At 35.3% G+C, this 57,671-nt stretch carries 59 protein-coding genes and 1 tRNA gene (2 of these 60 cut by a window edge); 37 read left to right on the top strand and 23 right to left on the bottom strand.

Features of this window, described 5'->3' with window-relative positions; genetic code table 11:
- From BUE84_RS10390 to BUE84_RS10410, 4 genes are all read left to right on the top strand, one after another.
- On the top strand, positions 1–1,029 hold the 3' portion of the coding sequence (locus BUE84_RS10390) for a SusC/RagA family TonB-linked outer membrane protein (RefSeq protein WP_079241566.1). Its footprint begins 2,196 nt before the window's first position; 1,029 of the gene's 3,225 nt are visible here — the last part of the coding sequence; its start codon lies beyond the left edge, outside the window; its stop codon occupies positions 1,027–1,029.
- Positions 1,030–1,033: 4 nt separating this feature from the next.
- Positions 1,034–2,437: a RagB/SusD family nutrient uptake outer membrane protein gene (locus BUE84_RS10395; protein ID WP_079241567.1), complete on the top strand. Its 1,404-nt coding sequence runs from the start codon at positions 1,034–1,036 to the stop codon at positions 2,435–2,437.
- Between the two features lie 16 nt (positions 2,438–2,453).
- Entirely contained in the window at positions 2,454–3,332 is an 879-nt protein-coding gene (locus BUE84_RS10400) for a glycerophosphodiester phosphodiesterase family protein (protein WP_079241568.1), read from the top strand.
- 632 nt (positions 3,333–3,964) lie between these two features.
- Positions 3,965–4,318, top strand: a complete 354-nt coding sequence (locus tag BUE84_RS10410; RefSeq protein WP_079241570.1) for a VOC family protein — start codon at positions 3,965–3,967, stop codon at positions 4,316–4,318.
- Positions 4,319–4,332: 14 nt separating this feature from the next.
- On the opposite strand, the gene BUE84_RS10415 is transcribed toward BUE84_RS10410, so the two are convergent.
- The gene (locus BUE84_RS10415; RefSeq protein WP_079241571.1) at positions 4,333–4,869 is read right to left on the bottom strand and encodes a GNAT family N-acetyltransferase; all 537 of its coding nucleotides are present in this window, start codon (positions 4,867–4,869) and stop codon (positions 4,333–4,335) included.
- Positions 4,870–5,042: 173 nt separating this feature from the next.
- Between BUE84_RS10415 and BUE84_RS10420 the strand changes: the two genes are divergently transcribed.
- The 4 genes from BUE84_RS10420 to BUE84_RS10430 all read left to right on the top strand — a co-directional run bounded on the left by BUE84_RS10420 (position 5,043) and on the right by BUE84_RS10430 (position 6,858).
- Positions 5,043–5,116 (top strand) — tRNA-Ala (locus BUE84_RS10420).
- Between the two features lie 244 nt (positions 5,117–5,360).
- A complete protein-coding gene (locus tag BUE84_RS25040; protein WP_409993834.1) occupies positions 5,361–5,531 on the top strand; it encodes a bacteriocin-like protein in 171 nt (56 codons plus the stop codon).
- 592 nt (positions 5,532–6,123) lie between these two features.
- Positions 6,124–6,465, top strand: coding sequence for an NAD(+)--rifampin ADP-ribosyltransferase (arr, locus tag BUE84_RS25045; protein WP_409993850.1), 342 nt, complete (start codon positions 6,124–6,126; stop codon positions 6,463–6,465).
- 207 nt (positions 6,466–6,672) lie between these two features.
- The gene (locus BUE84_RS10430) at positions 6,673–6,858 is read left to right on the top strand and encodes a bacteriocin-like protein (protein ID WP_079241573.1); all 186 of its coding nucleotides are present in this window, start codon (positions 6,673–6,675) and stop codon (positions 6,856–6,858) included.
- 93 nt (positions 6,859–6,951) lie between these two features.
- Here the strand turns inward: BUE84_RS10430 and BUE84_RS10435 are convergent, their stop codons facing one another.
- Entirely contained in the window at positions 6,952–7,635 is a 684-nt protein-coding gene (locus BUE84_RS10435) for a hypothetical protein (RefSeq protein ID WP_145953232.1), read from the bottom strand.
- 384 nt (positions 7,636–8,019) lie between these two features.
- On the opposite strand from BUE84_RS10435, the gene BUE84_RS10440 reads away from it, so the two are divergent.
- Positions 8,020–8,388: a hypothetical protein gene (locus tag BUE84_RS10440; protein ID WP_079241575.1), complete on the top strand. Its 369-nt coding sequence runs from the start codon at positions 8,020–8,022 to the stop codon at positions 8,386–8,388.
- A 39-nt stretch (positions 8,389–8,427) separates the two neighbouring features.
- On the opposite strand, the gene BUE84_RS10445 is transcribed toward BUE84_RS10440, so the two are convergent.
- Positions 8,428–9,066: a hypothetical protein gene (locus BUE84_RS10445; RefSeq protein WP_079241576.1), complete on the bottom strand. Its 639-nt coding sequence runs from the start codon at positions 9,064–9,066 to the stop codon at positions 8,428–8,430.
- 154 nt (positions 9,067–9,220) lie between these two features.
- Between BUE84_RS10445 and BUE84_RS10450 the strand changes: the two genes are divergently transcribed.
- The 19 genes from BUE84_RS10450 to BUE84_RS10545 all read left to right on the top strand — a co-directional run bounded on the left by BUE84_RS10450 (position 9,221) and on the right by BUE84_RS10545 (position 27,225).
- Positions 9,221–9,793 (top strand): C40 family peptidase, encoded by a 573-nt coding sequence (locus BUE84_RS10450; RefSeq protein ID WP_079241577.1) that lies wholly within the window; start codon positions 9,221–9,223, stop codon positions 9,791–9,793.
- A gap of 26 nt (positions 9,794–9,819) precedes the next feature.
- Entirely contained in the window at positions 9,820–10,146 is a 327-nt protein-coding gene (locus tag BUE84_RS10455) for a LytR/AlgR family response regulator transcription factor (protein ID WP_079241578.1), read from the top strand.
- A gap of 109 nt (positions 10,147–10,255) precedes the next feature.
- Positions 10,256–10,627, top strand: a complete 372-nt coding sequence (locus BUE84_RS10460) for a DUF2255 family protein (protein WP_079241579.1) — start codon at positions 10,256–10,258, stop codon at positions 10,625–10,627.
- Between the two features lie 247 nt (positions 10,628–10,874).
- The gene (locus BUE84_RS10465) at positions 10,875–11,486 is read left to right on the top strand and encodes a methyltransferase family protein (protein ID WP_079241580.1); all 612 of its coding nucleotides are present in this window, start codon (positions 10,875–10,877) and stop codon (positions 11,484–11,486) included.
- A 71-nt stretch (positions 11,487–11,557) separates the two neighbouring features.
- Complete coding sequence (locus BUE84_RS10470) at positions 11,558–12,370, top strand: 2,3,4,5-tetrahydropyridine-2,6-dicarboxylate N-succinyltransferase (RefSeq protein ID WP_034694413.1); 813 nt, start codon at positions 11,558–11,560, stop codon at positions 12,368–12,370.
- Between the two features lie 29 nt (positions 12,371–12,399).
- Entirely contained in the window at positions 12,400–13,569 is a 1,170-nt protein-coding gene (locus BUE84_RS10475; RefSeq protein WP_079241581.1) for a glycosyltransferase family 87 protein, read from the top strand.
- Between the two features lie 5 nt (positions 13,570–13,574).
- Positions 13,575–14,504, top strand: coding sequence for a glycosyltransferase family 2 protein (locus tag BUE84_RS10480; protein ID WP_079241582.1), 930 nt, complete (start codon positions 13,575–13,577; stop codon positions 14,502–14,504).
- Position 14,505: 1 nt separating this feature from the next.
- The gene (locus tag BUE84_RS10485) at positions 14,506–15,282 is read left to right on the top strand and encodes a polysaccharide deacetylase family protein (protein ID WP_079241583.1); all 777 of its coding nucleotides are present in this window, start codon (positions 14,506–14,508) and stop codon (positions 15,280–15,282) included.
- A complete protein-coding gene (locus BUE84_RS10490; RefSeq protein WP_079241584.1) occupies positions 15,279–16,376 on the top strand; it encodes a glycosyltransferase family 4 protein in 1,098 nt (365 codons plus the stop codon). The genes BUE84_RS10485 and BUE84_RS10490 overlap by 4 nt, the downstream gene beginning before the upstream one ends.
- Before the next feature lie 245 nt (positions 16,377–16,621).
- Positions 16,622–17,479, top strand: a complete 858-nt coding sequence (hisG, locus tag BUE84_RS10495) for an ATP phosphoribosyltransferase (RefSeq protein WP_079241585.1) — start codon at positions 16,622–16,624, stop codon at positions 17,477–17,479.
- A 301-nt stretch (positions 17,480–17,780) separates the two neighbouring features.
- Positions 17,781–19,055, top strand: coding sequence for a histidinol dehydrogenase (hisD, locus tag BUE84_RS10500; protein WP_079243910.1), 1,275 nt, complete (start codon positions 17,781–17,783; stop codon positions 19,053–19,055).
- A gap of 236 nt (positions 19,056–19,291) precedes the next feature.
- Positions 19,292–20,317 (top strand): histidinol-phosphate transaminase, encoded by a 1,026-nt coding sequence (gene hisC, locus BUE84_RS10505; RefSeq protein ID WP_079241586.1) that lies wholly within the window; start codon positions 19,292–19,294, stop codon positions 20,315–20,317.
- Positions 20,318–20,441: 124 nt separating this feature from the next.
- Complete coding sequence (gene hisB / locus BUE84_RS10510) at positions 20,442–21,536, top strand: bifunctional histidinol-phosphatase/imidazoleglycerol-phosphate dehydratase HisB (protein WP_079241587.1); 1,095 nt, start codon at positions 20,442–20,444, stop codon at positions 21,534–21,536.
- A 2-nt stretch (positions 21,537–21,538) separates the two neighbouring features.
- Positions 21,539–22,117, top strand: a complete 579-nt coding sequence (gene hisH / locus BUE84_RS10515) for an imidazole glycerol phosphate synthase subunit HisH (RefSeq protein ID WP_079241588.1) — start codon at positions 21,539–21,541, stop codon at positions 22,115–22,117.
- Between the two features lie 2 nt (positions 22,118–22,119).
- A complete protein-coding gene (hisA, locus tag BUE84_RS10520; RefSeq protein WP_079241589.1) occupies positions 22,120–22,842 on the top strand; it encodes a 1-(5-phosphoribosyl)-5-[(5-phosphoribosylamino)methylideneamino]imidazole-4-carboxamide isomerase in 723 nt (240 codons plus the stop codon).
- Positions 22,835–23,587, top strand: coding sequence for an imidazole glycerol phosphate synthase subunit HisF (gene hisF, locus BUE84_RS10525; protein ID WP_079241590.1), 753 nt, complete (start codon positions 22,835–22,837; stop codon positions 23,585–23,587). The genes hisA and hisF overlap by 8 nt, the downstream gene beginning before the upstream one ends.
- Positions 23,584–24,171, top strand: a complete 588-nt coding sequence (hisIE, locus tag BUE84_RS10530) for a bifunctional phosphoribosyl-AMP cyclohydrolase/phosphoribosyl-ATP diphosphatase HisIE (RefSeq protein ID WP_079241591.1) — start codon at positions 23,584–23,586, stop codon at positions 24,169–24,171. The genes hisF and hisIE overlap by 4 nt, the downstream gene beginning before the upstream one ends.
- Before the next feature lie 217 nt (positions 24,172–24,388).
- A complete protein-coding gene (locus BUE84_RS10535) occupies positions 24,389–26,512 on the top strand; it encodes a TonB-dependent receptor (protein WP_079241592.1) in 2,124 nt (707 codons plus the stop codon).
- A 287-nt stretch (positions 26,513–26,799) separates the two neighbouring features.
- Positions 26,800–27,225 (top strand): hypothetical protein, encoded by a 426-nt coding sequence (locus BUE84_RS10545; protein ID WP_079241594.1) that lies wholly within the window; start codon positions 26,800–26,802, stop codon positions 27,223–27,225.
- 84 nt (positions 27,226–27,309) lie between these two features.
- On the opposite strand, the gene BUE84_RS10550 is transcribed toward BUE84_RS10545, so the two are convergent.
- The 6 genes from BUE84_RS10550 to BUE84_RS10575 all read right to left on the bottom strand — a co-directional run bounded on the left by BUE84_RS10550 (position 27,310) and on the right by BUE84_RS10575 (position 33,192).
- The gene (locus BUE84_RS10550) at positions 27,310–28,479 is read right to left on the bottom strand and encodes a M20/M25/M40 family metallo-hydrolase (RefSeq protein ID WP_079241595.1); all 1,170 of its coding nucleotides are present in this window, start codon (positions 28,477–28,479) and stop codon (positions 27,310–27,312) included.
- Positions 28,480–28,690: 211 nt separating this feature from the next.
- Complete coding sequence (locus tag BUE84_RS10555; RefSeq protein ID WP_079241596.1) at positions 28,691–29,866, bottom strand: M28 family peptidase; 1,176 nt, start codon at positions 29,864–29,866, stop codon at positions 28,691–28,693.
- A gap of 62 nt (positions 29,867–29,928) precedes the next feature.
- Complete coding sequence (locus BUE84_RS10560) at positions 29,929–31,107, bottom strand: M28 family peptidase (protein WP_079241597.1); 1,179 nt, start codon at positions 31,105–31,107, stop codon at positions 29,929–29,931.
- Between the two features lie 367 nt (positions 31,108–31,474).
- Positions 31,475–31,819, bottom strand: a complete 345-nt coding sequence (rplT, locus tag BUE84_RS10565) for a 50S ribosomal protein L20 (protein WP_002979659.1) — start codon at positions 31,817–31,819, stop codon at positions 31,475–31,477.
- A 117-nt stretch (positions 31,820–31,936) separates the two neighbouring features.
- Positions 31,937–32,134: a 50S ribosomal protein L35 gene (gene rpmI / locus BUE84_RS10570; protein ID WP_034694453.1), complete on the bottom strand. Its 198-nt coding sequence runs from the start codon at positions 32,132–32,134 to the stop codon at positions 31,937–31,939.
- A gap of 236 nt (positions 32,135–32,370) precedes the next feature.
- Positions 32,371–33,192 carry an alpha/beta fold hydrolase gene (locus BUE84_RS10575; protein WP_079241598.1) on the bottom strand — a complete coding sequence of 274 codons (822 nt, stop codon included), beginning with the start codon at positions 33,190–33,192 and terminating at the stop codon, positions 32,371–32,373.
- A 364-nt stretch (positions 33,193–33,556) separates the two neighbouring features.
- On the opposite strand from BUE84_RS10575, the gene BUE84_RS10580 reads away from it, so the two are divergent.
- From BUE84_RS10580 to BUE84_RS10590, 3 genes are all read left to right on the top strand, one after another.
- Positions 33,557–33,775, top strand: a complete 219-nt coding sequence (locus BUE84_RS10580; protein ID WP_079241599.1) for a hypothetical protein — start codon at positions 33,557–33,559, stop codon at positions 33,773–33,775.
- Positions 33,776–34,211: 436 nt separating this feature from the next.
- The gene (locus BUE84_RS10585; protein WP_079243911.1) at positions 34,212–36,419 is read left to right on the top strand and encodes an ATP-binding protein; all 2,208 of its coding nucleotides are present in this window, start codon (positions 34,212–34,214) and stop codon (positions 36,417–36,419) included.
- A 2-nt stretch (positions 36,420–36,421) separates the two neighbouring features.
- Positions 36,422–37,051, top strand: a complete 630-nt coding sequence (locus tag BUE84_RS10590; protein ID WP_079241600.1) for a response regulator — start codon at positions 36,422–36,424, stop codon at positions 37,049–37,051.
- 77 nt (positions 37,052–37,128) lie between these two features.
- Here BUE84_RS10590 and BUE84_RS10595 read toward each other — a convergent pair whose 3' ends face one another.
- Both BUE84_RS10595 and BUE84_RS10600 read right to left on the bottom strand, forming a co-directional pair.
- The gene (locus BUE84_RS10595) at positions 37,129–37,695 is read right to left on the bottom strand and encodes a hypothetical protein (protein ID WP_079241601.1); all 567 of its coding nucleotides are present in this window, start codon (positions 37,693–37,695) and stop codon (positions 37,129–37,131) included.
- 124 nt (positions 37,696–37,819) lie between these two features.
- Positions 37,820–38,890 carry a resolvase gene (locus BUE84_RS10600; protein WP_079243912.1) on the bottom strand — a complete coding sequence of 357 codons (1,071 nt, stop codon included), beginning with the start codon at positions 38,888–38,890 and terminating at the stop codon, positions 37,820–37,822.
- A gap of 158 nt (positions 38,891–39,048) precedes the next feature.
- On the opposite strand from BUE84_RS10600, the gene BUE84_RS10605 reads away from it, so the two are divergent.
- The gene (locus BUE84_RS10605; RefSeq protein WP_079241602.1) at positions 39,049–39,612 is read left to right on the top strand and encodes a hypothetical protein; all 564 of its coding nucleotides are present in this window, start codon (positions 39,049–39,051) and stop codon (positions 39,610–39,612) included.
- Between the two features lie 95 nt (positions 39,613–39,707).
- Here BUE84_RS10605 and infC read toward each other — a convergent pair whose 3' ends face one another.
- Together infC and thrS are read right to left on the bottom strand one after the other, a co-directional pair.
- Entirely contained in the window at positions 39,708–40,208 is a 501-nt protein-coding gene (gene infC, locus BUE84_RS10610; protein ID WP_027372223.1) for a translation initiation factor IF-3, read from the bottom strand.
- Between the two features lie 164 nt (positions 40,209–40,372).
- Entirely contained in the window at positions 40,373–42,292 is a 1,920-nt protein-coding gene (gene thrS, locus BUE84_RS10615; RefSeq protein ID WP_079241603.1) for a threonine--tRNA ligase, read from the bottom strand.
- A 244-nt stretch (positions 42,293–42,536) separates the two neighbouring features.
- Between thrS and BUE84_RS10620 the strand changes: the two genes are divergently transcribed.
- A complete protein-coding gene (locus BUE84_RS10620; protein ID WP_079241604.1) occupies positions 42,537–43,511 on the top strand; it encodes a dipeptidase in 975 nt (324 codons plus the stop codon).
- 189 nt (positions 43,512–43,700) lie between these two features.
- Here BUE84_RS10620 and BUE84_RS10625 read toward each other — a convergent pair whose 3' ends face one another.
- Positions 43,701–45,245 (bottom strand): hypothetical protein, encoded by a 1,545-nt coding sequence (locus tag BUE84_RS10625; protein WP_079241605.1) that lies wholly within the window; start codon positions 45,243–45,245, stop codon positions 43,701–43,703.
- A gap of 148 nt (positions 45,246–45,393) precedes the next feature.
- Here BUE84_RS10625 and BUE84_RS10630 point away from each other — a divergent pair, with 148 nt between their 5' ends.
- The 4 genes from BUE84_RS10630 to leuB are packed head-to-tail and all read left to right on the top strand — an operon-like array spanning position 45,394 to position 49,703.
- Complete coding sequence (locus BUE84_RS10630) at positions 45,394–46,557, top strand: 2-isopropylmalate synthase (protein WP_079241606.1); 1,164 nt, start codon at positions 45,394–45,396, stop codon at positions 46,555–46,557.
- A 28-nt stretch (positions 46,558–46,585) separates the two neighbouring features.
- Positions 46,586–47,974 carry a 3-isopropylmalate dehydratase large subunit gene (gene leuC / locus BUE84_RS10635; RefSeq protein ID WP_079241607.1) on the top strand — a complete coding sequence of 463 codons (1,389 nt, stop codon included), beginning with the start codon at positions 46,586–46,588 and terminating at the stop codon, positions 47,972–47,974.
- A 15-nt stretch (positions 47,975–47,989) separates the two neighbouring features.
- Positions 47,990–48,598: a 3-isopropylmalate dehydratase small subunit gene (leuD, locus tag BUE84_RS10640; RefSeq protein WP_079241608.1), complete on the top strand. Its 609-nt coding sequence runs from the start codon at positions 47,990–47,992 to the stop codon at positions 48,596–48,598.
- Positions 48,579–49,703 carry a 3-isopropylmalate dehydrogenase gene (gene leuB / locus BUE84_RS10645; protein ID WP_079241609.1) on the top strand — a complete coding sequence of 375 codons (1,125 nt, stop codon included), beginning with the start codon at positions 48,579–48,581 and terminating at the stop codon, positions 49,701–49,703. The genes leuD and leuB overlap by 20 nt, the downstream gene beginning before the upstream one ends.
- Before the next feature lie 94 nt (positions 49,704–49,797).
- On the opposite strand, the gene BUE84_RS10650 is transcribed toward leuB, so the two are convergent.
- The 9 genes from BUE84_RS10650 to BUE84_RS10690 all read right to left on the bottom strand — a co-directional run.
- Entirely contained in the window at positions 49,798–49,983 is a 186-nt protein-coding gene (locus BUE84_RS10650) for a hypothetical protein (RefSeq protein WP_079241610.1), read from the bottom strand.
- A 71-nt stretch (positions 49,984–50,054) separates the two neighbouring features.
- Positions 50,055–50,660 (bottom strand): DUF4230 domain-containing protein, encoded by a 606-nt coding sequence (locus BUE84_RS10655; RefSeq protein ID WP_079241611.1) that lies wholly within the window; start codon positions 50,658–50,660, stop codon positions 50,055–50,057.
- A 2-nt stretch (positions 50,661–50,662) separates the two neighbouring features.
- The gene (locus BUE84_RS10660) at positions 50,663–51,226 is read right to left on the bottom strand and encodes a TlpA family protein disulfide reductase (protein WP_079241612.1); all 564 of its coding nucleotides are present in this window, start codon (positions 51,224–51,226) and stop codon (positions 50,663–50,665) included.
- A 3-nt stretch (positions 51,227–51,229) separates the two neighbouring features.
- Positions 51,230–51,697 carry a nucleoside triphosphate pyrophosphohydrolase family protein gene (locus BUE84_RS10665; protein ID WP_034694493.1) on the bottom strand — a complete coding sequence of 156 codons (468 nt, stop codon included), beginning with the start codon at positions 51,695–51,697 and terminating at the stop codon, positions 51,230–51,232.
- A 104-nt stretch (positions 51,698–51,801) separates the two neighbouring features.
- Positions 51,802–52,533: an energy transducer TonB gene (locus BUE84_RS10670; RefSeq protein ID WP_079241613.1), complete on the bottom strand. Its 732-nt coding sequence runs from the start codon at positions 52,531–52,533 to the stop codon at positions 51,802–51,804.
- Between the two features lie 104 nt (positions 52,534–52,637).
- Entirely contained in the window at positions 52,638–53,048 is a 411-nt protein-coding gene (locus BUE84_RS10675; protein ID WP_079241614.1) for a hypothetical protein, read from the bottom strand.
- A 10-nt stretch (positions 53,049–53,058) separates the two neighbouring features.
- Positions 53,059–53,772, bottom strand: coding sequence for a glycohydrolase toxin TNT-related protein (locus BUE84_RS10680; protein ID WP_079241615.1), 714 nt, complete (start codon positions 53,770–53,772; stop codon positions 53,059–53,061).
- A gap of 469 nt (positions 53,773–54,241) precedes the next feature.
- Complete coding sequence (locus BUE84_RS10685; protein ID WP_079241616.1) at positions 54,242–57,172, bottom strand: reprolysin-like metallopeptidase; 2,931 nt, start codon at positions 57,170–57,172, stop codon at positions 54,242–54,244.
- A gap of 371 nt (positions 57,173–57,543) precedes the next feature.
- Positions 57,544–57,671, bottom strand: partial view of a DinB family protein gene (locus BUE84_RS10690; protein ID WP_079241617.1) — the final stretch only. 370 nt of this gene lie beyond the right edge of the window; the window shows 128 of its 498 coding nt (coding positions 371–498); its start codon lies off the right edge, out of view; its stop codon occupies positions 57,544–57,546.

The raw sequence follows: 57,671 nt of genomic DNA on the forward strand, positions 1-57,671 counted from the left end.
TCCTGGGAAAAGTCCAGATCAAACAACTTCGGAATTGATTTCTCTCTGTTTAAAAATATCCTGAATATTTCTGCCGATTATTATATTCTGAACAGAGACGGTTTGTTACTCGATGTTCCCGTTCCACAGCAGTCTGGTTTCAGTACATCGCTTCAAAATATAGGGAAGATCAAAAACTCTGGTTTTGAATTACAGATTGCTTCGAAAACTTTCAATATTGCCAACGATTTTACCTATTCGGGAAGCTTTAATTTTTCCACCAATAAAAATGAAGTTTTGGCCTTGGCAAACGGACAGAATCAGATTATCACGGGTGAAAATAATTTCTCTGTTACAAAGGTAGGTGGCTCTATTGGTGAAATGTATGGGTACAACATTGTCGGAATTTATAAAACTCAGGATGAGATCAACAATTCACCACACATTACCGGAACAATGGTTGGAGATTATATTATGGAAGACCTCAATGGTGATGGGAAGATAGATGTCAATGATAAAAGAAGTTTCGGAAGCGGTGTTCCCAAATATATTCTGGGTTTCAATAATAATTTCAGATACGGACTTTTTGAATTAAGCTTCTCATTATACAGCGAAATAGGGAAGAGAATTTATAATGCAGATGCTGTCACTACCTTAGAATCAGGAGAAGGTTTCGGAATGGCCTCGCAGTATTATTTTGACAACCGCTATAATGCAGTAAGCAATCCCAATGGGTTTTTCGGAATGCCGAATATGAACTTTTCCAACAACAGAAAAGAAGCCAGAACCTCAAATCTCTACTTTAAAAATGCAGATTATGTAAGACTGAGATCACTTCGTCTGGCTTTCAATTTCCCAAAATCAATGCTTGGAAATATCGGGTTGGAAAACGCACAGATCTATCTGGTAGGAAACAATCTTTTCACGCTGTCAAAATATAAAGGAATGAATATCGATGCCACTTCAGACAATGTTCTTACCCAGGGCTTTGATCAGGCTTATTATCCGGTAGCTAAAATATATTCTGTAGGCTTTAACCTTAAATTTTAAAATCATGAAAAAAATATTCTTTACAATATTCAGTCTTTCTGTGATGTTTTCTTGTTCGTCTGATCTTTTGGATGTAAATCCTGAAGCCCAGAAAGTTTCCTCACAATTCTATACCAATGCTTCTGAAATTGAGCAGGGAATTGTTTCAGTCTACGGAGCCCTTCAGTACACCGGACAGTATCAACTGGCAATGCCTGCACTGGGAGAATTGCCTTCTGACAACACCTATGATGAGGTTCCAGCCAATGATTCTTTTACGTATGGAGAACTGGATTTTTTCACTATTCAACCTAATAACAGCCTTATTGCAAGTACCTGGAAGGACAATTATGTCGGAATTCAGCAGGCGAATATTATTCTGACAAGGATTGGAAAAATCCCGGATATGACTGATGCCCTGAAAAATACGAGAACCGGAGAAATGAAGTTTCTGAGAGCGCTGATGTATTTTAATCTGGTAAGAATTTATGGTGATGTTCCATTGGTATTAAAAGAAACCACGAATGTTAACGATTACTTTGGGCAGCCAAGAACACCTGTCGCAGAAGTATATTCAGCGATAGAAAAGGATCTGAAAGAAGCGATTGATCTTTTACCAACCACCACAACGCAAAAGGGTAGAGTAACCAAAGGAGCAGCTTTGGGAATTTTGGGTAAAGTGCTTCTTACACAGAACAAGTTTGCAGAATCACTGACCTATTTGAGTCAGATTGAATCTTTAGGCTATCAACTTCTGACCGATGTCAGTAAAATTTTTGATGTCACCAATAAAAATAATGCTGAAATTATTTTTGATGTACAGTTCACCTCCGGATTGAACGGAAATTCGGAAGGAAGTTCGGCATTTCAGATGTTCAGTCCTTCCGGATCAGTTTCAGGAGCGAAAGGCCATAATCTTCCCACCAAAGAAGTATACAATCTTTATTTGGCAGGAGATACAAGGCGGTCTGCCTATATCGGGCTTACGTCAAACGGAATTCCTTTCAGTAAAAAGCTGGTGAAAACGTCCAATACCATTGCCGATGGAGGAAGCAACTTTGTGGTGCTGAGATTAGCTGATGTTTTCCTGATGATGGCGGAATGTTTTACTCAACAGAATGATTTTACCAATGCCAATATATGGCTGAATAAAATTAAAACCAGAGCAGGTATTGCATCTGTAAACCTCTCCACAAAAGAGACATTACTGAATGAAATTGACCGCGAAAGAAGGCTTGAATTTGTAGGAGAAGGACACCGGTGGTTTGATCTTGTGAGGACAGGAAAGGCTATTTCGGTAATGACAGCTCACTTTAATAATAACCCCGGATACAGCACTGCACAAATAAAACCCTATCATCTTCTGATGCCTGTTCCACAAGGACAGATCAATACAGATCCCGCAATTAAACAAAATCCAGGATATTAATTTAAACTTTAAAATTATGCTCAACAATAAATTATTACAACTGTTTCTTCTTATTATTTCGTCTCTCCACTTTGCTCAGCAAAAGAAAATTTCACTTTCCGCTTTTCCCGATAACAAAGTAATGGTGGTTGCTCATCGTGGAGATTGGAGAGAGGCTCCGGAAAATTCGGTGTGGGCGGTAAAAAAAGCTATTGAAAAAGGAGTCGATATGGCTGAGATAGATCTTGCCATGACGAAAGACAGTGTTTTGATTCTGATGCATGACAATACCATCGACAGAACAACAACAGGCAAAGGGAAACCCTCTGATTTTACATTAGCCGAAATCAAAAAGCTTCATCTAAGAGACGGTTTGGGAGTGGAAACTCAAATGAGTGTTCCTACTTTACAGGAGATTTTAGAAGTTTCCGATGGAAAAATCCTCCTGAATCTCGATAAAGGTTTTGATTATATAAAACAGGTCTATCCTTTGGTGAAAAAGCGAAATATGCTGGATCAGATTTTGTTTAAAGGTCATGAATCCTACACGGAATTCAACCGGAAATATGATGATATCAAAAATGAAATTCACTATATGCCGATTATCCAGCTGGGGAAAGAGGAAGATCTGAAAAAAATCTCAGAGTACCTTAAGAGCTATAAAGTCTATGGTTTTGAATTTACAATAGGAGCAACGGAAAAGAATCTGATTGATTTTAAAAAGCTTAAAGAAAGTAAGGTTAAAATCTGGGTCAATTCATTATGGCCCCATCATAACGCCGGAAACAATGATGACCTCGTTCTTGATCATCCTTACCTGTATGATTGGTATATTGATAAAGGAGTCAACATTATTCAGACTGACCGTCCGAAAGAACTGATCCATTATTTAAAAAGTAAAAACCTTTATTTTTAAGAAATAAAAGAGCCGAAATATTCAATTTTGGCTCTTTTGCTCTATAGAGTAGGAATATAAATTTCTATTTTCCAGGACTGATTGTTTCGGAACGTACTCGAAGAAAATACACTTTGGAAATAGAAAATTTAAGAAAGGATAACTGAAACACGTCTTTTTTAGGATATTTTAACACTCGTTTTATGATTTGTGTCATAAAGTAAACATTGTGTATTTCACTATATTTGGAATAATAAAGCTAACCCATGAAATAAGCCAACATAAAAACTTGTTAAACTAAAAATTATTAAAGATTACCAAAGATTATGAAAGACTTATTTTCATTAAACGGAAAGAAGAAGGATCATGTTATTACACACTTAAAAAAAGAGATGTATTCATTGATCGAAAATGATAACTGGATTACGGTTACGATAAAAAAGTGGTTCCATACAATGATTGTATCCTATTTGATTTGCAATGATTTAGTTGCCTTAACTATTGTAAGAACAAAATTCACTCCATTTTACGAAAAATATACAGTGTTGTAGTAGATATCTGCTATTCCATTGATGGGTGTATACTTATTATATTTTTTATGAATACCATTATTAAGATCTGAAATTCTATCATTATTTAAAAACAATGCTGCAATGAATTTAAAAATACTATCCATCGTCTGGGGTGTTGTGGATTTGAATAGAGCAATTGCCTTTTGGAGTGAAGCCTTACACTACAAAATAAAAGATGAGCCAGATACTGATTTTGCCATTCTGATCCCAAAAGAGGGCGATGGAATACAGTTATCATTAAAATTAACCGGTTCGGAAGAGCCAAAGAGACATCATATAGATCTGATAACTGATAATCAGCAACAGGAAGTAGAGCGGCTTTTGAGTATAGGGGCAACAAAGATGCAAGGCTGGAATTACGAACAGGATGCTGACTATGTTGTCCTTCTGGATCCCGAAGGAAATTCATTTTGTGTGGTGCAGCAAAATAAATGATCATTTAAGAACAACTATTTTGTAGGCCATTCTTCACGAAGAACAGCATAAATAATATCATCAACCCATTTATTTTTCCAGAACAGACTTTTCACAAAGTGCCCTTCTTTTCTTAATCCGATTCTTTCCATCAGCTGAAGAGAAGCAGTGTTGTCAGGATCTACGGAAGCTGTAATTCTGTGTTTATGCAAATCATTAAACAAGAAACTAATGATTCCTTTTAAAGCCTCAGAAGCATAACCTTTACCTTGAAATGATGTGTTTAATGTAATTCCCAGTTCTACCTGTACATTTTCATCTCCTATAAAATGAACTCCAATATCTCCAATGACTGCTTTTGTCTCTTTATCAGTAATTAACAGCTGATACCAGCTTTCAGATTGGTTGAATTCTTTAGTATTTCTTTGGATAAAATTTTCCACTTCTTCCAGGGTTTCAGGAATCCATCCTTGAAATTTATTGGCTTCCGCATCTGAACGGTAATCGAAAATATCCTGTTTGTCATCAATCGTAATATCCCGTAGAACCAATCTTTCTGTATAGAGTAGCATGATTGTATTATAATTTCATACAAAAATAGGATTAATTGGGATGTTATTCAATGAGGAATGATGGCTTTTATTGTCCCTGAGCCTTTTTCCATTAATTTTAATTCAATAAAAATTATAAAATAGTTGCAAATATCATTTAAATACTTACTTTTGTACCGCCTTACAATAAAAACGGGGGATTGGCGCAGTTGGCTAGCGCGTTTGACTGGCAGTCAAAAGGTCACGGGTTCGAATCCCGTATTCTCCACATCAGCAAAGCCCTTTTCATAAAGGGCTTTTTTCATGTTCAGTCTTTTTTGGAAGTGTAAATCAGTATCAAGAAGAGTAAGAATTAACACACAAGAAAAATTTGAACTTGGGATATGAAAGTTCTTACTTCTTAGTGATAAATTGTAAAGAAAAATTTACAAATGTTTTATGATTAATTTTATTTAGTTATATTTGAAAATAAGTACTATAGGTACTAAAAACTAATACATTAATAAATAATTATGAAAAATCTAAAGAAAATTACAAGAGATCAAATGAAAAATGTTCAGGGAGCTGGGACTCCAATTACATGTCCTGCAAAATACTATCTTAAATGCGAATCGATCTACGTTTGTGACCCAGACCAGGGGATTTATGATTGTGTTTGCTCTTGCGTTCCAATCGGATCTTAATAAAAACTGTTTACATAAAAATCAAGCCTTCTCTTTGAGAGGGCTTTTGTTATATTTGTAGCAAAGATTTTTTATGGTTTATTTTTCATAACCTCCAATAATCAATTTTTCAGGTAAAATTTTATAAGGGATTAAAGAGGGTACACATCTTTTCCACATAAAAATCCCCTAGATTTGAAAAAAATAAAATATGGAATTTTCTCCTTTTAATCCTGTGATCAAGTTTTGTCTGCAAGGAATGGGCTTTGAAGACAAAGGAATGCCTGAAGAAGCAGCTCAATTATTTTTAAAAGCCTGGGAAGAAGCTTCGGACGATCATGAAAAGTTTCTGGCAGCTCATTATGTAGCACGTCATCAGAAAACCATTGCTGATCGGTTAAAGTGGCTTGAAACTTCCTTAGAGTTGGCTTTAAAAATAAATGATGATACGGTTAAAAGTGCATTACCTTCTCTTTACCTGAATATTTCCAAATGCTATGAGGATTTAGGAGATTCAGAAAAATCAAAAAAGAATGCTGAATTGTCAGTGTTACTTCAAAACCATCCGTATGATAAAGGTCCTTTTTACCATGGAACAAAAGCCGAGTTACAAATGGGAGATCTGTTGACAGCAGGCGGAAACTCTAATTACAAATCAGAATTCAAAATGAATCATATTTACTTCACCGCTTTAACCAATGGAGCAGGACTTGCTGCTGCACTGGCAAAAGGCGATGGAGTAGATCGTGTATATATTGTAGAACCCACAGGGAATTTCGAAAATGATCCCAATGTAACAGATAAGAAATTTCCGGGAAATCCAACCCGATCTTATCGCTCCGAAATGCCTTTGAAAATTATCGGAGAAATTACAGAATGGAGTAGACCAACTCCTGAAGATCTTCAAAAATTTCGTGAAAAACTGGATAACAGTAAAGGAGAAATTATCAATTAGTGAATGATGGAAAACAGCTGAATATGACTGTACTCATAAAAGCTGAAATGAATATTTCATACATTTGGGATAAGTTTTTCATTCATTCAATAATAGTTTTTAGCCTCTTTTTAGAGGCTTTTTGTGTGTAAAATTAATTTTTTCACAAATTAAATTGCTGTTTAATGAATATTCTTATATTTGAAATGAACTAAAACATTTTAAACCATGAAAAATTTAAAGAAAATCTCGAGAGAAGAATTAAAAACAGTTAAAGGAGCAGGACCCAATGTTCCGGCATGCCCTCCAGGAGCTTTATGGAGATGTGAAGCCATTGGTGTTTGTTCAGAAGAATTTGATCAGTGGGACTGCCTTTGTGGTTGCTATCCGGTAACGCTTCCTTTTCCAAGATAAATCAAAGCCCTCTTTTCAGAGGGTTTTTCATTTTACAAAAAACAGCCACAATGAAAATATTGTGGCTGCCTTTTTGAAATCAAATATCAACTATTATAAAGATCTGGAGCGGGCAATATTAATAAGGTACACAAGGTGTGCGTACATGCTTCGCTTTACAGACTCTACTTTTATATCTCCGGTGGCCTGGTTGATGGTAGTGACTAAATCTGTATTACATTGACCTGCAAAGTTTCCACTTCCTAAATAGTTCACTGTATTGGTACTTGGATAAGAGATTCTGGGATAGTCAGGTGCTGTCTGATTGGCAACAGCAGTTGCGTTTGCAAACCCTTTATTATCAACATATCGGGCTGTCCATGTTCCCAAAAACTGTCCATTTCCTGTATTAATTCCTTGTCCTACAATGATTTGAGTGTCTACGGGAGTGCTGAACCCTGCACAAGAAGAGTAATGGTTGACAGAAACAGTACAGGAAGAAGCATTGTCACCAGGTTGGAAACATTTTCCTTCGTATACAGTAGATCTTTGTTCACTGGAAGAGGTTGATGTGTTCAATATAGCCTTTGGCGCAAAAATTTCTTCAGGAGAAATAAGAGTTAAAACTCCTTGCGCATCCGCAGCAACAATTTTTTTTTCAGCATTTGAAAGCCCTCTTACTCTTACCAGACCATTAACATCCAAAGTATGACTTGGAGTGGCGGTATTAATCCCAACCTGTGCTGTTGAACTACCACAAATAGCAAGTGCTGCCAAAAATAATGTTTTTGTTTTCATGTAATTTTTTGAAAAGGTTAAATTTTTCACTAAGGTAAGAAATATCTTTAAAATAGAATACAAATGGCATGAAATCTAATATAAACTAATTGTAAATGAATATTAAACGTATTAATATCAAGTTTTAAGTTTATTTTTTTAAATAACTCAAAATATATAGAGGCTCTATTTGTTTGAAAAATATTTGTATTTTAGCCGGAATATGTTGTTTTTTAATAAAGATATTGTGAGCTAATTAAAATTCAGATAATTTGAATAAAAAAAATTAGTAGATTTGCACGGAACAAAAAATAATAAATATTAAGCAATATTCTCTATGACTGGATTTTTGGAATGAAAGTATAGGAGAATAACAGGATTTTAGGTTATAAAACTACTGAAACTATGAAGAAACTTTTTTTACTTTTATTAACGGCGTTTTTATTTATCGGTTGCAGCTCTGATGATGATACTATTTATGATTATGTAGGAACATGGTCTGGTTCTTATGAAGGAGCAGATAAAGGAGTTTGGAACTTTGTGGTAGATGAAAGTGGTAAAGTGGTAGGAACAATGCATTCCGATGTTAATAATGAAAACTACAGCATTACCGGGAATTTAAGTGAGACAGGAGATCTTAACGCCAGAGTAGGGCTTCCTTCACAAGGAGATTTCAAAGGAACGTTAACGACAGAAAAGAAAGGAAACGGAAACTGGTCCAACTCACTTCCAACCCCTGCAATATCAGGAAGCTGGAAAGGAGAGAAGAAATAAAACAAGAAAGTCTGCAGAATGTACTGCAGACTTTTTTATTTAAACAAATCCCATATGGGTAATCTTATCATTTTCATTCTTTAATGCTATAAAATAGAGCAGGAAATCATTATCAGGAAAATACTTTTTAAAAGACGTATTTTGTTGCTGATTCCAATACACTATTTCTTCACTACTTTCCATACTATACTTTTCAGAATTTAATTTTAAAGTTAAAATCACTGCATGATCTGAGGTACAATGATCATTTTTATACAAAACATGATCTTTCATTCTTATACAATCAGAAATTTGATTTACCGTGCCTAATTGAAATCCCCTCAGGAGTTTTCTTCCTTCTTCAGTCTTTAAACCGTTTTCAACCGTTCTTTTTCCTCTTTCAGAAATGGTATCTAAATCTTTGATAGTAGTCATCACCTTTGCAAACTTCTGGTAGAGGAGGGGATCACCAGCTTCTTTAATATATATTTCCAGGCTTTTCCGGATCATCTTCCCCATTTTGGAACAATGCCCGAACTCAGAACTGTTCTGTCTTACTTTCTCATATGACGGATTTTTCTTAAACGCAGCTTTATTAAACCCGCTTTTCTTCCGAACCACATTTTTGCCATTCAGAGTATAAAAAACCAGATCGCCCACTGCTCCGGTAATCTTGATTACACTTTCATAGGTTGCCATATTTTCAAAATAGAAATCAAATATACCAATAAATAATGAAAATCAAAATTTTAACATATATTTATAATATAGTTGTAGTATAGTTGTAGCATAATTAGATTATAAAATGTATATTTGTGATGTGTTTTGTTAATTAATTATAAATCAGAAGAATATGGGAACGGAATTATTTCAACAAAAAATAAAAATAAAGCAGATGGTCGTGGTATTGGCAGCCTCTGTTTTTGTAGTTTCCTGCGGATCCTCTAAAAGTGCTTCTGCGAGCAAAAAATCAAATACAAAGGCCGTAGCGAAAGCTGAAAATCTCAGAAAATTGGATTCAAAATTTAGTGGTAATGTTTCAAGATCAATCAATGATGTTTTGAAAGATGCAGAAAAGTATATCGGAACACCCTATAAATTCGGAGGAAATACTTCTTCGGGATTTGACTGCTCTGGATTTACTGTAAAAGTATTTGAAGAAAATGATTTTAATCTTCCCAGAAGATCTTCTGATCAGGCTGATGCCGGAAAGAATATTGATATCAAAGACGTAAAACCAGGTGATCTGTTGTTTTTTGCGACAGCAGGAGGAAGTAGAGTATCTCACGTGGGAATTGTTCATGATATTGGTCCTGACGGAGAAGTAAAATTTATTCATGCTTCTACCTCAAAAGGCGTAATTATTTCGTCCCTGAACGAAAAATACTGGAATAAGGCCTACCTTCATGCTCAAAGAGTGCTGTAAAAACATTTCCAATTAAAATAATAACGATGGAGAACCGTACTTTTGCTTTCATTAAATCAGATAAAAAGCTGATAAAGCTTTTCTTTAAAGATATTAATGTTATTAAGGGACTCGGAAATTATGTGGAAGTTCATACCACAGACAATAAAAGATACATTTATTACAAAACACTTAAATACCTCATAGAGACTCTTCCTGACGAATTTATGCGGGTCCACAATTCATACATTGTCAATCTGACGAATATCGAATCTTTCGAAGACAATCACTTAATCTGTGGTGATTTAAAAATTACAGTAGCCAAAAGCTATAAAGAATGCCTGCAAACAGCTCTTGGTAAAATGATGCTTTAAAAAACATCATACATCAGAAAAACATCTCGTTACATCATTTTTCTGACAGTATGCATAAATAAGTTTTCTTGTTTGTTTTCATGTTTTAGTTTTATATAAAATTAAGATAATGAATAAAGAAAAAGCATTAGATTATATTCAAAATCATACGATTATCGGAATAAAAGCCGGACATCAAAGACCTGAATTTCTCGAAATATGGATGGTTGTTGTCCAAAACCGGATATTCGCAAGATCCTGGGGGCTCGCTGAAAGAAGCTGGTACAATATCTTTTTAGAAAATTCTGCAGGAGAAATTCAATGTGGTGAAACCATTTATCATGTAAAAGCTCTCGTTCCGGAAGATATCAATGATCTTACTGAAGAAATTAATCAGGCCTATCTGACAAAATATAACAGTGATCATAATATTCCATATTCACAAGGGATTATTCAGGAAAAGCATGTTGCGAAAACAATGGAGTTTATTATTTTGGAGTAAATAGCAGTTGAAATATTCAATAAGAACGGGCTTTAGCCCGTTTATCGAAAAATAAAAACTTCGACCGGCTTTAGCCAAAACTTATATAATCTTCTTATTTAACCACCCCGTCAAAAATTCTTTGAATTTTCGCCAACTCTCCGGAGGAGGGGAATTTTTACGTTTCCGTTTGCCATCTATCTGCTATTCATCATTGCAATAGTATTGCATCACGAAACTTAGGAAATTTGCCCAAAACTATTATCATATGGCAGATTTCATCAGATTTTTTATCCCTTTTTACTTCATCATTTTCTTTTTGGTCTCATTTGTAGGCATTAGCTACAAAGTGGCTAAACAAATTAGAAAAAATCCTAATGTTCTTCCCAAAGATGATTCAGCATACGGACTTGTGGGGTTGTATTTTAAGCTGGTTTTATTCGCTTTGTTTATCTATACAATACTTCTTTTATTTTTTCCGAAAGACATTTTCTCTGCTTTTAAAATCAATGTGCTGGAATATGATCTTTTTCAATATACCGGAATTATATTAATGATTGTTGCTTTCATTTGGGTGATTATAGCGCAGTTACAAATGAAAAACTCATGGAGGATTGGAATTGACAATACAATGAAAACAGATTTGATAATCCATGGATTATTCAGATTTTCAAGAAATCCCATATTTCTGGGAATAACCATCAGCCTTGTTGGGTTTTTTCTTGTTTTTCCTACTGTGATTGCGCTTGCTTTTCTCCTGACAGGAAGCATTTTGATGCAGATCCAGATCAGGCTTGAAGAAGAGTATCTCCTAAAAGAACATGGACAAATTTACGTGACCTACAAAAAGAAGGTGAAGCGCATGTTGAGTCTTTATTAAAAGCATGATGTTAAAACCCGTTTTGCTGAACTTTTTTGTATCTTTGGCCGGTATAATTTTAAATAAGAAACATGTCATTACAACAAACTATTGAAAATATCTGGGACAACAGAGAATTATTGCAGAATGAAGACAGCCAGAAGGCGATCAGAGAAGTTATTTCTTTAGTTGATAAAGGGGAACTTCGTACTGCAGAACCTACAGAAAACGGATGGCAGGTAAATGAATGGGTAAAGAAAGCTGTAGTAATGTATTTCCCGATCCAGAAAATGGAAACAATTGAAGTAGGTCCGTTTGAATTTCATGATAAAATGCCTTTGAAGAGAGGTTATGCAGAAAAAGGAGTGAGAGTTGTTCCACATGCAGTAGCGAGAGAAGGTGCTTATATTGCTCCTGGAGTAATTATGATGCCATCTTATGTAAATATTGGTGCTTATGTAGATTCCGGAACAATGGTAGATACTTGGGCGACTGTAGGAAGCTGCGCACAGATCGGTAAAAACGTTCACCTGAGTGGTGGTGTTGGTATCGGTGGGGTATTGGAACCGTTACAAGCTGCTCCGGTAATCATTGAAGACGATTGCTTTATCGGTTCAAGATGTATCGTTGTAGAAGGAGTTCACGTAGAAAAAGAAGCTGTACTGGGTGCTAACGTAGTATTGACCGCTTCTACAAAAATAATCGATGTTACAGGAGATACGCCAATTGAAATCAAAGGAAGAGTTCCTGCACGTTCAGTAGTAATCCCTGGAAGCTATACAAAACAGTATCCTGCAGGAGAATATCAGGTTCCATGTGCCCTGATCATCGGTCAGAGGAAGGAATCTACAGACAAGAAAACATCTCTGAATGACGCATTGAGAGATAATAATGTAGCCGTTTAAGATTAATATTTTAATCTAATACCACAATCTTGAAAGAAAAATTTCTTAAAATACTATTAAACCCTAAATATATATTTGGGGTTTATCTTATTATATCCGTTGTTACAGCAATTTCCAAATATCTGAGAGGAGATTATGCGATCAATAATTATCTGATTTTTAAAAACGTATTCTTTAATACCATTCATCAGAAAAATTTATTTATCCATTATCCTGATCTTTATTTTGATCTGAACCATTATGGTGTATTTTTCAGTGCTTTGATTGCGCCGTTTGCCATGATGCCGGATTGGTTGGGAATCTCACTTTGGAATATTGCCAATACTTTCATCTTTATCTACGGAATTTATAAACTGCCTTTTTCAGACAGCAAGAAAGCTATTTTCGGATTGCTTTGTCTTCAGGAATACATTACAGCAGCTTTAAGCTTGCAGTTCAATGTAGCGCTAACAGGCCTTTTGTTGTTGTCTGCAGTTTATATTTACGAAAGAAAAGAAGTGAAATCTGTAACTGCAATTTTAATAGGAATATTTGTAAAAATTTACGGAATTGTAGGATTAACACAGTTTTTCTTCATTAAAAATAAAACTAAATTTATTCTTTCAGGAATTGGCATTGCTATATTGTTTTTTGTGCTTCCAATGGCCTATTCAAGTCCGCAGTTTGTCATTCAGTGTTACACGGACTGGTTTCAGTCTATTGTAGAAAAGAATAATGAAAACCAGGTATTAGGAAATATGCAGGATATCTCATTAATGGGCTTTGTAAGAAGAGTTTTAGGAGATGCATCCATTTCTAACCTTGTGTTCTTAGCAGGTGGATTGCCTCTTTTTGCTTTACCTTACATCAGAATTAAGCAATACAAGCATTATGCATTTCAACTGATGATTCTGGCTTCCACATTACTGTTCTTGGTATTGTTCAGTTCAAGTTCAGAATCTCCCACGTATATTATAGCGGTAGTAGGAGTTTTGATCTGGTTTTTCCTTCAGAAAGAAAGAACACCATTTGTTATAGGATTGTTGGTTTTTGTCATTATTTTCACATGTTTCTCAACTTCGGATCTGTTCCCGAAATTTGTAAAAGAGAATTATATCATCAAATATTCATTAAAAGCCGTACCTTGTATTGTAATCTGGTTGAGAGTGACTTATGAACTTCTGACTAAAGATTTTGAGAAAAATTACAGCCTGAATTAATACATATGAAGAAAATTTCAATTGTAATTCCCGCTTATAACGAAGAAGGAAACGTTGCCATGATCCATCAGAAAATTAAAGAAGTTTTTGATGGTTTAAACAATTATGACTTTGAAATCATATTTGTGAATGATGGCAGTAGAGACAATACACAACAAAAATTAGAAGAACTTTCCAGTCAGTATGATGAAGTGAAATTCATCGAATTTTCACGTAATTTTGGACATCAGCCAGCAGTAAAAGCCGGAATGGACAATGCTCACGGAAATGCAGTCATCTCTATGGACGGAGATCTTCAGCATCCTCCTGCGCTGATTCCAGAAATGATTCAGAAATGGGAAGAAGGCTATGACGTAGTTTTTACCTTTAGAACATATCCAAAAGAAATTTCATTTTTTAAAAGAAAAACATCAGACTTATTTTACAAGCTTTTATCAAGCCTCTCAGATGTTAACTTAACAAAAGGTGGCGGTTCAGATTTCAGATTACTGGATGCAGGCGCTGTTGAAGTCATGAGGAATTTTAATGAAGACGATCTGTTTCTGAGAGGATTAACGAGTTGGATGGGTTTCAAACAAACAGGAATCGACTTTACAGCAGCAGAAAGGCTTTCAGGAAAAAGCAGTTACAACCTTAAAAAGATGTTTACTTTTGCCTTTACAGGAATCACTGCTTTCAGCGTGAAGCCTCTTTATCTGGCGGCATATCTGGGGTTTTTATTCTCGGCACTGTCAGTCATTGGATATGGAGCATACGTTATTCATTCATTTATTGCAAAAACTGAGATTTCAGGTTGGGCATCCTTAATTATGACCATTGTTTTCTTTGGAGGACTTCAGTTGATCATCCTCGGAATCATGGGAATTTATTTAGGTAAAATATTCAAACAGGTGAAAGACAGACCAAATTATATTATTAAAAACAAAAATTTTTAGAATGGTTTTATTGAGTTTTGATATTGAAGAATTTGATATGCCATTAGAATATAAGGGTGAAATTCCCTTTGAAAAGCAGATTTCAATTTCACAGACAGGATTAGAGAGAATACTTGACATCCTTAAAAAATATAATGCCAAAGCTACTTTCTTTTCCACGGTAGTTTTTGCAGAAAACAGCAAACCCCTTATTGAAAGGTTATTAAACGAAGGTCATGAACTGGCTTCTCATACATGGTTTCATTCAGAATTTGAAGTTAAACACCTGAAGGAATCCAGAGAGAAACTGGAAGAATTATTTTCCACAAAAGTGACCGGATTAAGAATGCCGAGAATGATGCCTGTAGACGAAAAAGAAGTGGAAAGAGCAGGATATTCTTACAATTCCTCCATCAATCCTACGTTTTTGCCTGGAAGATATAATAATTTAAAAGTATCCAGAACCTATTTCAAAGAAGGAAATGTAACGCAGGTACCAGCCTCGGTTTCTCCTAATTTCAGAATTCCTTTATTTTGGTTAAGCTTTCACAATTTTCCATTATTCTTCTATAAAAAGCTGGCTTCGGACAGTTTGAAAAAAGACAAATATCTGAACATTTATTTCCATCCGTGGGAATTTGCAGAAATCAAAGACGAAGCTTTTAGACTTCCTGGATTTACCGTAAAAAACTCAGGGAAAGATATGGTAGAAAGATTTGATTCGTTCGTACGCTGGCTCAAAGGAGAAGGACATACATTCGGAACATTTCAGGAATTTCAAAAACAGATAGAACGATGAAGATTGCCTTTGATGCAAAACGGTTTTTTCACAATACATCCGGTCTTGGAAATTACTCGAGAGATCTTGTAAGAATCCTTTCCAAATACGAACCGGAGAACGAATATTTGTTACTCAATAAAAACAAATCGGAGCGCGGAAAAGATATTCTGGAACGTCCTAATGTTCAATTTATTGAAACCTCAAAAGGAAATCTGTCCCGTCAGTTGAAAATGGGGAAAGATGCCCAAAAACAAAGTGCAGATATTTTCCATGGCTTATCTGGCGAACTTCCTTTAAAATGGGATCCAAAACCTATCAAAAAGGTGGTAACCATTCATGATCTGATCTTTGTAAGATATCCGCAGTATTATTCTTTTTTTGACAGAAAGATTCATTTCTGGAAATTTAAAAAAGCGGCTGATTCGGCTGACAAAATCATTGCTATTTCAGAACAGACCAAAAGAGATATTATCCGGTATTTAAAGGTTCCTGAGACTAAGATTGAAGTTATTTATCAGGGGTGTCATCATGCTTTTAAAGAACAGCAGTCTCCGGAATTAATGGAAGCTGTCAAAGAGAAATGTAAGCTTCCCGAAAGGTTCGTTCTGAATGTAGGAACGATCGAAGATCGTAAGAATCTTTTGAATGTTATAAAAGCAATCAGCGGAACAGGAATTCCATTGGTTGTAGTGGGAAGAAAAACCAAATATTACCAGAAAATAGAAAGTTTTCTTAAAAAGAATAAAATGGAAAAGCAGGTGCTCTTCCTCGAAGGAGTTTCTATGGATGAACTGGCTTGCCTCTATAAACTTGCTGATATTTTTGTGTATCCAAGCTTCTTTGAAGGCTTTGGAATCCCTGTGATTGAGGCACTTTTTTCCAAAACTGTTGTGGTAACAAGCAACACCAGCTGTCTGCCGGAAGCAGGAGGAAAAGACTCAGTTTACATCAATCCGGGTAATGAACTTGATATCCGGGCAAAAATCAAATTTCTCTGGGAAAATGAATCTGAGAGAAAACGCCGTGAAGAAAAGGGTTTCGAGTTTGTTCAGAGGTTTAATGACGAACCTATTGCAAAGGAGCTGATTAATTTTTATCAAAAATTAATCTGAAAAAACTTTGCATTATAAAAATAAATCCTACATTTGCATCATAATTCAAACAATGAAACCAATATTTTTAGCATTACATCATTATCATCATCATCTCTGTTAGGCGGAATTGATTGATATAAGTATGTGCTAAAATCAAAAATAATAAAACCGTCTGAGTAAATAGACGGTTTTTTTGTTTCCTGAATTCTCCTCAGAAATTTCAATAGATCAGTTTTTATTTGCTCGGACCCAAAAAAGGCAAAATGAGTAAATTAAAAATTGCAATCCAAAAAAGCGGCCGGCTTTATGAAGAATCTCTTCAGCTTCTCAAAGACTGCGGAATCTTTGTCAACAACGGTAAAGACCAACTCAAAGTTTCAGTAGATAACTTTCCGATGGAAATCATGTACCTTCGGAACTCAGACATCCCGCAATATCTGGAAGACGGAGTGGTGGATGTGGCCATTGTTGGTGAAAACCTTTTGATTGAAAAAGGTAAAAATATCAAAACAATCCAGACACTTGGTTTTTCAAAATGTCGTGTTTCACTGGCTGTTCCCAAAGAAGTAGAAACCGATGAGCTTTCTTATTTTCAGGGCAAAAAAATTGCCACTTCTTATCCTAATACCCTTAAAAACTTTTTAGAAAAAGAAGGAATAGTATCAGACATTCACGTGATTTCGGGTTCAGTAGAAATCGCTCCTAATATTGGTCTGGCAGATGGAATCTGTGATATTGTCAGCTCCGGAAGTACTTTATTCAAAAACGGATTAAGAGAAACCGTTACTTTATTAAAATCGGAAGCTGTTTTAGCTCAAACACCTCAATTATCGACTGTAAAAGAAGCTATTCTTGAAAAATTTGTATTCAGAATCAAAGCGGTTTTAAAAGCAAAAAACTCAAAATACATTCTGATGAATGTTCCCAACGAAAAAATTCAAAAGGTATCTGAAGTTTTACCTGTATTGAAGAGCCCGACAGTCATTCCTCTTGCAGAAGAAGGCTGGAGCAGTATTCATTCTGTTATTGATGAAGAACGTTTCTGGGAAGTGATTGATGAGCTGAAAGACAATGGAGCCCAGGATATTTTAATCATTCCGATTGATAAAATGGTTATTTAAAATATTGACTACTAAGATGATTAATATTGGTTAACACAAAGGCGCAATGAAAGTGAAATTAATATTGTTTTAAGGCGCAAAGGTTTTATCTCCGATAAAATTGAATGCTGCTTTAAGTAAAAAAAATATAATTCAAACACTTGCTGAAAATCTAAGATTTTCTTGCGCCTTAAAAAAGTAAAAGATAAAAAAACTTTGCGTCTTTGCGTTTATCAAAAAAAATAGATTCAGCTAATATATTTATGAAAATCAACAACTTATAAGAATCTTGATGTTTCAAAAAAACTTTCAAAATAATACAATGAAAATATACAGATATCCCATAAAAGAAACCTGGACAGATTTAGTAAAACGCCCTGTTCTTGAGCAGAAAGAGATTTCAGGTTTGATAAAAGAAATATTCGAGGAAGTTGAAAAAAAAGGAGATAAAGCTTTAATAGAATTCAATAAAAAATTTGATAAGGCAGAAACCGTAAGCATTAAAGTATCTGATGCAGAACTTCAAGATGTTGAAAAGCAGATTGATGACGAATTGAAGCATGCTATTCAACAGGCGAAAGAAAATATTTCAATATTTCACACCTCTCAAAAGCAAGCGATTCAAAAAATTGAGACGACAAAAGGAGTAGTTTGCTGGCGCGAAAACCGTGCTGTAGAAAGAGTTGGGATTTATATTCCGGGAGGAACTGCTCCATTATTTTCCACAGTGCTGATGCTTGCTGTTCCTGCAAATCTGGCCGGTTGTAAAGAAATAGTTCTTTGTACGCCACCCGATAAGAATGGAAATATCAATCCTGCAATTCTTTATGCGGCAAAGCTTTGCGGAGTTTCGGAAATCTTTAAAACAGGTGGAGCACAGGCTATCGCAGCTTTCACTTTTGGAACAGAAAGCATTCCTGCAGTTAATAAAATTTTTGGCCCCGGAAATCAGTTTGTGGTTGCAGGAAAAGAATATGCACAACGTTTCGGAGTTGCTATTGATATGCCTGCCGGACCGAGTGAAGTTCTTGTCATAGCAGATGAACAAGCCGTTCCTGATTTTTGCGCTGCAGATCTTCTTTCTCAGGCAGAACACGGGAGTGACAGTCAGGTTGTTTTTATTACGACAGACCTTAAAGTATTTGAAGAGACGATAGAGGCTGTTGGGCAGCAAGTCAAGGATTTACCAAGAAATGAATTGGCGGGTCAGGCATTAGAAAACAGTTCTTTTATTTTAGTCAATTCTTTGGAAGAGGCTCTTGAGTTCAGTAATCTTTATGCTCCGGAGCACCTTATTCTGGCCATCGATGATTTTGAAAAATATATTCCGGAGGTTCAGAATGCAGGCTCAGTTTTCCTTGGAAACTATTCATGTGAAAGTGCAGGAGATTACGCCAGCGGAACCAATCACACCCTTCCTACCAATGCTTATGCGAAGAATTACAGTGGAGTATCACTGGACAGTTTCGTAAAGAAAATAACATTCCAGCACCTTTCAAAGGAAGGTCTTCAGAATTTAGGAAAAACAATAGAGCTCATGGCGGAAGCAGAAGGTTTGTTTGCTCACAAAAATGCAGTGTCAATAAGATTAAAGTAAGAATGTTGGAAAACGCAAAGACGCAAAATAATATTGTAAAATATATTTTTTAGGACACAAAGATTTTATCTCCGATAAAATTGATTAATTTATATAAAAACGCAAAACAAAGCCCATACCCTTGCTGAAAATCTAAGATTTTCTTGCGCTTTAAAAAAGTGTTACAGAATTAAAAAACTTTGCGCCCTTGCGTTTATCCAAAAAAAGAATGTAAGCCATTAAGAAATAATTTAACAATGAAAAATAACAGTATCAAAACTTTAGTAAGAGAAAATATATTACAATTACAGCCCTACATCAGCTTCAGGGATCACAATGAATTCAACGCTCCGGTAATGCTGGATGCGAATGAAAGTCCTTTTGGAGAATGTAACCGCTATCCGGATTCTACTCAGAAAAGGCTTAAAAGCAAGCTTGCAGGGCTTAAAAAGGTGTCACCCTCACAGATTGCCATAGGAAACGGAAGTGATGAGCTGATAGACCTTATCGTTAAAATTTTCTGCGAGCCTAAAAAAGATGCCATTCTGATGATGAATCCGTCATTTGCAATGTATGGTTTCTATGCAGCAATCAATGAAAATAAAGTGTCAAAGCTGAACCTGGATGAAAACTTTGAAATCGTAAAAGACAATTTCTTAAAAGCGGCAGAAGATCCTTCACTGAAGATTTTCTTTTTATGTTCACCTAATAATCCTACCGGAAACAGTGTAGATGATATTGAATTTTATCTTCAAAATTTCAATGGAATTGTAGTAGTAGATGAAGCTTATATTGAATTTTCCGGAAAAAAATCAAGTCTGGAACTGTTGGGTCAATATTCTAACTTGATTGTACTGCAAACTTTTTCTAAAGCATGGGGATTTGCCGGAGCAAGAGTAGGTATGGCTTATGCATCCGAAGAGATTATCACCTTGATTAATACCGTAAAAGCACCTTATAATGTGAATGTTTTGAGCCAGGAATTGATTTTAAAGACATTGGAGGAAGAAAATAAGCTTCAGGAGAATGTAACTCATATTCTGGAAGAGAGAACATGGTTAAAACTGCAGTTTGAAGGAATTACATGCATTAAGAAAGTATTTTCAACAGATGCTAATTTCTTTTTGATCAGAATGGAAAATGTTGACAATGTCTATGCAAAAATGTTGGGTGAAGAAATTTTAACCAGCAGAAGAGACCCGGCTATTCCTGGATGTATCAGGATTAATGTGGGGAACCGTGCAGAAAATGAAAAACTAATTAATCTTTTAAAAGAAATATAAATATAAACCATTAAGAAAGATGAATAAGAAGAATATAGCTCAATTAATAGCTTTAGCTATGCCCTTAATAATTCTTAATCCCTTAAAAGAGCTTAATGGTTAAAAACAATTTTATAAAAAACATATGAAAAAAGTACTTTTTATAGACCGTGACGGCACATTGATCATTGAACCGCCTACAGATTTTCAGGTAGATTCTCTGGAAAAGCTTGAGTTTTATCCGGGAGTTTTTCAAAACCTGGCAAAAATTGTCAGTGAGCTGGATTACGAGCTGGTGATGGTAACCAATCAAGACGGGTTGGGAACGGAAAGTTTTCCTGAAGAAGATTTCATAAAACCCCATGCGAAAATGTTGCAGGCATTTGAAAATGAAGGGATTATTTTTAGTGATATTTTAATTGATAAAAGCTTTGAATCCGAAAATCTTCCTACCAGAAAACCAGGAATCGGAATGCTGACAAAATACATCTATGGCAATTATGATCTTGAAAATTCCTATGTAATTGGTGATCGAAATACGGATGTTCAACTCGCTAAAAATCTTAATTCTAAGGCTGTTTATCTTAATCAAAACTTAAATACTGAAGCTGAGCTATCTGCTACAAGCTGGTCAGAGATTTATCAGTTCTTAAAATCAGGAATGAGAAAGGCTAAAGTCTCCCGCAAGACCAATGAAACAGATATCGAAATTGAAGTCAATCTTGATGGAAATGGTAAATCAGATATTTCAACCGGACTTCATTTTTTTGATCACATGCTGGACCAGATTGCGAGACACGGAAATATGGATTTGACCATCAAAGTAAACGGAGATCTTGCTGTAGATGAGCACCATACTATTGAAGATACAGGGATTGTACTGGGAGAGGCCATTTTAAAAGCCTTAGGAAAGAAAAAAGGAATCGAAAGATATGGTTTCTTACTTCCGATGGATGACTGCCTTTCTCAGGTGGCTATAGATTTCGGTGGCAGACCATGGTTGGTTTGGGATGCGCCGTTTAGAAGAGAAAAAATAGGAGATATGCCTACAGAAATGTTTTTTCACTTCTTTAAATCCTTTACTGATGCTTCAAAATCCAATCTGAATATCAAAGCAGAAGGAGATAATGAACACCACAAAATAGAATCCATCTTTAAAGCATTTGCAAAAGCCGTTAAAATGGCGGTAAATCAATCGGATAGTAATTACAGTTTACCTTCTACAAAAGGAAGTTTATAAAAATGATTGCCATAATAAAATACAACGGAGGAAATGTAAACTCTGTCCAGAATGCCCTCAACAGACTGAAAATAGATTCTGTGATCACTGATGATCCCGAGCAGATTTTAAAAGCTGATAAAGTGATCTTTCCTGGTGTAGGAGAGGCTTCATCCACCATGAAACTGCTGAAAGAAAAAGAACTTGATCTTTTGATTCCAAGCCTTACACAGCCAGTTTTAGGAATATGTCTGGGAATGCAGCTGATGTGTAAGGGAAATGAAGAAGGAGATACCGAAGGAATGGGGATTTTTGATATTAATGTCAGAAAATTTCCAGCAAAGGATATTGTTCCGCATATGGGTTGGAATACTGTTTCGGGACAGACTTCTCCTTTGTTTTCAGGAATTGAAAACAGCAGTGATGTGTATTTTGTACACAGCTATTATTGTGAGCTTTCAGACTTTACCACTTCTGTCTGTGATTATATTCTGCCTTTCAGTGCTTCATTGCAGAAAGATAATTTCTATGCAGTGCAGTTTCACCCTGAAAAATCAGGAATTGTGGGAAATCAGATCGTTAAAAACTTTATAAATTTATAATGATGAAAATAATTCCGGCTATTGATATTATCGACGGCAAATGTGTCCGTTTATCAAAAGGAGATTACAATACAAAGAAAATATACAATGAAGACCCTGTAGAAGTGGCGAAAGAATTTGAAAGTTTCGGCATTCAGTTTCTGCACCTGGTGGATCTTGATGGAGCAAAATCAAAGCATATTGTCAATCAGAAGGTTCTTGAAAATATTGCTCAGTCTACTTCGCTGCATATTGATTTTGGAGGAGGATTAAAAACTCAGGAAGATATTGAAGCAGCTTTTAATTCTGGGGCAAAACAGATTACTTTAGGAAGTATTGCGGTGCAAAATCCTGAATTCTGCTATGAAATGATTCAAAAATATGGCACTGAGAAAATTATCCTTGGAGCTGATTGTGACAACAGAAAAATCAAAACCTCCGGATGGCTCGAAGAAAGTGATAATGACATCATTGATTTCATCCTTCAGTATCAGGAAAAAGGAATACAATCCACAATATGTACCGATATTGCAAAAGATGGGATGTTGGAAGGGCCGTCAACAGGCCTTTATATTGAGATTTTATATAAAACCTCAGTTCAGCTGGTAGCGAGTGGAGGGATTTCAGAAATTGCTGATGTGTATAAAATGAAAGATATCGGTTGTGCGGGGACAATTATCGGGAAAGCAATTTACGAAGGAAAAATAAGCTTACAACAACTTCAAAATTTTATTGAAAATGCTTAAGAAAAGAATTATTCCATGTCTGGATATTAAAGATGGAGCTACGGTGAAAGGAATCAATTTTGAAGACCTTAAAAATGCAGGAGATCCCGTAGAGCTTGCCAAAAAGTATGAACGGGAAGGTGCTGATGAACTTGTTTTTCTGGATATTACTGCCACTATTGAGAATAGAAAAACGTTTGTAGAGCTGGTAAAAGATATTGCAAAAGAACTCAGCATTCCCTTTACAGTAGGAGGTGGAATTTCTTCAGTGGAAGATGTCAGAAAGCTTTTGGAAGCAGGAGCGGATAAAATCAGTATTAATTCCTCAGCGGTAAAAAATCCGGCACTTATTTCTGAGTTAGCTAAAGAATTCGGTAGCCAATGCGTTGTGGTGGCTATTGATACAAGGCTGGTGGCTGATAAAGACCTGGTTCATATCAAAGGTGGAAGAGAAGCGACCGAACTTCTTACCATAGAATGGGCAAAAGAAGCAGAGTCTCTGGGCGCAGGAGAAATTTTGCTGACTTCTATGGATGGTGATGGCACAAAAAATGGCTTTGATCTTCGCATTACAAAATTGGTTTCAGACAATATAAGCATTCCTGTGATTGCTTCAGGAGGTGCTGGTAAAGTAGATGACTTTGTTAAAGTATTCAATGAAACAAAAGCTACAGGAGGATTGGCAGCCAGTATTTTCCATTTTAATGAAATAGGGATTCAGGATTTAAAACAACAGTTAAAAACTCAAAAAATAGAAGTACGATGAAAATAGATTTTAATAAAGATAACGGGCTTGTTCCGGTAGTCATCCAGGATAGCAGAACACTACAGGTTTTGATGCTGGGCTACATGAATGAAGAGGCTTTTGAAAAAACAAAGAAAGATGGAATTGTTACTTTTTTCAGCCGTTCCAAAAACAGACTCTGGACAAAAGGTGAGGAATCGGGTAATTTTTTAACGGTAAAAAGTATTGAGATCGACTGCGATCAGGACACCATTTTAATTAAAGCCGTTCCGAAAAATGTAGTTTGCCATACAGGAAGTTTCAGTTGTTTTGGAGAAAAGAATGCCAAAGGATTTCTGTATGAACTGGAAGATAAAATATCACAACGAATAGATACCAAAACTGAAGACTCTTATACCTATTCACTTTATCAGAGAGGAATCAATAAAATGGCTCAAAAAGTAGGTGAGGAAGCGGTAGAGCTTGTCATAGAAGCAAAAGATGACAATGAAGATCTTTTTAAAAATGAAGCTGCAGATCTGCTGTATCACTTCTTAATCTTATTGAAAGCAAAAGGATTTTCACTGGAAGAGATTGAAGAAATTCTTAAAAGTAGAGATCAATAAACCTTTGAATTAATTCAAAGGTTTTTTATATATGACCATTATCAGTTGGTATTAATAAAATAAACTATAATGATTATATGGATTAATTATTTTATTTAAATGTGTTTTGTGTATAAATTTTAAACTATTTCAAGAGAAGGATTATTAAAAGACTTAAAATTCAAAGATTGTTAAAAATTGTACTTTTGTTTTTAATTATTCTAAATAACACTTAAGTATGAATAAATCTATTTTCTTAATCGGAAGCCTCGTGGCATTTGCTCAAGTCGCTGCCCAGAAAAAAGATTCATTAGAACATAACAGGCTTGATGAAGTGATTGTTACCGCATCAAGATCTCCGGAAATTGTAAAGAAAACAGCTTCTACCGTCAACATTATCAATAAAAAAGAAATTACAGAGCAGTCATTGATTTCTGCTGATCTCAGTAATATTCTGGCCTATAAAGTACCAGGATTAGCATTTGGGAATAATCTGGTAAGTAACAGAGGACAAACATTAAGAGGAAGAAATGTTTTGATTATGATCGACGGAATTCCACAATCCAGTCCGTTACGTAACAACGACAGAGAAATCAGAAGTATTGATCCTTCGGTCTTAGAACGAATTGAAGTGGTAAAAGGAGCGACTTCCATTTATGGGAATGGTGCAGAAGGAGGAATCATTAATTATATTACTCAAAAAAGCACTTCTGGTAAAATTTTTTCAGGTAGAACGGTATTAGGATTTACCAGTCATGATCTGTTTAATAACAAAATGTTCAAATCAGAGGGTGGCGCAGGATACAGAGTTTCACAAAGTTTCTTCGGAAAAGTAGGAAAATTCGATTATCTGGTGAATGGAACTCTTACTCAAAGCGGTGTAAAAATAGATGGCGAAGGATTGGTTCAGAATCCTAGATACGGATTAGGAGAAACTGCTGTCAACAATATTTTTGCAAAAATAGGATATGATTTGAATGATAACAATAGACTGGAAGTGATGTATAACTACTATTCGAGTCTGCAGGATTCCAAATATATTTTAGATCTCGGGAAATATGGAGAGAAACCTTCTACCGGGAAATTAGGAGACAGAGAAGGAGTGAAAGAAGGCACAAGATATAACCACAATGGATATCTTAAGTATATCAATAAGAATATTTTCCGTAACACGACCCTTAACACTACTTTATATTTCCAGGATTTTTATACCATTTATGATTACAGAAATGCTCCGAGATGGAAAACAGGAGGACAATCGGCCATTTTAGAAAAAAAATATGGTTTCAGAGCTGATTTTAATACAGAATTTGGAAAAGAGAAAGGATTAAAAGGTTCATTAACTTATGGTCTGGATCTTTTAAATGAAAAAACAAGTCAGCCGTTGGTAGATGGAAGAATGTGGGTTCCGGAAATGAATATGCTGGCTGCAGCGCCTTTCGTACAGGGAAAACTTTTTCTTACTGATGATCTGACGGTAAAAGCAGGAGTTCGATGGGATAAAATGTCCGTAAAAGTTCCTGATTATACTACTTTACCTTCAAACAAAGATGTTCCCTTCAATGTAGAAGGAGGAAGATTAAACTATTCAAACCTGTCTTACAATGTAGGAGTGAGTTATGTGGCATTTGATTTCTTCCAGCCATTCACTTCTTATTCCAGAGGATTTAATATTTATGATCTGGGGCGTGTACTGAGAGATGCAAAAAGCAATGTTCTGAGTGAAATCAATACAGATCCTGTGGTTATTGACAACTATGAAATTGGTTTCAACAGTAAGATCGGTCAGCATGTAGATTTTTCAGCCAGTTATTTTTATAATTACTCCAAGTTGGGAGCTGATCTTGTTTCTGTAAATGGTTTCTGGACTCCGCTTCGTGCTCCTCAGTATATTAACGGAGTAGAATTAGCGGTGAATATCTATCCGACACAGGGATTAACCATTGGAACCAATTATACTTATCAGGAAGGAAAAGTGGATGTGAAAAATGACAACAGCTACGAAAAATATTTAAGCGGTTTAAGAATTGCACCCGCAAGATTGAATTCTTTTGTTAAATGGAATGATAAGGCTCAGAAATTACAACTGGGTGTTTATCACATGTATTCGTTTAAGAGAGATAAGTTTGAACCTGCCGCATCAGGAAAGTATGATGAAGGAGAAGGTCCTGTGAAAAGCTTTAACCTGTTCAATGTTCAGGGAAGCTATAAACTTAATCAACTTATGACAATAGGACTTGGAATAGAGAATGTATTCAACACTTCTTATTTCACGCCAACTTCGATGTATACAGCTCGTGATGCAGAATATGTACGCGGAAACGGAAGATATTACACGGTTTCTCTTAATTTTAATTATTAATTTGAATCCTTTTTATAAAAACGAGCCCTTTTCTATTGACGAAAAGGGCTCGTTCATTAAGTGGCATTCATTCATAATATTCTTGGAAAAATGTTTATTTTAGGAAATGAAATATGCTTTAGTAATCTGGTCAGCAATTTGCCTTATCCCGGTATTCATTTTTTTATTTCAGGATAAATCTGTTAAAGGTATTAGCGTGGTTGATTTAAAGAATATCTTTTTAATCTTTATGGTTGGAGTCTTAATGAATTTTTCAATAATAAAAGGAATCAAATATTGTAATCAAAATGATTAATCAATTACATGAAGCAAAGAACCTGATGGATGATGAACAATATATACCCGCCATTACAATATTGCAAAATTTAAATGGATTATCTCCCAAATCTGAAAACTACAGACTATTATTCATGTCAAACTGTTGGTATAAACTAGGAGAATATCAATGGACTATAGATATTGCTGGTTATGTATTACAAAGAGACAAGCATAATGAATTAGCATCTCAGTTAAAATATCTGTCCTATTGTGAAATGAAAGATTTTAATAATGCTTTAAAAGAAATGATCCGTTTTTTATCATGTAATGAGGCGGATCTTTATAAAGTAACTCTGGAGGAATTATTGACAGATATCAAAGATGGATTTATTAATGAAGAAGATATAGTTTCTAAAATCAAAGAGTTGGCATTCAAAAATAATTGTTTAAAGTGAAAAAATTTTAAACAGGCAGGCTCATTTAAAACAAAACAGCAGGAATAATCCTACTGTTTTGTTTTTTGTCAATGGATTGAATTTTTATCTTTCAATCATAATATTCTTAACAACAGTCTCTTCACCCACTTTCAAAACTCCAATATATACTCCATTTTGAAGAGCAGATACATTAATCTTTCTTTCATTATTCACTTTCAAAAGTGATCTTCCCATAGAATTGCTGATTTCAAAACTGAAATTCATTTCTTTAGAATCAGGTAATTCAATATTCAGAACATTATTGGCTGGGTTAGGATAGATTTTTACAGCTTCCAGTGAATTTTTAGAGGCTGCCTTGCTCATTGTAGTAGAAGCTGTTGCAAAGTGCTGTAATGCTCCCACAGTAGCTTTCCCGATCTTGTATACATAAACAGGATCCATATTAGTGAAAGTATCCTTAGAGCTGTGAGGGTAAGTACTTCTTATCCTTTCAAAAAAACCGGTAATCACTTCACCTTTCTGCTCAAAAGGAATATAATCTGTATCAGCTGCCGGATCTACAGCAGTCAGAAGAGGAGAGTAGAGTGCTGTACAATTTCTTAGCTGTTGAGTGACAGCTGCAGAAGCGGCATTATTACTGGAAACACCTCCCTGATCTTCATCACAATATACCGTTGTATTGTTGTTTCCTTTCACTCCGCCTACCTGATCCAGATTGAAGACCAGTTTGATATCCAATTTGCGGACACCTCCCTGATATACCACATTATTCACATAATGGCTGCTTCCTTTTAACCCCTGTTCTTCACCTGAAAAATGGATAAACTTTATAGAATATTCTGTAGGAACATTTTTCAGAATCCTTGCTGCTTCAAGAATGATAGATGTTCCGCTGCCGTTATCATTTACTCCCGGGCCATAAATGGTGTCGAAATGCCCACAGATAATGACATATTTGTTGGGGTAAAGTGTTCCGGTTTTGGTAATAATTAAATTTTTTGAACTGGTGCTTCCAAAGGTAAAAGGACTTTCTTCGATCTGGCTGGCAGTATAGCCGTAAGAAAGATACTTATTTTTGATCCAGTTCAACGTGTTGGTATTAGCTACCGAGCCAGTAGTTTTTACGCCTAAATTACTAAACTCCTGAAGATTGGTGGTGATATTGGTTTGGGTAACCAAATCTGCTCTGTCTTTGTAAGCCTGAATAAAAGTTTGAGCCGCAATACTCTGTATCATCAATGCAGAGCATAAAAGTGTTGTGAATTTTTTCATATAAATAATATTATTTTGGTAACACGAATGTAGTAAATAAATCACAACAAAGTGTTTAATATTTTAAAATAAAAGAATATTTATTATGAATATCACATTAATCTTCGTGTATGTGTTATAAATGCCGTAATGCGAATCTGGTGTGAAAAAATAAAAAACCTTTGAATTGCTTCAAAGGTTTTTTATTCATATGGTTGTATAGTAATACAAATTATTTTTCGATCATCACTTTTCTTACAACCTTTTGGTCTCCGGTTTTTAAAATTCCGATATAAGCTCCGTTTTCCAGTGATGAAACATTAATTCTTGTTTCATTGTTTCTTTTGAAAATAGATCGTCCCTGGAAATCAGTGACTTCGAAAGTAAAGTTTTTAATTCCGGAATCCGGAAGTTCGATATTGATGATGTCTTTAGCGGGATTTGGATAGATTTTTACTGTTTCCAAAGTATTTTTTACAGCAATTTCATGCGTTCCCAATGTGCCGGTAGCAACAGCGAAATGCTGTAATGCTCCCACGGATGCTTTTCCTATCTTGTAAATATAGACAGGATCTGTATTGGCAAAAGTATCATTCACTGTATGCGGATAGGTGCTTCTTATTCTTTCAAAGAAACCTGTGATCACTTCGCCTTTTTGTTCAAAAGGAATGTAATCCGTATCAGCAGCAGGATCTACAGCAGTCAGAAGAGGAGAGTAGAGCGCTGTACAGTTTCTCAGTTCCTGGGTCACAGCAGCCGAAGCGGCATTATTGGAAGAAAGTCCACCCTGATCTTCATCGCAATAAACAGTATTGTTGTTATTTCCCATTACACCGCCAACCTGATCCAGATTGAAAACAAGTTTAATATCCAGAACACGAACACCACTCTGGTATGCTACATTGTTTACATAATGTTTACTTCCCAGAAGTCCTTGTTCTTCTCCGGAAAAATGGATGAATTTTATAGAGTATTCAGTTGGAACATCTTTCAGAATTCTTGCTGCTTCAAGAATAATAGAAGTTCCGCTTCCATTATCATTGATTCCTAAACCGGTAATACTGTCGAAATGTCCACAGATGATTACATATTTATTAGGATACAGTGTGCCCGTTTTGGTAATGACCAGGTTTTTAGAATTATAACTTCCTGCAGTGAAAGGGTCTTCTGCTATCTGGCTGGCTGTATATCCGTAAGAAAGGTACTTGTTTTTGAGCCATGTCAGGGCGTTGGCATTAGCGGTTGACCCTGTAGTTTTTACCCCTAGATTAGCAAATTCCTGAAGGTAAGTTGTAATATTGGTTTGATTTACCATATCTGCCCTGTTCTGATAAGCCTGAATAAAACTCTGGGCTCCAGTATTTTGAATAGCGATAGAAGCCAATAAAAAAGTAGCGATTTTTTTCATTTTATGAGAGTAATGCTGAATATTCCTGAATGTAAAACAGCTTCAGAATATTCCACCTGACATTATTTATTAATGATTATTTTTTTTGTAGTATTTCCTTTATCGGTTTTAATGGTAAAAGTATAGACTCCATTTGTTAATCCTGAAGTATTTATTTTTTCCTGGTTTTCAAGAATTAATACAGTATTTCCAGACATGTCATTGACTTCAACTTTGAATTGTTTTACCTTTTCCTGAAATTCAACAGTCACAAGATCTTTAGCAGGATTAGGATAAACCCTTATGGCTTCTGTTGAGTGTTGTGCTGTATCTTTAGTGCTTAAAAGATTGTTGGAAGTAGAGGCAACGGCAAAGTGCTGTAAAGCTCCCACAGCTGCTTTTCCTACATTAAAAACATACACAGGATCCAGATTGGCAAAAGTGTCACTTACAGTATGCTCATTATTACTTTGGATGGTTTCATAGAATCCGGTAATAGTGTATCCTTTCGCTTCAAAAGGCATGTAATCTGAGCTGTAAGCATGAGATAGATTCGTCTGAAGAGGGGAATATAGGGTAGTACAGGTCATCAATTCCTGAGTTAGAGTATTGGATATTGCATTATTGGAAGATACTCCGCCTTCATCTCTTTCACAGTTGATGGTAGTATTATTATTTCCTATAAGACCTCCTACCTGATCAATATTTAAAACCAATTTTATATCCAGAACCTTATTACCATTCTGATAAGCTACATTGTTTACATAATGGTTACTTCCCACAAGCCCTTGTTCTTCCCCGGAAAAATGAATAAACTTGATAGAGTATTCTGTAGGAACATTTTTCAATATTCTCGCTGCTTCCAGAATAATGGAAGTTCCACTTCCGTTGTCACTTACTCCAGGACCTACAATTGTGTCATAATGTCCGCAAATAATGATGTATTTGTTAGGGTATACTGTTCCTGTTTTGGTAATAATTAGATTTTTTGAAGTGTTGCTTCCGTAGGTAAAAGAATCTTCAGACATATTAGTTGCTGTATATCCGTAAGACAGATATTTGTTTTTAAGCCAGTCCAGAGCATTATTATTAGCTGTTGTACCTGTTTTTTTTACTCCAAACCCTGCAAATTCCTGAAGGTTTGTACTAATATTGGTTTGGGTAACCATGTCTGCTCTGTCCTTATAAGCTTGAATAAAACTTTGTGCACTCATATTTTGCAGTGCAATGGAAGTGAGCAAAAAAGCTGCAACTTTTTTCATTTTTGATACTTTCTTTAGAGATTGCTAATATAGCAATAAATCATTATTTATTGTTGGTTTTTAAATAGAATAGTGCTTGTTTGCTTAATTTATTATTAATAATATGTCTTTTTATTAAATTTATCGTTACGCTAGTTTAAAATTCATTAAATGAATAAAATTTAGGTAAATTTTTCTTTATTATTAAGTGTATTCAATGATAAATTCATGTTTTATTAATTCTATCTAATAAGGTTTACTGTTGATATGGAAATTATAATAGGATTGATAAGAGTATCAGCTGGATTTTTAACAGTAATAAAAGTATATAACAAAAAAATCCCGGGAAATCCCGGGACCTTATATTGATAACAAAATCTATTCTACATTATTTTACTTGATCTACAACAGCTTTGAAAGCTTCAGGGTGATTCATTGCTAAATCTGCTAAAACTTTTCTGTTAAGTTCGATGTTGTTCTTTTTAAGAGCTCCCATAAATTGAGAGTAAGACATTCCGTGCTCTCTAGTTCCCGCGTTGATACGAGTGATCCAAAGTGCTCTGAAATTTCTCTTTTTCTCTTTTCTACCACGGTAAGCATATTGCATTGCTTTTTCTACCGCGTTTTTAGCTACAGTCCAAACGTTCTTTCTTCTTCCGAAATAACCTTTAGCGTGCTTAAAAATTTTCTTTCTGCGAGCTCTTGAAGCTACGGCATTTACTGATCTTGGCATAATTTAAATTGTTTTTTTGAAAAGGGCGGCAATGTTATTGCTCTTATTGGCACCGTTTCAGGGTTAAAATTGTGAATTTGTTTGAATTCTTATAAACCGAATATAGATTTATAAAAACTACTTAATTGCTAATTGACGTTGAACGCTTTTCTCATCCACTTTAGCTACGTAAGAAGTAGACGTAAGATTTCTCTTCTGCTTAGTTTCTTTCTTAGTTAAGATGTGGCTTTTGTAAGCGTTTTTTCTTTTGATCTTACCTGTTCCAGTAAGAGCAAAACGTTTCTTAGCACCTGATTTCGTTTTTAATTTTGGCATTGTTTTGCTTTTTTATTGTTTTTGTTATCAATATCTGTTTTGGCTACTCCTAAAGACATTAGGAATAATAGTTTGCAAAATTACGAAAAAAAAATGAGACATGAAAGTATTTTTTAATAGGGATGAACAGGAAGAAAATGATCCTCAAATTGGAAAGACAGACCTGTATTAAAAACAAGTCTGCCTTTTTATAGATAAGCTCTTTACTGTAAACTTAATCCAGTCTCTATAGAAACCTAAGATTTGAAAAACTCCAAAAGGTCTTTGTTGATTGTTTCAGCCTCCGTTGTCGGCATTCCATGAGGAAAACCAGGATAAGAGATTAGTTTACCATTTTTAAGCAAGGTAGCAGCTACTTTACCAGTTGTTTCAAAAGGAACAATCTGATCATCTTCGCCATGCATTACAAGTACCGGTACCTCTACACTTCTAAGATCTTCAGTGAAATCTGTTTCAGAGAACGCTTTTACACAGTCATAATGTGCTTTGATAGAACCGCTCATTCCCTGTCTCCACCAGTTTCTCTGGATTCCTTCAGAAACATTTGCTCCTTCTCTGTTGTATCCGTAAAAAGGAAAGGTAATATCAATGAAAAACTGTTGCCTGTGTTTCGCTGTATTGTTTCGGATATCATCAAAAACAGAAATAGGAACCCCATTAGGGTTATTCTCATTCTGAACCATAATAGGTGTCACTGCACTTACCAGAACGGCTTTTGCCACTCTTCCGTTACCGTGTTTTGCTACATATCGGATTACTTCACCACCGCCTGTGGAATGACCTACATGGATCACATCTTTTAAATCTAAAGCTGCAACAATTTCTGCTACATCGGAAGCATAAGTATCCATATCATGTCCGTAAGGAGTCTGTTCAGATCTTCCGTGTCCTCTTCTGTCATGAGCAATTACTCTGTAGCCCTGTTCTAAAAAGAAGAACATTTGTGCATCCCAGTCATCACTGGATAATGGCCATCCGTGGTGAAAGAAAACCGGTTGTCCTTTTCCCCAATCTTTGTAATAAATTTCTGTTCCGTCTTTTAATGTAAGTGTGCTCATTGTTTCTTTTTTAATAATTAATAAATAGTGTATTTGACTTTTTTATAATCACAAATGTAGATAGAAAACCTTTATAATATATTGATCTAAGGTAATAATTCATTAAAAATTTATAAACAATAATAATATATAGATAATATTCTTTAAAACTAGAATGGGTTGGAATTTTTTATATTATAAATGTCTGCAGGTGAAAAAAACTCAAAATTAGTTTTAAATGATCTCAGAAAAAGTCTGGCGGCTATCAAATATAGCTGATAATCGGGATTGTCTTATTTTTTGATTATTTCTACTATTGAGAATCAAATTCAGATATACTTGATGGTCTTCTGAATTCATATTTAAATTATAAACCTATATCATTATGCTTTCATCCGCAGATTTACAGATTGAAAGAGCCATATTCTTTGCTGTGCTGATTCTATTTTTCGGAGCTGGATTTTTGTGCACCCTTATTATTTTTATAATGAATTCTGTACAGAAGAAAAATAAAAGTGGAGGGTATTATTTGCTCTTATTTCTCATTTCCGGAGCTGTTGGAGTCGCTTTAGTTGCATTTTATTTCTATACGATGTTGCTGTAGTGTCTTTTGCAGGTTAGATATTTTAAAAGGTTTTCTCAGAAGATGCAAAGGTGTAAAAACCCCTGTTATCAGGGATGTTTTTGTACTGCTTCTATTTTTATCTTTGACTCAAAAATTACCAAAGATAAAACGGTTAAAATCTTTCATTTATAACTTTTATAGCTTCCTTTTTCACACCCGATTCAATGATCAATTCTTATTTCGAAATAACACAACATTAAAAAACATGGGTAAAAACAATAACAAACTAGAATTGAGTGAAGGAGAAGCTGTAAAAGTATAATGCGAAAGCTATTTAGCAACAAAAATATGAATCTAACATCAACACAGATATAAAGTATTTTTCGGGGTAAGAATACAAGCTAAATCGATTAGCAGGTATTTACTTATATTTATGTTCTTTACTATAATGCAACTTAATAAAGATAAGGGTTTGATGTACAGGTTATTATTTATATTTACTTTGTTGGTTTGTCCGTTTTTTACTCAGGCACAGGATGTTTTAAGCAGATTAGAAAGGGAATACAGCCATGCCTCAAACAATATGACTGAACAGCTTAATCTGGCTCCCAAATATGCGACCGCCTTATTTTTTCATAACCTCAAACCTAAGTCTTACCAGATTTTAGCCACCAACATTTCTCTTGCTGCAAAGCAAACAGATGGAAAATATGCCACCATATTATACGCGGTGCAAGCCATGAATTATCGGCTGGATAATAAAACAGCTGAGTCTTCAAAAAGTCTTGACATGGCAAAGGCATATAGTTTAAAAACGAATAATAATGAGGCTAAAGGCTATTTTAATTACGCAAAAGGCTGGATTCTGATCCGCAATAATAAAACAACTGATGCCGTTACTGCGTATTTAAAAGCGATTGAATATTATGAAAATTCGCCAACAACCTCTACATTGTATGGGAGATTTGGAAATACAGCCAAAGAACTGTCCACGATTTATTCTAACCTCAATGAATACCAGCTGGAAGAGAAGTATAGTAAGCAGTTTTTGTTGCTGGCATCCAAACAAAATGACCCAAATCTGATCTTCGATGCCTATATGAGAATGGGGTATGTGTATGAACAAAAATATACGCAAACCCCATCCAATACGGAGCTGAGAGATAAAACAGAGCAATATTATCTGCAGGCTATAACAACTTTTAATAAAAATAAAGACAGGATGCTTAACAGGAGCAGTCTTTCCTATGCAGCGATTAATTTAGCCAATTTGTATACTGAATTTGATAGAGATAAAGCAATACAGTATGCCAGCTTAGCCAACAATGTGAGTCTGGAAATAGGCGATCCTATTCATATTGCTTCATCATTTGGAATTCTGGCAGAATTAGCCTTACAGGATAAAAATTATGATTTAGCGAAGTCTTATTTTCTAAAAGCCTCTATGGAAATTGGGAAAAGTCCGGTGCGAGATCATAATATTGAATTATCTATTCTTGAATCGTTATCCAGAATTAGCGAAGAACAGGGGAATTACCAGGAAGCAATCACTTATTATAAAAGTTATGTAGATAAATACAAAAGTGTTTATGACCAGGAAAAACTGGATATTACCAAAAGATTAGAATCCCAGTTTGATAAAGAACGCCAGGAACAGAAATATATCAAGTTACAGCTGGAAAGCGACAAAAAAGCACAGGAAATTAAGTTGATCAACATCCTTCGGGCACAGCGCGAGCAGGTATATAACAACTTAAAACTGGTAGAAGAAAACCAACGTGAACGACTGAAGTTTTCAGAACTTGAATCCGAGAAAAAAGAACAGCAGCTTCGGTTGGCAAAACTGGAAACCCAACAGAAGAACAACGATATTAATACCTTTAAAAAGTTACTGGCATTCAAAGAGAAGATCAATACTTATTATATCTTCTTTATCATCTTCTTTATTATTTTAATCCTCTTATTGCTGTATGCTTATCAACAACGGGCAAAGTCTATTAAGAGAAGAGATGAACTGCATGCTTTGGCTATGGAACAAGAGAAACAAAACTCAAAAATATCTACGCTTACCGCATTGCTTGAAGGGCAGGAACAGGAGCGTGGTCGTCTTGCCCGTGATCTTCATGACGGATTAGGAGGCCTGCTTTCAGGAACGAAACATCAATTGTCTTATTTAAATCCTTATCAGTCCGAAAATATAGAGGAGGGAATTTCAAAATCAATTGAGCAGATTGATGGCGCTGTGGAAGAACTAAGAAGGGTAGCGCATAATTTAATGCCGGATTTATTAACAAAATATGGTCTGGAAGTTGCGATTAAGGAATTTGCCTCCCGTATATCCAATAATGCATTAGACATTCACACTGAGTTTATCAATTACAGTAATTCCATTTCGAAGGAAAAGCAATTGATTATTTACAGGATCATTCAGGAATTGGTCAACAATGCGATAAAACATGCCAATACATCTGAAATTATTATTCAGATAAGCGAAGAAGAAAATCTATTAAACCTTACCGTAGAAGACAATGGTAAAGGTTTTGATCCCGCAGGATTAAATGCCAGAAAAACAGCGGGTTTTCATAATATAGAACTAAGAGTCCAATTTCTAAAAGGAACCATGAATATCACTTCTGAATTGAATATTGGCACCAGTATAGAACTTCAAATCCCTATTTATTAAACATGATAAAAGTAGCCATAACAGATGATCATCCACTTCTATTAGAAGGGTTGAAGAATATTTTAGGAAATAGTGATACGATAGATGTAGTAGATTGCTTCAGAAACGTTTCTGAGATGAATACCGGTCTTGCAAAACAAGATGTCGACATTTTATTGCTGGACATCAATCTGGTAGATACCAACAGCATTGAACTGATTAAACCCTTAAAGAAAAAATACGGCAGCCTCCAGATTATTATACTGAGTGTTCACAATGAACTGCCCGTAATTAACAGTACCCTGGCTGAAGGGGCTTTGGGATATATTCAAAAGAATGCCTCAGTTTCCGAAATCCTGGAAGGAATTACTGCTGTATATGCCGGGAACAGGTTTTTATGCTCTCAAACGAAGTCTGTTTTGGAGAAAAAATCAACGGATGGATTAAACCATGTTCCGAAATTAACGCGAAGAGAAAAAGAAATTCTGGCTGAAGCCTCAAAGGGGTTGACAACCAATCAAATGGCAGAAAAGCTTTTCATCAGTCCACATACCGTAGAAAGCCACAGAAAGAATCTTATTGAAAAATTTCAGACTTCTAATCTGAGTTCAGCCATAAAATTAGCCATAGAATACGGCTTAATTATCGAATAAATATTCAACCAGCAAAAAGGTCTGCTTACATCGCAAAGCAGACCTTTTTTATATAAATTTAAAATTAGGTGTAATTATTAATCTTTGAATTTGAGTGCAGCCTGGAACAGGTTTTTCTTTCCTATTAAATCATACTCATCATTATATTCGGGCTGATACATTAATAGGAAAACCCTGCCGTCAAAATCCTTCAGATTGATAGGCTGATCCATCATAATATCATAAAACCTTGTAATAGTACGGGTAGCTGTCCATTGTTTTGCGTTGCCTTTAGGGTTTTTATCAAATCTATGGTCTTTTGCATCTGTATAATACCAGTAAGAAGGTGCAGAATCCATTAAAAACATTTCTTTGTCCTTGTTATACAATTCCTCCGCCATGCCTGTATTCTGAAACCACGGAACCTCAGTGTTCAAAAGTCCCAGTGCTCCGGCATAAATATCTTTATTTGTGGTGGCTCCCACTAAAAAGCCTTCCAGATTGTTAGAGGTAATCTCAAATAGAAAAGGGGATTTTTTCAGTTCATAAACATCATTGACAGGCTGAATTACTTTTCCATCCTGTTTAATCACAACTTTTAACGATTGTGCGAAAGTCATAAAACTTAATAAACTAAAAAGGAGGGTCAAACTTAATTTTTTCATTGTATCTCTTTAAATAATTGCAGCAAAGATATTAGACTTTATACCCATACGCACTGGCTGATTTCAGGGGTTTTTGATCTTATTCCAAACTTCAGTTACATTCTTGCTCTTCAAAAAAAATTTTCTAAAACAGATCAGCCTTCAACTGTATTTTTATATAAGCCGTTTTTTGCTTTTTACCATTGACCGAAGCAGAATTAAGGGGATAGACTTCCGCATAAAAGGTATCATCAGCTGTCCAGAATGCCTTTTTTTCGTCTGCTATTTTGAAGTTGGTGAAATTCACGTATAAAAGATTATCATGTTTCTTGGTTTGTGGTAAGTATTGAGTGATGATAAAATCGCTTCCCACATCATTGTTAGATGAAATGCAGGTAACCCAGCTCTTGGAAGGAAGAATTTGCGGATAACCATTTGTGCTGAGTTCAAACAATACTGCATTTTTTATATTGAAAAAAGAATAGTAAGAATCTACAACTTTATTAGAGTTTTCTTTGAAAACCTCCATGTTTAAATAAGGTGATCTTCCTACATATTCATTAGCCAGAGGTCCGGTTTCCGTGGATATATTTTCATGTTGGGTAATCACTTCTTCTCTGCCATTTTCTTTGTATACCCAGTTGTCATTCTGCAGCGTTATATTCGGATTCTTTACCAAGGTTTCATCGATTCTGTTTTTTGAGCTGGCTTTAAATTCCTGTTCTGAAATCTCAGCAATGGTACCGAATTTCTTAAAAGATTTGTTCTTAAAATCACCAGATTCCTTATATGTGCTGCTTCTGATCTCATAAAGATCCACACCATTTAAAGTAAGTTCAAATGCTGGTGTAAATTCTGATTTCAGGACAAAAGCTTCAATGCTATTCGAAATATTGTTATTAATACTGTAGTGAATTGAATAGAAGTCCTCAAACTCTTCAAATCCATAGTAATTATCGAGTTTATTATAGGCCATTTTCAAATGGGCTGCCTCTTTACTTGGAGTGACAAAAAACTGTATAGAATCCAGCTTGGTGAATAATTGAAAGGGTACATCCAGAACATTATCAACTCCTTTTATTTTTTTGAAATCAGCCAGTGTTATTTTTTTTTGCTTAATTTCAGTTGTTGTTTTATCTGTGTCCGATGTTTTATTCTGTTGATTACATCCTGCAAGAACTATCACGGATGATATAAAGATTGGAAAGATTTTCATTTTATATTTTTCCGCAAATGTATCTGTATTCAGGTCTGTAGCCAACAAAACCTTCTGATATAGGGAATAAATGGCTGAAAACAGGGATATATTGAACGATGGATTTTGGAGAATTTTACAAAACGATAAAACCAATATTGTAATTCACTTTATAAAAAATGAAAAACTTAATAATCAGCCTTTCAGTTGTGACTGCTTTATTAGCATCCTGTTCACCCGCTACAGACAAAAAAGTAGAAACAAATATTTCTCCGGGCACCAAAAAAGACGTTGTAGCATCTAAATCGAAACCAGTGAAGAATGATCCGGAACCAGTAGAAATACCAACTGATTATTCAACATTGGTTCCTATTGATGTATTGAATAGTAAGAGTACAGATGTGTATGAAAAATTTGGCATAGAGTTTTCGGGAAACTGCTATTCATGCGATTTGGCAAGTCTTTCTATAGCAAAGAATCAGATCAGATGGACCAATGTTTGTGATGAAAAAGACACTTTTGAAATTAGTGATTTTTCATTCTCTAATGAAGGAAGTAAAACTATTTTTGCAACACCGGAGAGAACCTATATTTTAACTCAAATAGATAAAGCACCCGTTTACGAACTCATGATAGAAGGCAAAAAACTGGAGTTAAAGAACAAAAGAATATCAAAATATTTTACTACCAAAAAAGCTTTGCCTCTTTTCACAGAACATGATTGTGGAGATTTTGAAGGGTAAACAATAGAGTAGTCCGGGACAGTCTTGTTTTGAAATATAAGCATAAAAAAACCTCAAATTACTTTGAGGTTTCTTTATATAAAATAATGACTTAATTATTTTGCTGGTTTTTTTGGACTCATCATCATAATCATCCTTTTTCCTTCAAGTTTAGGAAGCTGGTCTACTTTACCCACGTGCTCCAATTCCTGAGCAAGTTTTAAAAGCAAAATTTCTCCCTGATCCTTAAAGATAATCGAACGTCCTTTAAAAAATACGTAGGTTTTTAATTTAGAACCTTCTTCAAGGAATTTTTCAGCATGCTTCTTTTTGAATTCGTAATCGTGATCGTCAGTCTGAGGTCCGAAACGGATCTCTTTTACTACCACTTTTACCTGCTTAGCTTTAAGTTCCTTCTGTTTTTTCTTTTGCTCGTATAAGAATTTCTTATATTCCAATACTCTTGCAATAAATGGTTCTGCCTTGTCAGAAATTACTACTAAATCCAATTCTTGTTCCGCAGCAATTTGTCTTGCTTTGTCAATTGGGTAAATTCCTGGCTCTACGTTATCGCCCACTAAACGAAGCTCTCTCACACGAATTTTATCGTTGATCAAGTGTAAGTCCTCTTGTACCGGACGTCTCTGTGGGCCCCTGTTGTTAAATCTTTGTGCTATTGTATTATAATTTTATTGGTTAATTACTTAATTTAATTGATTTAAATATTTAAAGTTGAAGGATTTTGTTAATTTTTAAATCCTTCAATCTTTTAATTTTAAATTTATATGGCTGCTTCTTTTTTGAAGTAAGCAACGAAATCCTCCATCTTCATTACTCCAAGATCTCCTTCTCCACGTCTTCTTACAGAAATTGTGCCTTCATTTTCTTCATTTTCTCCTACGACAAGCATGAAAGGAATTTTATTCAATTCAGCATCACGGATCTTTTTACCTGTCTTCTCGTTTCTGTCATCAATCTGACCGCTAATATCGTGATTTTCCAAAAATTGTGAAACTTTTTTTGAATAATCTACATATTTTTCACTGATTGGTAGAATAATAAACTGATCCGGGCTTAGCCATAATGGGAAATCACCTGCAGTATTTTCCAGCAAAATAGCAATAAAACGTTCCATAGAACCGAAAGGAGCTCTGTGAATCATTACCGGTCTGTGTTTTTCATTATCATTTCCAATATAATGAAGATCAAATCTTTCCGGTAAGTTATAATCCACCTGGATAGTTCCCAGCTGCCATTTTCTTCCTAAAGCATCTTTCACCATGAAGTCAAGTTTAGGACCGTAGAATGCCGCTTCTCCGTATTCTACTACTGTTTTTAAACCTTTCTTCTGAGCTGCATTGATGATCGCACTTTCTGCTTTCTCCCAGTTTTCATCAGAACCGATATATTTTTGTTTGTTTTCAGGATCTCTTAATGAAACCTGAGTTACAAAATCTTCAAAACCTAAAGATTTGAACACATAAAGCGTTAAATCAATTACTTTTTCAAATTCTTCAGAAAGCTGATCCGGAGTACAGAAAAGGTGAGCGTCATCCTGAGTAAATCCACGAACTCTTGTTAATCCGTGAAGCTCTCCACTTTGCTCATATCTGTAAACAGTACCGAATTCTGCATATCTTTTTGGTAAATCTCTGTAGCTCCATTGTGATGTCTTGTAGATTTCACAGTGGTGAGGACAGTTCATTGGCTTCAGTAAGAATTCTTCTCCTTCATTAGGCGTTTTAATCGGCTGGAAGCTATCTTCCCCATACTTATCCCAGTGTCCTGAAGTGACATATAATTCTTTAGCTCCGATGTGTGGAGACATTACGAATTCATAACCTCCTTTTTTCTGAGCATCAGAAAGGAAATTTTCCAGTTTTCTTCTTAAAGCAGTACCTTTTGGCAACCAAAGTGGTAAACCGGCACCTACTTTTTCAGAGAATGCGAAAATTCCAAGTTCTTTACCTAATTTTCTGTGGTCTCTTCTTTTAGCTTCTTCCAGTCTTTCAAGATATTCTGTAAGATCTTTCTGTTTAGGGAAAGAAATACCGTATACTCTTGTTAATTGAGGGTTCTTTTCATTACCTCTCCAATAAGCTCCTGCTGCATTTAATATTTTAACCGCTTTTACGATTCCTGTATTCGGGATATGACCACCACGACATAAATCTGTGAAGTTATCGTGCGTTACAAAAGTGATTTCTCCATCATTAAGATTAGAGATCAATTCAACTTTATACGGATTGTCTGCATACGTTTTTAAAGCATCTTCTTTAGAAACCGGGTATAGAGAGAAAGTAGAACCTTTCTTCGCATTTTCTAAGATCTTTTTCTCAATCTTTTCAAAATCTTTTTCAGATAAGCTTTCATCCCCGAAATCCACGTCATAGTAGAATCCGCTTTCAATGGCAGGACCGATCGTCAACTTAGCATTAGGATAAAACTCAAGGATTGCCTGCGCCAAAAGGTGGGCAGAAGAGTGCCAGAAAGCCTTCTTTCCAAGATCATCATTCCAGGTCAAAAGCTGCACCGTAGAATCCGTGGTTATAGGTGTGGTCGTTTCTACTTGTTTGTCATTAACAATTGCGGAAATGGTGTTTCTAGCCAATCCCTCGCTTATAGATTTTGCCACATCTAGAGGAGTCACTGCTCCTTCGAATTCTTTGACACTATTGTCTGGAAGTGTAATTTTTATCATTGTTTACTAAGAAATTTTAAGAGGCAAAAATACGGAATTTTTAGATAAAATACTATATTAGCATATATTTAGAATGAGAATTAATATTAAAAATGAAAAAGACGAGGGTGGTTTTTGGCTCATTGAATTCCATATTCACTTTATCCCAGAAAAATACTTCAGAATTTCCGGGTATTTATTTTCTTAGTAGTAAAGCTCATTTTCTTTTCGAAAATATCTAAAAACAAACAAATTACAATTCAATATGAATACGATAAATGTAGATTTGCACTGCGACTTATTATGTTATTTACTTGAGCCGGGCTCATTAATTGATGATAAAGAACTTGGTTGTTCACTTCCTTATTTAAAAGAAGGAAATGTGAAGCTTCAGGTGATGGCTATATACTCAGCAACAGGTGAAAATAGTACTGTTTACGGTGCTAAACAGAGCGAAATATTTTCAAGTCTCCTGCAAAATGAAAACTTTTTCTTATTTGAAGGGGAAAACTATAAAAATACCGATAATACAGGCAAAGTAGGGGTTATTGCTTCTATTGAAAACGCATCTGGCTTTTGTAGTGAAGATGAAACCTTAGAATCTGGCTTTAAAAATCTGGAAGCGATCATTGAAAAAACACAGCGAATTCTTTATCTCGGAATAACCCATCATACTGAAAACCGCTTTGGAGGAGGAAACAATTCTGATGTTGGATTGAAAGAGGATGGAAAAGTTCTGCTTGATTACTTTTCAGAAAAAAATATTGCCATTGATCTGGCTCATACCAGTGATCAGCTTGCCTATGGAATTCTTAATTATATAGACCAAAAAAATTATAAAATCCCTGTTATGGCAAGTCATTCTAACTATAGATCTGTACATGACAAAAAAAGAAACCTTCCTGATGAACTGGCAAAAGAAGTTATTAAAAGAAAAGGATTAATAGGACTCAATTTTATCCGCAATTGTATTGATGAGAAAAATCCTGAGGTACTATATGAACATATTCAGCATGGCCTTGATTTAGGAGGAGAAGATTTTATTGCCTATGGTGCTGATTTTTTCTTTTGCAAAAACCATCCGGACAAATCCCGTCATCCTTTCTTTTTTGAAGGATATGATGATGCATCTGCTTTTAATTCCATCAACAAAGAAATTGAAAAGCGCTTTTCTTCCGAATTGGTAGAAAAGATCAGCCATAAAAATGCTTTAAATTTTATAGAGCATCTGTATAAATAAAACAGAATATAAGATGATTTTATGCTCTCTCAGATTTAGCAAATTAATCCGGTTTCTTATGTAATTGGTGAAATCAGCTAAATCTGCGGGAGATTATATTTAAAAGAAATTATCTGTTTTTTAGTATTCAATTTTACATTAAATAAAATATGATAAAGTATTTTAAAATAGCATTTTATATAATTTTATTTAATGTTTTCTTTTGTACTTTACTTTCTGCTTGATAATTTCAATCACATCAACATTTTGCACTTTAGATTTAATCCATCCATGGATATCAATATAGAATAATGAACGACGATAATATTCATTATTAGAAAATTCTTCCAGCTTTTTATCAAAGCTTTCAAATGCTTTCTGTCTTTGATCCAGTACCTGATTATTAAGGTTCTTAAAAAATTGAATGCTTTCAAAATGGAACTCTTCCGGTTTTTTCATTTTCCTGGCAAACTTTAAAGTAGAGGCAATAAATTCATCATAGTCTTCATCATTTCCCGACTCATATTTGGCCATTAAAATCAGAATTCTGGTATGAAACAAAAGATCTTCTTGTACATTTCCTTTGGATTCTATAACTCTCATAGAATATTCAATGGATTTTTCAAACATTTTACTTCCAAAAAACATGGCTGCCATTTTAAGGTACAGAATCATAAAATGGTGCTCATCAATCCTTTCTCTGAGTTTTTCCATTTTTAATTCCACTTCAGGAATAAGCTTGGTTCCTGTGAAGAATTCTCCTTTTACAAAGTGAATATTCATCAGTGTATTGTAATGCGTAAGAAAAATAAGAGACTGAAGGTTCTCATTCTGAACAAAATTCTCCGCGTGTACCATTTTATTGAAATTCTGAAAATGTTCTTCCAGAATATCAATATTTCCATATAAAAACAAGATTTTCAGCAGATACGTATTCCCTTTAATATACCATACAGGATGGCTGTAGATCATCTCAGGCTTTTTATGAAAAAGATCTACCCATTGATAGGCATATTTCAGTGTGTATTTGTAGTCCTGTAAAAGCTGGTTTTTCCAGACATGGGCTTTGTAATACCATAGTTTTTCCGTGAAATTCAGTTTCTCAGGGTTGATATTTTTAATTTCGGAGTTAAAAACGTCCAGCACTTCCTGTCGGTCTGCATCATTTTTTACATAACCATGAGTAAGCATCTCACTGTATAATTTCAGCGAAAGATTGGATAATTTAGTTGTATAACGGTTTTGTTTACTGATCTCCTGAGACTGCTTGATAAGCTCTTCGGCACGGCCTTCAATACTTCGTGTAATAAATTGTGATTCAATTACTTTTTCAAGGTCTATAATTTCCGACGCGATACTTTTCTCATCCAGTTCCAATGCTGTCTGCTTGGTCTTGTCCAATATCTTTAAAGCCTGCTTATAAAGACCTTTCTGATACAGAATGTTTGCAAAATCCAATTGCTCACGAAGCTGGATTCTGTAATTCTGGTGACTTGGGTTCATACGAAGACTTACCAGAATCTGTTTATAAAGGTGGGCTTTAAGGTTGGAAAGCTGCTGCTTGGTGGAAATTTTTTTCTCAATGATAATGCTTTCATCATATTCTTTCATCTTGTCCATTTCAGAAAACAGCAGAAGAAATTTAGCATCTACATTAATTCCGAGACGGTTTACGTATAACTTAAACTGTCTTTTTTCAGAGGTGGTCAATGACTTTACCAATACAAACAAAAAATCTTTCTGCAATTCTGCCATTGTAAATTTTTGAGAATTAAATTATTGATTAATAAATAAATACAATTGTTTTTTAAGCTGTTGAATATTGTAATTTTCAAAAAAAGTGAAAATAAAAAAATATCGCAAGCTGTAGTTTTGAGCCAAAATTAAGTAAAAAACTTCACTTATGAATTCCGAAAAAATCGAAATTTTTGATACGACACTGAGAGATGGGGAACAGGTTCCGGGATGCAAACTGAATACGGAACAAAAACTGATTATTGCTGAAAGGCTTGATGAATTAGGGATTGATATTATCGAGGCAGGATTTCCAATTTCCAGTCCCGGAGATTTTGAATCGGTTTCAGAAATTTCAAAACTGGTGAAAAATGCGAAGGTATGCGGACTCACAAGAGCGAACAAAAAAGATATTGATGTAGCAGCAGAAGCGCTGAAGTTGGCAAAGAAACCAAGAATCCATACAGGAATCGGAACCTCTGATTCCCATATTAAATACAAATTCAACTCCACAAGAGAAGATATTATTGAAAGGGCTGCTGATGCAGTAAGATATGCGAAAACATATGTGGAGGACGTTGAATTTTATGCTGAAGATGCCGGAAGAACAGATAATGAGTATCTGGCAAGAGTTTGTGAAGCGGTGATCAAAGCAGGAGCAACTGTTCTTAATATTCCTGATACCACAGGATATTGCTTACCGGAAGAGTATGGTCAGAAAATAAAATATCTGAGAGAAAACGTAAAAGGAATTGAAAAAGCGGTGCTTTCATGCCATTGTCACAATGATCTTGGGCTGGCGACTGCCAATTCTATTGCCGGAGCCATCAATGGGGCACGTCAGATTGAATGTACCATCAACGGATTGGGAGAACGAGCAGGGAATACAGCGTTGGAAGAAGTCGTCATGATTTTAAAACAGCATAAAGACTTGAATCTGCATACGGATGTGAATTCAAGGATGTTAAATGAAATGAGTGTAATGGTATCTGATCTGATGGGAATGTCTGTACAGCCAAACAAAGCCATCGTAGGAGCTAATGCTTTTGCTCACAGCTCAGGAATTCATCAGGATGGTGTGATTAAAAACAGAGAAACTTATGAAATCATTGATCCTGCGGAAGTAGGTGTGAATGCCTCTTCCATTATTCTTACAGCAAGAAGCGGACGTTCAGCATTGGCTTACCGTTTCAAACATATCGGATATGAGGTTACCAAAAATGAATTGGATTATCTGTATCAGGAGTTTTTGAAAATTGCTGACCTTAAAAAAGAAATAGGAAATGATGATCTGAGCCTGATGATGGATTCTTTCAGTAGAAAAATAGGATAGGTTTGATTTAAATCAAGATAAAGTAAAAATGAACAATAGTAAAAAGACACTTTTTGATAAAGTTTGGGACGCTCACGTGGTAGAAACCATTCCTGATGGACCTCAGATCATTTATATAGACAAACATCTTATTCATGAGGTAACCAGCCCTCAGGCTTTTGCGGAACTTGAATCCAGAAATCTGGAAATATTCAGGCCGGAACAGATTGTAGCCACTGCGGATCACAATGTACCTACATTGCACCAGGAACAACCTATTAAAGATGAACTTTCAAGAAATCAGGTAGAGCAGCTTACGGAAAACTGTAAGAAAAACAATATTGAACTTTTCGGATTAGGACACCAATATCAGGGAATTGTTCACATCATCGCTCCGGAATTAGGGATTACCCAGCCGGGAATGAGTATTGTTTGCGGAGACAGCCATACCTCTACCCATGGTGCATTTGGATCTATTGCTTTTGGGATTGGAACCAGCCAAGTGGCTCAGGTGTTTGCCAGCCAGTGTTTGTTGCTTAACAAACCAAAATCCATGAGAATAACCGTTAATGGTACACTGAATGAAAATGTTCAGCCTAAAGATGTTATTCTTTATATCATTTCAAAAATAGGAACTGATGGTGGAACAGGATATTTCTGTGAATATGTAGGAAATGTGTTCGAAGAAATGTCGATGGAAGGAAGGATGACTGTCTGTAATATGAGTATTGAAATGGGAGCCAGAGGAGGAATGATTGCTCCTGATGAAACTACTTTTGAATATGTAAAAGGGAGAAAATTTGCTCCCAAAGGAGAAGACTGGAATGAGAAAGTAACCTATTGGAGCACTCTGAAAACAGATGAAGGAGCTGCATTTGATGAGGAACTTAGCTTTGATGCTTCAGATATTTATCCAATGATTACTTACGGAACCAACCCGGGGATGGGAATTTCAATCCGTGAAGTGATTCCGGCACCGCAAAATGAATCGGAAGAGAAGGCATTAAAATATATGGGACTGGAAGCCGGACAGGCCGTTAACACCATCAAGGTTAATTATGTTTTCATAGGAAGCTGTACCAATGCAAGAATAGAAGATTTCCGTTCTGCAGCTCAGTATATTAAAGGAAAAAGTAAATCTGAGGCTGTAAAAGCACTGATTGTTCCCGGATCTCAACAGGTTGTTAAACAGATTTATGAGGAAGGGTTGGATAAAATATTCAATGAGGCGGGGTTTCAGATCCGTCAGCCGGGATGTTCAGCATGTCTGGCAATGAACGATGATAAAATTCCGGAAGGAGAATATTGTGTTTCCACTTCCAACAGAAACTTTGAAGGCAGGCAGGGACAAGGTTCAAGAACGATTCTTGCAAGTCCGCTTACCGCAGCAAAAGCAGCCATAGAAGGTAAAATTTCAGCTTTTGAAAGTTTAAACTAAACAGATTAAAAGTACATGCAAAAATTAGTTGTTTTAAAATCCCGCGCAGTTCCGTTGCCGGCAGAAAATATAGATACAGACCAGATTATTCCGGCAAGATTCCTGAAAAGTATAGACAGAAAAGGGTTCGGAGAAAATCTGTTCAGAGACTGGAGGTTCAATATTCATACAGGAGAACCGAATCCTGATTTTGTTTTGAATAACCCTAAATTCAGTGGAGAAATTTTAGTGGCAGGAAACAATTTCGGATGTGGAAGCAGCCGCGAACATGCAGCGTGGTCATTAACTGATTATGGTTTCAAAGTAATTATTTCCAGTTATTTCGCGGATATTTTTAAAGGCAATGCCTTAAATAACGGGCTTCTTCCTGTAAAGGTTTCCGAAGAATTTTTAAAAGAAATCCTGGAAGGTATCAATGAAAATCCAGACAATGAAATTGCCATTGATGTGGAATTGCAGTCTGTAAGCTTTAAAGATACCACTGAAACTTTCGAAATTGATTCTTACAAAAAAATATGCCTGTTAAACGGCTATGACGATATTGATTTTCTAATCAGTAGAAAACAAACCATCACAGAATTTGAATTAAAAACACAAAAAGCAAATGAGCGACAATTATTTTAAAATTGCGGTTCTTCCCGGAGATGGGATTGGCCCGGAAATCATCAGTGAAAGCATTAAAATATTGGATGCTATTGCTGAAGTGTTTCAATGTAAATTCCATTTTGACTATGGATTGATCGGGGCAGAAGCTATTTTTAAGACAGGAAATCCTTTGCCTGAGGAGACGTTGAAAATATGTAAAGAATCTGATGCCGTACTTTTCGGAGCTATCGGGGATCCGGTTTTTGATAACAATCCGGAAGCGAAAGTGAGACCGGAACAAGGATTATTGAAACTACGTAAAGAACTAGGGTTGTTTGCCAATATCCGCCCCTTGAAAACATATGCATCATTAATTGATAAAAGTCCGCTTAAAAGAGAAATTATCGAAGGTGCGGATATCCAGATTTTCAGAGAGCTGGTAAGTGGAATTTATTTTGGTGAAAAATTTACAGACCCGGAAGGAGCATATGCTTATGATATCTGCAAATATAGCCGTGAAGATATTATTCCTATCGCCCATATGGCCTTTCAGGAAGCTCAGAAAAGAAAGAAAAAACTTACCCTTATTGATAAAGCCAATGTTCTGGATACTTCAAGATTATGGAGAAAAATCTGTCAGGAAATTGCCCCTGAATATCCGGATGTACAGCTTGATTATATGTTTGTAGATAATGCAGCCATGCAGTTGATTCTTAATCCTAAACATTTTGATGTTATCCTGACTGAAAATATGTTTGGAGATATTATTTCGGATGAAGCAAGTGTGATCGGAGGTTCTATCGGGCTGCTGCCATCTGCTTCGGTAGGAGAGAAGAATGCCCTGTTTGAGCCTATCCATGGATCTTATCCACAGGCAAAAGGAAAAGGAATTGCCAATCCTATTGCTTCTATTTTAAGTGTGGCGATGATGCTGGATCATCTTAATGTAAAGGCTGCAGCAGATAAATTGAGACAATCTGTAGAACATGCTATTGAAAATAAGTATGTCACCATTGATCTTAATACCAAACAATATTACTCTACGAGTGAAGTGGGAAGCTTTATCGCGGATCATATCAGATATTCCGAGAAATCATATTACAATTTTGAAAATATCAAGATTGGAAAATCTACCATTGTATAGAAACAAAAAGTTCAGTTAGATAGTTAGAAAGAAAAGTTCCGCCTCGTATGAGACGGAACTTTTCAATTTTTTAAACCTGTGAGGGATATTATTCTTATTTTTTGGTATTATCCGTTTTTCCTGATTTATTTTTTGAAGACTTTTGAACATCTTCTTTATCAATATCAGGCGGATTGGTCTTTTGTGATGCCGCAGGAATATTGGGGAAATCCTGGTTTTGCTTTTGGGTTTCTGCGGTATTGGCAGATTCTTTCTTTTTGGTGTTTCCTTTTGTATCCATGACTTTGAATTTTAAATTTCAACAATATGATAGTATCATTCAAAGGGTTTGCCAAACGGAAATATTTAACCTTAAAGTCCTAAAATACCAATTTTTCCTGTTTTATCTTCTATTTCATAATTTAAAGCCTTAGCCAAAACAAAGATATTATTAAGATTTTCCATCAGCTGTTTGCGGCCTTCACTTCTCAGCTGATTCTGATCAATTGATTTTTCGGCTGTTTCTTTAGCTTTCTGGGTAACATTTTTAATATCTTTTTCTGAAATTCTGTTAATAAAAGAATCATCCAAAGACTGAATTTCAACGCTTGGCGTAATTCTTATGTCTGCATCAGGAAGCTCGGTGATAATCAATTTTTTATTGATAGAATCTACTTCGATCTTCATTTTGTTAAGGTCATAAGAAACCTGTGCATTGGTCTTTGTATAAGTTATAATGCTGTTGCTGGATATTTCTTTTCCAAAAACTTCATAACCCATTTTAGTCTTCTGCATGCTGGAAGTATTCTGCTCCATGACTACCATTTTATTCATCTTGGAAATCTGATTGGTCAGGATATAATAATCCGATTTTTCAGTTTTATTTCCAAGGTTCAGGCAGGACTTCAGTCCAAAAAACAGAAGGACCATGGCACCGGCACCGGCTGCAAAGGATAATATTGTTCTATAATTTCTCAAATCTATTTAAAAATTTCTTTGATGACAGACGAATCATTCTTTTTAAGAATTTCAACTAAATCCCTCTCGATATATCCTGTAGTAGGCATTTCTATAATTCTTCCCACTTCTTTTCCATATCTTTTCAGAATAATGGTAGGAACTTTTTGAAGATTGTAAAGACTTTCATCTCCGGTAGGAGATTCTTTTTTACGGTTTACTGCTATGATATTCAATTTATTTTCCGGATAGCTTACGGCTTCCAATATTTTCATCAGTCTTGGAAAATCTCTGTGGCTGTCTTCACACCAGGTTCCCATGAATACAATAATATCATAAGTCCCGATTTTCTCTTTTTTTAATTCACTGACGGCTTTTTGGTCAAGAACATACTCATCATGTTCTTTTACATACCAATCTGCATAAGGAGCTTTTAAAAATTGCTCTTTCAGTTGGTTTCCTAAAAGCATTTTGCCATCTTTCTGAGTTTCAACTTCACGGTTTACTACTACTTTTTGAGCATTAAGCTGTTGTGCAGCTAAAAATAAACTTGAAAAGGCAACAATATTGGTAATAAATTTTTTCATATGTTATTTTTCAATAATTGATTTTAAATCAGCAGGAGAGTAATATTTGTTTTTTAATACTTTATGATCTGCCTGTCTGTAAACATTGAATTTTTCTCCGGACTTTTCATAAAAAGATTCTACTTCCTTCTCTTTATAAAATTCAACAGTTTCCTTTGCCTGTTCTTCATTATCACATGCTTTCGACATATTGGAGCGCTGAACTTCGTTGAATAGCTCTACAAATTTGTTGCCAAGTCCGAATTCCAGTACAGCTCCACTCAAAACATACTGAAGATCACACAATGCATCTGCAATTTCTACAATATTATTATCTGCAATGGCTTGTTTCAGTTCGTTTAATTCTTCCTGTAAAAGCTCCACTCTAAGATTGCATCTTTCCGGAGAAGGAATTTGTGGGGTATCTAAAATAGGGGCTTTGAAAGTAGTATGGAATTCTGCTACTTGGTTCAGACTATCAATTTTATCCATGAATTTTTTTATTTCCCACAAAGATAGAAAAGGATTTGTAAAATGTGAAATGTACACGAGTAAAATATGAGACTCAAAAGCGCAGGCTGTCTATTGTTTTTATTTTATTCCTGCGAATTAAAGTTAATAGGCATTCTAAACCATGATTTTACTGGTGTTCCATTCTTTTTTGCTGGACTCCACTTCCCTTTTATTTTTTTCAGAGCAAATTTTACATCCTCAAGAAGAATTTTATTGTTTTCTACTTTGGGCTCAAGATCTACATTGGTGATGTCTCCATTTTCATCTATTGAAAAGGATATAAGAAATGTTCCTTTTGGGTTGTAAGTTTCCCAATCCAAATAATTATTTAAGCTTTCAAGAACATCTTTTCTAAATGCTTTCATCCCTCCGGGCATGGCAGCAGACTGATATGATTTAACAATATCGTAATCGGGTTTGTAATTTTCAAAAAAATCTTTGGGTTGAAACATAAAATCGAAATAAGCGGCAACTTTCTGTCCGTTTTGTTCTGCAGGCTGCCAGTTTTTTAAGCTTCCTAAAGATTTGACAACAAGAGTAAAAGCGCATTTGTTCTTTTCTATAATAGGATCATCGCTCTTTTTCTTTACTAAAGCAGGCTTACCATTCTCATCAATCTTTAGGCTTACAAAATACATCTCATTTTGATCACATGGTTTTGAGCCGCTTTTCAGGAAATAGTTCTGCATGTCTGAGAATAATTGGATGGAACCTCCTTGGTATGGAAACTGGCCGTCCGGATATTGAGCCAGTGTTTTTTGTGAAAATGCTGATCCAAAGTATAGGGTAAAAAGAAACAGTGTTATTTTTTTCATAGGTAGATGTGCTTCACGGATTAAATTAGTTTGTCTGCTAAATTAAGAAAAGTCTACAACTTTCAGGCTGTAGACTTTTATTGTATGGGTAGAAATGATTTCAGTTATTCATATTTCCAAACGCCGGATATATTTAATATCATCAATCCCGGCTGTTTTTCTCCATAGCTGAATACACAGATGTATTTTGAATGGCAGGAAGTACAGTCTGTCCCAAAATATAATGTTGGTTGGTCATTGACTGTCAATTCTCCAAAGTGAAGCATTCTCTGAGAGGTTTTGTTTACTATTCCGTGTTTTAATAATTCTTCTCTGGAAAGTACTTTATTTTCATTATATACTTGAAAGATAGGAAATCCTGATTCATAGGGAACGATTTCAACTGTATTTTTGTGGCCGCAATAGCAGCAGCTGTAAGTTATTATGGCTGATGGAAGAGCTTCATCATTGATAAAGTTACTTTTTTCAACAGAAGCTTTTTCGGTAATGTTTATTTTTTCTGATATTGAATACATCTGGGTAGATTTATGGCTGAATAACTGTGCCTACTAAGTTAGGATATTTTCCGCTAGGGGTTTTCTTAATGGTAACCTTTATATAACCTTCTTCTGCAAGCTTATTCCATGTTTTCTGATAACCCGTGTTGATGTCGATAGGGATTTTCCACATGGTTTGTTTTCCTTTTCCTGCCTGGCTGAACCAAGGAATAATATCTGCGGTTTGGGTCTTGAACTGCATGGAACTATTCAAAACATCAATTTCATAGTAAAAATCGTACTTGTCTTCCGGTTGATTTAATGCTCTTTGGGTAAAAGTATAAGTATAACCATTGATAATAGGGCTTGTAAAACTTCCTCCTAACGTAGGAACTCCGGTGCCGGTATAGTTGCCAACCGCTCCGCTGTATCTGTCGAATTTCTGTCCAACCTGTAAAGGAACATCATCAACGATATTGTAACCTCCGTTGGCAGGCGGCCAACCGCCATTTAAATTATTAGCCTTAAAAAGTGATTCCAGTTCACTCCATTTACCTCTTTTATATAGGTCATAAGCTTGATTTCTGATTGCTTGACTTGCCGAATTACTGGGGTCATAAGTGACTGCCAGCTCATCTGCATTTTTGTAGAAGACAGAAGTAACGTCAGGATTGGTATCTATTACATCATCATTGTCCGAACTACAGGCAACCGAGAAAGAAGTGATTGCTAAAAAAAAAATGTACTTAAATAAATGTTTCATATAAAAAATTTTAAATTATTTTAAAATATTGAGGGATTGGAGGGAGTACCTTTTTGAAACATTATTTTTACAGAAATCTTCAATGGAAATACTGAGATGAATATTATTAATGTTCAGTCTGTAACAGGGGTTTCAAAACTGAAATTGATTTAATAATACACTTTTCTGGCGGGTAAATTATTAAAATACCAATTCACACCAAAATAGAGTCAAAAGAAGCAACGGCATCCGACCTTAAAAAACGGCTTGGAGCTCCCTTAAATACAATCTGGGTCAACGGTACAATAAAATATTGTTATGTGATAAATTTAAATTAAAAAACTCAAATTATAGTTATTTTGTTTTAAATAAAATGTTTTTATGTGATTAATTTCATTTGTAATTATTTATTGTGATGATATTTTACATTGAAAAAAATAAAACTGCCCCATAAGGAGCAGTTTTTTCACATCGTTTAATTTTAAAGGGATTAGTTTTTAACAAATCTCTTAGAAGATTCTCCAATCTGAATCATATAAGCACCTTTGATAAGGTTGCTTACGTTCACGGATCCTCTTTGTAGTTTTCCAGAGTCGATTAGTTTTCCACCCATATCGAAGATTTTGTAATCTTCAGAAGTTGTATTGGAAATATAAAGTATATCTCTTGCAGGGTTTGGATAAAGCTTCACATCGGTGATCAGATCTTTCGTACTATGAAGATCTCCTTTTCCGGAAGAAACAATATTAAGGGTATAGTCTTCTACTTGTCCATAAGTGAAGGCTTCACATGAAGAGGTAGGGATTGAACTATACTTCATCATTACTCTCATTCTTGTAGATCCAACAGTAGCAGTAGCCGGGATTGTAATAGACCCTGTAACCGGACTTGTTGTAGAACCTGCTTTTGTCCAAGCTAATTCTCCGCTGTCTGTGAAGTCTCCATCACCATTGTAATCAATATAAACAGCATATGCTTCGCTGTATTTTGTAGAAGTCCAAACCGGAGTAATGGAAATCGTATAAGCACTTCCTCTTGTAACATTTGTAGAAACCGAAGTGAAATTTTCATATCCTGCAGTTCCTGTAGATGTATTGTTAATTGATCCAAATGTTACGTTTCCAATTCTCTCATCAGCAGTGTTGGAGGCCGAAGAAGAACAATAGGTAACGGTTCCCCCGGAAAGAGTCGTAACACTTACTGTATTACTTGACACCGAAGCATTTCCAGCTGCATCTTTTGCTTTCACAGAGAAAGAATACGTAGTTGCTGGTGAAAGTCCTGTTACAGTATATGTAGTAGACGCTGTAGAACCAATTAATGAAGCTCCCTGGTATACGTCATATCCTGTCACTCCAACATTATCTGTAGCTCCAGACCATGAAAGATTAGTGGTTGTAGCTGTAGTTCCTGAAGCCGCAAGAGTAGGAGCTGTAGGAGCAACCGTATCAGGAGTTCCTGAACCTGCATTTACAGAGATGTTGGCATTGTTGACATCAAAGAAAATGTGATTAGATCCTTTTACCATAATTCTTCCTGTAGTTGTCGTAGCATTAGGAATTGTTACAGCCTGTGAACCATCATTTGGAGTTCCTGCTAATAGGGTAGTCCAGGTATTTCCGCTGTCTGTTGACCAAAGGATATCTACATTGGCTGCATTAACACCATTAGCTGTAGTTCCTGCCACGTTCCATGTAATGGTTTGAGAACTTCCTCCAGCGTAAGTTGTTGCTGAATTTTGGGAAGTGATATTGAACGGTCCTGCAGTTCCATTCACTGTGATTACCGCATCGTCAGAATTGTTTCCTGAACCTCCTGCTTTATTGTCACGAACGGTAAATCTGAAATTTAATGTTCTGGCAACAGAAGAAAGAGCTTCTACGGTGATTTCAGAACCTGCAGTAGTGGTTGCACCTGTTAAAACAGAAGCCATTCTTGGGAAGTATCTTGCAGGTGAAGTTGTTGGAGTCCATGATCTGAAGTTAGGACCAGTAGTTTTTGTTGCACTGGCAGCTGAGCTTGCTCCTGTTTGTGAAGAAGAAGCATTGTCCATTTGTTCCCAGATGTATGTTAAAGAATCTCCGTCGGCATCCGTTCCTGTTCCTGTAAGAACAAATGGAGTTCCTTTTGGAATTGTATAATCTAAGCCTGCGCTGGCAGTAGGAATGGAATTTCCTGTATTGGTATTAACAGAGCAGGTTTTGGCTTTAATATTATTTGTGATCTGCTGAATGCTTACGGCATGGAAAAAGGCATCAGAATGAGGTTGGATATCCTGGCTGGTAATTCCGGCATATCCCATAATTGTTGATCCAGATCCCGGTTCCATATTAACGCCTGTTCCTTCATTGCTCATAGAGAAAGTATGGTTTCCACCAAACTGATGTCCCATTTCGTGAGCCACATAGTCGATATCAAAATTATCTCCTGAAGGAATAGCATCTGCCGGAGAAGTATAGCCGCTTCCTTTAGATCCGTTTGTACAGATACACCCGATACATCCCGCATTTCCTCCACCTCCTGAAGCTCCGAACAAGTGTCCGATATCATAGTTGGCTTCACCAATTACAGAGGTTAAAGTACTTTGTAACTGAGAATTCCAGCTGCTCATTCCTGAAGCTGCAGAATAAGGGTCTGTAGAAGCATTGGTGTAAATAACCGCGTCGTTGTTAGCAATCAGAACCATTCTTGCAGCGAAATCTTTTTCAAAAACACCGTTTACACGGGTCATTGTGGTATTCATTGCTGCTAAAGCCTGAGCTTTTGTACCTCCGAAATAAGTAGTGTATTCTCCTGTGCAGGATAATGCCAGTCTGAATGTTCTCAGTTTAGCATCGTCAGCATTAGGTCTTGCCGCAAGAGCAGAATTGGAAACTCCTTTCTGTGCAGCATCTACTACTGTACATTCAAATTTGTTAAGATCATCTTTTTTGTCAGATTTTCTGTACACTACATAAGAAGAAAGACCTTTAGTGTAAGGCTCGATAAATACTGCAGATTTATCACCGTAAATTTCCATAGATGACAGTCCTAGTGGAGAAACACTGAAATAGACTGTGGAATTAGGATCATCCAGACCTTGTCCTACATAGGATTTGATATCCGGATATTTTGCTGCCAACTCAGGGGCAAAATTGGAATTCTCCCTCACTTTAAAATTTTCCATTCTGCCTTCAGAATTTGGAAAAGAGATGATGAGTTCTGATTTTTCGCCTGCAGCCAGTCTTTTGGGAGCTTTTGCCAGAATGTTTTTCAATCCGTTGATATCCAGGTTGTATACCTTGGGATTGCTGATGCTGGTTTTGTTTTCAAAGATCTCTGATGAAGTTCTTTTTGAACCTTCAGACCAAAGACGGTCAGTCTGTGCGAAAGAAATACCCGAAATAAGGAGCATTCCAATCAGCGTTAATTGTTTTTTCATATTAAATATTAAATTTGATTGTGGAATATCAAAGCTAATGAAAAATATATTATCAAAAACAAAATTTTTTAAGAGAAATTTGGAATATCACCTTAAAATGTTATGCAATACATTGAGTGTAATTGAAAAAGCTTATTAATAAAAGAAAAGTGAAAGTGAAGAAATGAATTTTAATTTCAAAAAAAACAAAATATGTGTAATTTTTTATTAATTTATTAAAATGAGACAATGAAATTTACTAATTATTTAATTATGTGTAAATAATATTAGTAAGTTGAGTTTTGATAATTGTTGCAAAAATGCTCTACATCCTGCCTACAAAAAAAGCTGTTTCATTTTGAAACAGCTTCCTATATTTATATAATTCTTACTTACATCTTATCATCAGCAGTAGGGCCATAAAGTCCGGGAACTTTATTTCCGGTTGATCTTAGGTAAACCACCAGCTCACCTCTGTGATGGTACAAATGATTATAAAGAAAGCCTCTTACCACCTGGA

It is taken from the genome of Chryseobacterium indologenes, from assembly GCF_002025665.1.
Lineage (GTDB): Bacteria > Bacteroidota > Bacteroidia > Flavobacteriales > Weeksellaceae > Chryseobacterium > Chryseobacterium metallicongregator.

Bases quoted from the DNA above. Each gene is read 5' to 3' on its own strand.
- BUE84_RS10395 (WP_079241567.1), top strand. From the start codon at position 1,034: ATGAAAAAAATATTCTTTACAATATTCAGTCTTTCTGTGATGTTTTCT.
- BUE84_RS10400 (WP_079241568.1), top strand. From the start codon at position 2,454: ATGCTCAACAATAAATTATTACAACTGTTTCTTCTTATTATTTCGTCT.
- BUE84_RS10410 (WP_079241570.1), top strand. From the start codon at position 3,965: ATGAATTTAAAAATACTATCCATCGTCTGGGGTGTTGTGGATTTGAAT.
- BUE84_RS10415 (WP_079241571.1), bottom strand. From the start codon at position 4,869: ATGCTACTCTATACAGAAAGATTGGTTCTACGGGATATTACGATTGAT.
- BUE84_RS25040 (WP_409993834.1), top strand. From the start codon at position 5,361: ATGAAAAATCTAAAGAAAATTACAAGAGATCAAATGAAAAATGTTCAG.
- arr (WP_409993850.1), top strand. From the start codon at position 6,124: ATGGGAGATCTGTTGACAGCAGGCGGAAACTCTAATTACAAATCAGAA.
- BUE84_RS10430 (WP_079241573.1), top strand. From the start codon at position 6,673: ATGAAAAATTTAAAGAAAATCTCGAGAGAAGAATTAAAAACAGTTAAA.
- BUE84_RS10435 (WP_145953232.1), bottom strand. From the start codon at position 7,635: ATGAAAACAAAAACATTATTTTTGGCAGCACTTGCTATTTGTGGTAGT.
- BUE84_RS10440 (WP_079241575.1), top strand. From the start codon at position 8,020: ATGAAGAAACTTTTTTTACTTTTATTAACGGCGTTTTTATTTATCGGT.
- BUE84_RS10445 (WP_079241576.1), bottom strand. From the start codon at position 9,066: ATGGCAACCTATGAAAGTGTAATCAAGATTACCGGAGCAGTGGGCGAT.
- BUE84_RS10450 (WP_079241577.1), top strand. From the start codon at position 9,221: ATGGGAACGGAATTATTTCAACAAAAAATAAAAATAAAGCAGATGGTC.
- BUE84_RS10455 (WP_079241578.1), top strand. From the start codon at position 9,820: ATGGAGAACCGTACTTTTGCTTTCATTAAATCAGATAAAAAGCTGATA.
- BUE84_RS10460 (WP_079241579.1), top strand. From the start codon at position 10,256: ATGAATAAAGAAAAAGCATTAGATTATATTCAAAATCATACGATTATC.
- BUE84_RS10465 (WP_079241580.1), top strand. From the start codon at position 10,875: ATGGCAGATTTCATCAGATTTTTTATCCCTTTTTACTTCATCATTTTC.
- BUE84_RS10470 (WP_034694413.1), top strand. From the start codon at position 11,558: ATGTCATTACAACAAACTATTGAAAATATCTGGGACAACAGAGAATTA.
- BUE84_RS10480 (WP_079241582.1), top strand. From the start codon at position 13,575: ATGAAGAAAATTTCAATTGTAATTCCCGCTTATAACGAAGAAGGAAAC.
- BUE84_RS10485 (WP_079241583.1), top strand. From the start codon at position 14,506: ATGGTTTTATTGAGTTTTGATATTGAAGAATTTGATATGCCATTAGAA.
- BUE84_RS10490 (WP_079241584.1), top strand. From the start codon at position 15,279: ATGAAGATTGCCTTTGATGCAAAACGGTTTTTTCACAATACATCCGGT.
- hisG (WP_079241585.1), top strand. From the start codon at position 16,622: ATGAGTAAATTAAAAATTGCAATCCAAAAAAGCGGCCGGCTTTATGAA.
- hisD (WP_079243910.1), top strand. From the start codon at position 17,781: ATGAAAATATACAGATATCCCATAAAAGAAACCTGGACAGATTTAGTA.
- hisC (WP_079241586.1), top strand. From the start codon at position 19,292: ATGAAAAATAACAGTATCAAAACTTTAGTAAGAGAAAATATATTACAA.
- hisB (WP_079241587.1), top strand. From the start codon at position 20,442: ATGAAAAAAGTACTTTTTATAGACCGTGACGGCACATTGATCATTGAA.
- hisH (WP_079241588.1), top strand. From the start codon at position 21,539: ATGATTGCCATAATAAAATACAACGGAGGAAATGTAAACTCTGTCCAG.
- hisA (WP_079241589.1), top strand. From the start codon at position 22,120: ATGAAAATAATTCCGGCTATTGATATTATCGACGGCAAATGTGTCCGT.
- hisF (WP_079241590.1), top strand. From the start codon at position 22,835: ATGCTTAAGAAAAGAATTATTCCATGTCTGGATATTAAAGATGGAGCT.
- hisIE (WP_079241591.1), top strand. From the start codon at position 23,584: ATGAAAATAGATTTTAATAAAGATAACGGGCTTGTTCCGGTAGTCATC.
- BUE84_RS10535 (WP_079241592.1), top strand. From the start codon at position 24,389: ATGAATAAATCTATTTTCTTAATCGGAAGCCTCGTGGCATTTGCTCAA.
- BUE84_RS10545 (WP_079241594.1), top strand. From the start codon at position 26,800: ATGATTAATCAATTACATGAAGCAAAGAACCTGATGGATGATGAACAA.
- BUE84_RS10550 (WP_079241595.1), bottom strand. From the start codon at position 28,479: ATGAAAAAATTCACAACACTTTTATGCTCTGCATTGATGATACAGAGT.
- BUE84_RS10555 (WP_079241596.1), bottom strand. From the start codon at position 29,866: ATGAAAAAAATCGCTACTTTTTTATTGGCTTCTATCGCTATTCAAAAT.
- BUE84_RS10560 (WP_079241597.1), bottom strand. From the start codon at position 31,107: ATGAAAAAAGTTGCAGCTTTTTTGCTCACTTCCATTGCACTGCAAAAT.
- rplT (WP_002979659.1), bottom strand. From the start codon at position 31,819: ATGCCAAGATCAGTAAATGCCGTAGCTTCAAGAGCTCGCAGAAAGAAA.
- rpmI (WP_034694453.1), bottom strand. From the start codon at position 32,134: ATGCCAAAATTAAAAACGAAATCAGGTGCTAAGAAACGTTTTGCTCTT.
- BUE84_RS10575 (WP_079241598.1), bottom strand. From the start codon at position 33,192: ATGAGCACACTTACATTAAAAGACGGAACAGAAATTTATTACAAAGAT.
- BUE84_RS10580 (WP_079241599.1), top strand. From the start codon at position 33,557: ATGCTTTCATCCGCAGATTTACAGATTGAAAGAGCCATATTCTTTGCT.
- BUE84_RS10585 (WP_079243911.1), top strand. From the start codon at position 34,212: ATGTACAGGTTATTATTTATATTTACTTTGTTGGTTTGTCCGTTTTTT.
- BUE84_RS10590 (WP_079241600.1), top strand. From the start codon at position 36,422: ATGATAAAAGTAGCCATAACAGATGATCATCCACTTCTATTAGAAGGG.
- BUE84_RS10595 (WP_079241601.1), bottom strand. From the start codon at position 37,695: ATGAAAAAATTAAGTTTGACCCTCCTTTTTAGTTTATTAAGTTTTATG.
- BUE84_RS10600 (WP_079243912.1), bottom strand. From the start codon at position 38,890: ATGAAAATCTTTCCAATCTTTATATCATCCGTGATAGTTCTTGCAGGA.
- BUE84_RS10605 (WP_079241602.1), top strand. From the start codon at position 39,049: ATGAAAAACTTAATAATCAGCCTTTCAGTTGTGACTGCTTTATTAGCA.
- thrS (WP_079241603.1), bottom strand. From the start codon at position 42,292: ATGATAAAAATTACACTTCCAGACAATAGTGTCAAAGAATTCGAAGGA.
- BUE84_RS10620 (WP_079241604.1), top strand. From the start codon at position 42,537: ATGAATACGATAAATGTAGATTTGCACTGCGACTTATTATGTTATTTA.
- BUE84_RS10625 (WP_079241605.1), bottom strand. From the start codon at position 45,245: ATGGCAGAATTGCAGAAAGATTTTTTGTTTGTATTGGTAAAGTCATTG.
- BUE84_RS10630 (WP_079241606.1), top strand. From the start codon at position 45,394: ATGAATTCCGAAAAAATCGAAATTTTTGATACGACACTGAGAGATGGG.
- leuC (WP_079241607.1), top strand. From the start codon at position 46,586: ATGAACAATAGTAAAAAGACACTTTTTGATAAAGTTTGGGACGCTCAC.
- leuD (WP_079241608.1), top strand. From the start codon at position 47,990: ATGCAAAAATTAGTTGTTTTAAAATCCCGCGCAGTTCCGTTGCCGGCA.
- leuB (WP_079241609.1), top strand. From the start codon at position 48,579: ATGAGCGACAATTATTTTAAAATTGCGGTTCTTCCCGGAGATGGGATT.
- BUE84_RS10650 (WP_079241610.1), bottom strand. From the start codon at position 49,983: ATGGATACAAAAGGAAACACCAAAAAGAAAGAATCTGCCAATACCGCA.
- BUE84_RS10660 (WP_079241612.1), bottom strand. From the start codon at position 51,226: ATGAAAAAATTTATTACCAATATTGTTGCCTTTTCAAGTTTATTTTTA.
- BUE84_RS10665 (WP_034694493.1), bottom strand. From the start codon at position 51,697: ATGGATAAAATTGATAGTCTGAACCAAGTAGCAGAATTCCATACTACT.
- BUE84_RS10670 (WP_079241613.1), bottom strand. From the start codon at position 52,533: ATGAAAAAAATAACACTGTTTCTTTTTACCCTATACTTTGGATCAGCA.
- BUE84_RS10675 (WP_079241614.1), bottom strand. From the start codon at position 53,048: ATGTATTCAATATCAGAAAAAATAAACATTACCGAAAAAGCTTCTGTT.
- BUE84_RS10680 (WP_079241615.1), bottom strand. From the start codon at position 53,772: ATGAAACATTTATTTAAGTACATTTTTTTTTTAGCAATCACTTCTTTC.
- BUE84_RS10685 (WP_079241616.1), bottom strand. From the start codon at position 57,172: ATGAAAAAACAATTAACGCTGATTGGAATGCTCCTTATTTCGGGTATT.